Origin of the sequence: Streptomyces sp. Ru62 (assembly GCF_002920615.1) — a bacterium.
GTDB lineage: Bacteria > Actinomycetota > Actinomycetes > Streptomycetales > Streptomycetaceae > Streptomyces.
On sequence record NZ_PQSU01000031.1, the window covers coordinates 57,672 to 108,957 of the forward strand.

Below are 51,286 nucleotides of genomic sequence, written 5' to 3' on the forward strand. Positions count from 1 at the left end.
CCTGGTCGTGGCGCTCCTCGCGGTGCTGAAGAGCGGCGCGGCCTATCTCCCGGTCGACCCCCAGTACCCGGCCGAGCGCGTCGCGTTCCTCTTCGAGGACGTACGCCCTGACGCCGTGATCACGGCCGCGGAGACCGCCGGCCGGCTGCCCGAGGGCCCGTTCACCCGCATCCTGCTGGACGACGCCCCGGACACCGGCGCGCCGGACACGCCGGTCGGCGACGGCGAACGGCGTGGCCCGCTGCTGCCCGGACACCCCGCCTACGTCATCCACACCTCCGGCTCCACCGGCCGGCCCAAGGGCGTCGTCGTCAGCCACGCGTCCGTGCTGGCCCTGACCGACTGGGCGGCGGCCGAGTTCACCGGCCGGGGCCTGCACCACGTGGTGGCGTCCACCTCACTCAACTTCGACGTGTCGGTGTTCGAGATCTTCTCGCCGCTGCTGTCCGGCGGCTGCGTGGAGGTCGTCCGCGACCTGCTGGCCCTCGCCGAGCGCCCCGGACCCTGGCGGGCCGGGCTGCTCAGCGCGGTGCCGTCGGCCCTCGACCGGCTGCTCGCCGAGGACGCCGTGCGGATCGTCGCGGACACCGTCGTCCTCGCCGGGGAGGGGCTGCCCGCCCGGACCGTGCGCCGGGTCCGCGACGCCGTCCCCGGCAGCCGGGTGCGCAACATCTACGGCCCCACCGAGGCCACCGTTTACGCCACCGCCTTCACCTGCGACCCGGCCGACCCCGACCGCGATCCGCCGATCGGCCGGCCGATCGGCGGCGCCCGCGCCCATGTGCTGGACGAGCGGATGCGCCCGGTGCCCGTCGGCGCGCCCGGCGAACTGTTCCTGGCCGGAACCGGCGTCGCCCGCGGCTATCTGCGCCGTCCGGGCCTGACCGCGAGCCGCTTCCTGCCCGACCCGTTCGGGCCGCCCGGCAGCCGCATGTACCGCACCGGCGACCTGGTCCGCTGGACGGCCGACGGCGACCTCGTCTACCTCGGCCGTGGCGACGACCAGGTCAAGGTGCGGGGCTTCCGCATCGAACTCGGCGAGGTGGAGGCCGCGCTGGCCCGCCACCCGGCCGTGGCGGCGGCAGCGGCCCGGGTGGTCGAGGACGCGGGCCACCGCCGCCTGGTCGCGTACGCGGTACCCCGGGCGATGGGCTCCCCGGACCCCGGCGGCCAGGCCGCCGCCGACGGCCGCGGGGTGCCCCGCGGAACGGGCGCGCCGGGGCCCGACGGCGGGACCGGCGGCCAGGCCGGCGCCGACGGCCGCGGGGTGCCCCGCGGAACGGGCGCGCCGGGGCCCGACGGCGGGACAGGCCCCGGGACTCGCACCGTCCCCGCGGCGAAGAGCGCGCCCGGACCGGACGGCGGCCACCCGGCGACCCTGCCGGACCCCGCCGAGCTGCGCGCCTTCCTCGCCCGAAGCCTCCCCGACCACCTGGTGCCCGCCCTCGTCGTCCCGTTGGAGCGGCTGCCGCTAGGGGCCACCGGGAAGCTCGACCGGCAGGCGCTGCCCGCGCCCGAGTGGGCCGCGACGGCCACCGGTGAGGCGGGCCGGCCGCCGCGTACCGAGGCCGAGCGCATCCTCGCGGGCATCTGGGCGGAGGTGCTCGGTGTGCCCGAAGTCGGCGCCGACGACAACTACTTCACGCTCGGCGGCGACTCGGTCCTCGGTATCCGGATCGTCTCGGCCGCCCGCCGGGCCGGGCTGGCGCTGACCCCCCGGCACCTGTTCACTCACCAGACCCTCGCCGAACTCGCCGCCGCCGCCGAGAGGTCGCCGGACGGCGACGGTCCCGGCGCCGCGACCGTCGTCGCCGAGCAGGGCCCGGTGACCGGCGACGCCCCGCTCACCCCCGTACAGCACTGGCTCCTCGACACCCTCACCGGCGACCCCGCCCACTTCAGCCAGACGGTCGCCTACGAGCTGGCCGCCGACCCGGACGAGGACCTGCTGCGGGCCGCCCTGGCCGCCGTACTGGAGCACCACGACGCGCTGCGGCTGCGCTTCGAGCCGGGCGGGGACGGGCGGTGGCGGCAGTACGGCGCCGAGCCGGGGGAGGAGGTCCACCTGGAGGTGCACCGGGGGACCGCGCCGCAGGAGGTGGCCGACGCGCTCGGCGCCGGGTTCGACCTGGCCGGCGGGCCGCTGCTGCGGGCCGCGCTGTGCCGGCCGGACGACGGCGGCCGGCCGGTGCTGCTGCTGGCCGCCCACCACCTGGTCGTGGACGCCGTGTCCTGGCGGCTGATCCTGGAGGACCTGGACCTCGCCCACCGCGCCCTGCGGGACGGCGAGCGGCCCGCCCTCGGCGCCAAGAGCACCTCGTTCCGGGACTGGGCGCGGCGGCTCGCCGCGCACACCGAGGCGGGCGGATTCGACGGCGAACTCGCCCACTGGCAGGGCCTCGACGTCGGCACCGCGCTGCCCGAAGACCGCCCCGGCGGCGCGAACACCGTCGCCGACGAGGACAGCGTGACCGCCGGCCTCGACGCCGAGGAGACGCGCCGGCTGCTCCAGGACGTGCCGGACGTGTACCGCACCCGCGTCAACGACGTCCTGCTGTGCGCGCTGGGCCGGGTCCTGGCCCGCTGGACCGGCCGGGACCGGGTGGCGGTGGCCCTGGAGGGCCACGGCCGCGAGGAGCTGTTCGCGGACGTCGACCTCGCGCGGACCGCAGGCTGGTTCACCGCGATGTACCCGGTCGCCCTGGACGTGCCCCGGGACGCCGGCACCGGCACCGCGCTGAAGACCGTCAAGGAGAACCTGCGGGCCGTACCGCACGGCGGACTCGGCTACGGCGCCCTGCGCTTCCTCCGCCCCACGGCCGGAGCCGGGCTGCCCGGCCTGCCGCCCGTCTGCTTCAACTACCTGGGCCGGCAGGACGGCACCCCCGCCCCCGGCGGCCTGCTGCACGCGCCCCACGGCGGCCTCGCCGGCGGCATGGACCGCTCGGCGGACCGGCCGTACCTCCTGGACGTCCTCGGCCGGGTCACCGACGACCGGCTGGAGTTCACCTGGTCGTACTCCCGGGAGGTCCACCGGCGCGAGACCGTCGCCCGGCTGGCGGCCGAACTGGCCGACGAACTCCGCGCGATCGTCCGCCACTGCGCCGAACCCGGCGCCGGTGGCCGTACCCCCTCCGACTTCCCGCTCGCGCCGCTGGACCAGACGGCCGTCGACCGGCTCGTCGGCAGCGGAGCCGACGTCGCGGACGTGTATCCGCTCACCCCGACCCAGACCGGCATGGTGATGCACGGCCTGGACGACGCCGAACACGGCCTGTACGTCGAGCAGATCACCTTCGTCGTGGACGGCGCCCACGACCGGGGCACCCTGGCAGCGGCCTGGCGGCACGTCGTCGACCGCACCCCCGTCCTGCGCACGTCCGTCGTCCTGCACGGCGTCCCCGTGCCGCTCCAGGTCGTCCACCGGAACGTGACCCTGCCGGTCACCGAGCTCGACTGGAGCGGGGTGCCGGCGGACCGGCGGGACGCGGAGCTGGAGCACCTGCTCGCCGAGGAACGGGCCCGGGGCGTCGCCCTGGACCGGGCCCCGCTGCTGCGGCTCGCCCTGGTCCGGCTCGGCCCCGACGCGGTACGCGTGGTGTGGACCTTCCACCACGTCCTGCTGGACGGCTGGAGCGTCTTCCACGTCCTGTCCGACGTGATGAACGCGCACGCCGCCCTCACCCGGGGCGAGCCGCCCCGGCTGCCCGAGCGCAGGCCGTTCGCGGACTACGCCGGCTGGCTGGCCGCCCGCGACACCGGACCGGCGCGGGACCACTGGCGCGGCGTCCTGGCCGGCTTCGCGACGCCGACCCCGCTGCCCTACGACCGCAGGCCCGCGCCGGGCACCACGGCCCGCTCCGGGACCTGGCTGTCGCAGCGGCTCGACGCCGAACGGACGCGGCTGCTCCAGGAGTTCGCCCGCCGGCACCGGCTCACCCTCAACACGCTGGTGCAGGGCGCCTGGGCGCTGCTGCTGGCGCGGTGGAGCGGGGAGCGGGAGGTGTGCTTCGGCACGACCGTCTCCGGGCGGCCCGCCGACCTGCCGGGCGCCGACGGCATCACCGGCCTGTTCATCACCACGCTGCCCGCCCGGACCGTGGTCGACGGCACCGCCGACTGCGCCGGCTGGCTGCGCGCGGTGCAGGAGGCCCGGGCCGAGGACCGCCGCCACGACCACCTGCCCCTCAACACGCTGCACACCCTCGGTGAACTGCCGCCCGGTACGCAGCTGTTCGACAGCCTGGTGGTCTTCGAGAACTATCCGGTCGGTGACGCGACCGCCGGTGCGCACGGCCTCGCGCTGCGGGACCTGGACGCCCGGGAGGCCACCAACTACCCGCTCACCGTGGTCGTCTCGCCCGGCGACCGGCTGGCCGTCGAACTGGGCTACGACCCCCGGTACTTCGCCCCGGCCACCGCCGAGTCCCTGGCCGGACAGCTGCTGCACACCCTCCACGCCCTGGCCGCCTCGGACGGCACCGCCCGCCTGGACGACATCGACGTACTGCCGCCCGAGCAGCGCGACCGGCTGCTGCGCGGCCCGGCCCGCCCGGCGCTCGGCCCGGTGCCCGCCGCCACCCTGCCCGCGCTCGTGGAAGCCGCCGTCGACCGGTGGCCCACCGCGCCCGCGCTCGACGCGCCGGGCACGCTCCTCACGTTCGCGGAGGCCGAGACGCGGGCCAACCGGCTCGCCCACCGGCTCATCGCCCGGGGCGCCGGACCCGGCGACCTCGTCGCGCTGCTGCTGCCCCGCTCGGCGGACATGGTGCTGGCACAACTCGCGGTGGCCAAGGCGGGCGCCGCGTTCCTGCCCGTCGACCCCGGCTACCCCGAGGAGCGGATCGCCCTGATGCTGCGCGACGCGGCCCCCGCTCTCACCCTCGACGCCAAGGAGGTCGCGGACCTGCTCGCCGCCCCGCCGGACGACGTGCCCGGACACCGGCCGGGCGACGCCGACCGGACCCGCCCGCTCGACCTGGACGATCCGGCCTACGTCATCTACACCTCCGGCTCCACCGGCACCCCCAAGGGCGTCGTCGTCACCCACCGCGGGCTCGCCGCGTTCTCCGCCGCCGAGGCCGCCCACTACCAGGTGAGCGCGGGGGACCGGGTGCTGGCCTTCGCCACGCCCAGCTTCGACGCCTCCGTGCTGGAGCTGTGCATGTCCCTGCCGCACGGCGCCCGGCTCGTCCTACCCCCGCCCGGGCCGCTGCTCGGCGCCCAGCTCGCCGACGTCCTGCGGGCCGAGCGCGTCACGCACACCCTGCTGCCGCCGGCCGCGCTCGCCACCCTGCCCGACGGCACGCCCGGCACCCTCCCCGACCTGAAGACGCTGATCGTCGGCGCCGACGCGTGCGGGGCCGAACTCGTCGCCCGCTGGGCACCGCACCACCACATGGTCAACTCCTACGGCCCCACCGAGGCCACCGTCGTCGCCACCTGGTCCGCGCCCCTGGAGGCGGACGGCGCCGCACCGCCCGTCGGCCGCCCGCTGCCCGCCACCCGCGCCTACGTCCTCGACGCCCGGCTGCGGCCCGTCCCCGACGGCGTCACCGGTGAACTCTGGCTGGCCGGACCGGCGCTGGCACGCGGATACCTCGGCCGGCCCGGGCTGACCGCCGCCCGGTTCCGCGCCGACCCGTTCGGACCGCCCGGCACCCGCATGTACCGCACCGGCGACCTCGTGCGCCGCGACAGCGCGGGCGAACTGCACTACCTGGGCCGCACCGACCACCAGCTGAAGCTGCGCGGCCACCGCATCGAGGCGGGCGAGGTCGAAGCCACCCTGGTCCGCCATCCGGGAGTGCTGGACGCCGTGGTGACCGTACGCGAGGACGAACCGGGCCTGCCCCGGCTGGTCGCCCACCTGCTCTCGGCTCCGGGCGCCGAACCTCCCACCGCCGCCGCACTGCGGGAGCTGGCCGCCCGCTCCCTGCCCGCTCCCATGGTCCCCTCGGCGTTCGTGGTGCTGGACCGCTTCCCGCTCACCGAGAACGGCAAGACCGACCGGGCCGCCCTGCCCGCCCCGGCGCCGGCCGAGGAGCGGGCACCGTCCGAGTACGTCGCACCGCGCACGCCCACCGAGGAGGCGCTCGCTGCCCTCTGGGAGGAGGCCCTGGAGACGGCCGTGGGCGCCGAGGACGACTGGTTCCTGCTCGGCGGCGACTCCCTGCGCGCCCTGCTCGTCGCCTCCCGCGCCAACGAGGCGTTCGGCGTCACGCTCACCCCCCGCGACGTCCTGGTCTCCCGCACGGTCGCCGCACTGGCGGAGCTCGTGGAGGAACAGGTGCTGAGTGAGCTGGAGGGCGCCGCGTACGGCGACGACCCCGCACACCCCTCCTACGAAGCCGATGCCGAAGACGCCGCTGCCGGCGGCCACGACCACGAACGGTGAGGATCCGACGACCATGACGTCTTCGACCCCTTCGAACCCCTCCGGCTCCGCGCGCCCCTCCAAGCGGGACCGCGCCGAGGCGCTGCCCGAGGAGCTGCGGGAGGCACTGCGGCGGCGGCTCGCCGGACGGGCCGGCGGCGCGGCCCCGGCCGCCCGGCAGGGCATACCGCGCGCCGACCGGGACCGCCCGCTGCCGCTGTCGTTCGCGCAGCAGCGGCTGTGGTTCCTGGACCGGCTGCGCCCCGGCGACGCCCGCTACAACAGCGCGGTCGCCGTCCGCCTCACCGGCGCCCTCGACCACACGGCGCTGGGCGAGGCGCTCGCCGCCGTGGTCGCCCGGCACGAGGCCCTGCGCACCACGTTCGAGGAGACCGACGGCCGGCCGGTGCAGCGGGTGCGTCCGGCGGGCCCGGTGCCGCTGCCGGTACGGGACGCCGGCGACCTGGACGCGGACCTGCTCGCGGAGTACTCCCGCCCCTTCGACCTGCGCCACGGGCCGCTGCTGCGCGCCCTGCTGCTGCGCGAGTCGCCGACCTCGCACGTCCTGCTGCTGACGGCCCATCACATCGTCACGGACGGCTGGTCGACGGGCGTGGTCCTGGACGAGCTGTGCACCGCCTACGACGCCCTCGCGCGGGGCGCCCGACCGGACCTGCCCCCGGTGGCCACGCAGTACCCGGACTTCGCGGTGTGGCAGCGCGAACAGCTCTCCGGGCCCCGCCTCGAACGCCATCTCGCCTACTGGAAGCGGCAATTGGACGGGGTGGTGGCGCCCGAGCTGCCCCTGGACCGTCCCCGGCGCGGCGAGGAGGCGGGTGCCGGAGCCGTCCACACGTTCGCCGTTCCCGCCCCACTCACCGCGCGGCTGCGCGACCTCGCCAGAGAGCAGCACAGCACCCTCCACACCGCCCTGGTCGCCGCCACCCAGGCCCTGCTGGCCCGCTGGTCCGGCCAGGACGACATCACCGTCGGCTCCCTCACCCCCGGCCGGTCCCGCACCGACCTCGAACGGGCCGTCGGGTTCTTCGTGAACACCGTCGTCCTGCGCACTCCGGTGGACGCCTCCGGCTCCTTCCGCGACCTGCTCCCGAAGACGGCCGGCACGGTCAACGACGCCTTCGCACACGGCGACACGCCGTTCGAGCGGATCGTGGAGGCGGTCGGCGCACCCCGCGAGGCGGGCCGCAACCCGCTGTTCGACGTGATGGTCCTGCTGCACCCCGACCCGCCCGCCGCGACCGCCCCGCGCGGCCTAGCCACCACCCCGGTCACCGTGCCCCGGCAGGCGGCCACCTTCGACCTGAGCATCGAGTTCGTGCCGGACGGCGCGGGATTGACCGGTCTGCTGGAGTACCGCACCGACCTGTTCGACCCGGCCACGGCCGAGCGGCTGGCCGGACAGCTGCTGCGCCTGCTGGAGGGCGCCGCCGAGGCCCCGGACCGCCCGCTGGGCAGCCTGCCCCTGCTGTCCGGGGAGGAGATACGGCGTGTCGTCCACGACTGGAGCACCGGCCCCCGGAACCCCGTGGACGACACCACCTACCCGGAGGTCTTCGAGCGCCGCGCGGCCCGCACCCCCGACGCCCTCGCCCTCGTGGCGGGCGGCGAACGGCTGGACTACGCCACCCTCAACGCCCGCGCCAACCGGCTCGCCCACCACCTCATCGCGCTCGGCGCCGGCCCCGAGCGGCTGGTCGCGCTGCGGCTGCCGCGCACCGCCGACATGATCACCGCGATCCTCGCCGTCTGGAAGGCGGGCGCCGGCTATCTGCCGCTGGACCCGGCCCTGCCCGAGGAGCGCGTCCGGTTCCTGCTGGACGACACCCGCCCGGCCCTGGTCCTGGACGAGACCGCGCTGCGCGCCGTACCCGCGACCGCCCCGGACACCGACCCCACCGACGCCGACCGGCGCGCCCCGCTGGACCCCGGGCACCTCGCGTACGTCATCCACACCTCCGGCTCCACCGGCCGTCCCAAGGGCGTCGCCGTGTCCCACCGCTCGGCGGTACACCTGCTGGCCGCGCACCGGGCCGGCTTCGTCGCCGAGGCGGGCGGCGGCCCGCTGCGGGTCGCGCTCACCGCGTCCTTCTCCTTCGACACCTCCCTCGAAGGCGTGCTGCTGATGGCCGACGGCCACCCGCTGCACCTGGTCGACGAGACGACCCGGATGGACCCGGCCGCCCTGGTCGCGTACGTGGTCGAGCACCGCGTCGACTTCCTCGACGTCACGCCCTCCTACCTGAGACAGCTGCTGCCCGCCGGGCTGCTCACCGACCCCCGGCACCGCCCCAGGGTCCTCATGCTGGGCGGCGAGGCGGTCGGGCCCGCGCTCTGGCGGGAGCTGGCCGCTCACCCCGACGTGACCGCCCACAACTTCTACGGCCCCACCGAGTGCACGGTCGACGCGCTGTCCTGCCGCGTCGACGGCGACCGCCCCCTGGTCGGCCGCCCCCTGCCCGGGGTGCGGGCCTATGTGCTCGACGACCGGCTCCAGCCGGTGCCGCCCGGTGTCGGCGGCGAACTGTACCTCGCGGGCCCTCAGCTCGCCCGGGGCTACACGGGCCGCCCCGGCCTGACCGCCGCCCGCTTCCCCGCCGACCCCTACGGGCCGCCCGGCACCCGCATGTACCGCACCGGCGACCTGGCCCGCTGGACTCCGGACGGCCGTCTGGACTACCTCGGGCGCGCCGACGACCAGGTCAAGGTGCGCGGCCACCGCATCGAGCCCGGCGAGATCGAGGCCGCCCTGCTCGCGCTGCCCGGCATCGCCGCCGCCGCGGTCGTCGCCGTACCGGACGCGCACGGCCACGCCCGGCTCGCCGCCTACGTCGTCCCCGCGCCCGGCGCGCCCCGGCCCGCCCCCGCCGACCTGCGCGCTGCCCTGCGCCGGGTGCTGCCCGACGCGCTGGTGCCGTCCTCCTTCACCCCGCTGGACGCGCTGCCGCTGACCACCAGCGGCAAGCTGGACCGGCGCGCCCTGCCCGCGCCCGGCCTCACCTCCGGCGAGCGGGAGTTCGTCGCCCCGCGCACCCCCGACGAGGAGACCCTGTCCGCCATCTGGGCCGAGGTGCTCGGCGTGGACCGGGTCGGCGTCACGGACAACTTCTTCGAGCTGGGCGGCGACTCGATCCTCAGCATCCAGGCCGTCTCCCGGGCCCGCGCGGCGGGCCTCAGGATCGGCTCGCAGGACGTCTTCCGGCACCAGACGGTCGCCGACCTGGCCGCCGCGGCCCTCCGCACCACCGGCCTGCCCGCGCCCCGGCGCCCGCAGGAGGACGGGCCCGCTCCGCTCACCCCGGTCCAGGAGTGGTTCCTCGCCACGCACGGCCCGCTGCGGCACTTCACCATGTCGATGCTGCTCGACCTGCCCCACGACCTCCACGAGCGGGCACTCGAACGGGCGCTGGACGCCGTGGTGGACGGACACCCCTCCCTGCGGGCCCGTTTCACCCGCACCGGGGACACCTGGCGGCAGCACCCCGGCACCGGCCCGGCCACCGGACTGCTGACCCGGCACGGCCCCGGCACCCCGCCCGCCGAGGCCGCGGACGCCGCCCGCGCCGCCCTGGACCCGGCCACCGGAACCCTGCTGCGCGCGGCCCTGCTCACCGACGGGGAACGCCCCCGGCTGTTCGTCACCGCCCACCACCTGGCCGTCGACAGCGTCTCCTGGCGGGTGCTGCTCGCCGACCTGGCACAGGCGTACCGGCAGGCCGTGGCAGGCGAGGAACCCCGGCTGGAGCCCGAGCAGACCCCGTTCGCGGACTGGGCCCGCGAGCTGGCCGAGCGGGTGCGGGCCGGTGACCTGGACGACGACCTGCCCCACTGGACGGAGGAGACCGCGCCGCCCCGCACCCCGCTCCCCGTCGACCTCTCCGGCACCCCGGTCGCCGGGTCCGTGCGCACCGTCCGGACCCGGGTGGACCGTGCCACCACCGAGGCACTGCTGCGGCGGGTGCCGGGCGCCTACCGCACCCAGGTCAACGACGTGCTGCTCAGCGCGCTGGCCCGGGTGCTGGCCGACTGGACGGGCACGGACCGGGTGACCGTCGCCCTGGAGGGCCACGGCCGGGAGGAGGAACTGGCGGAGGGCGCCGATCTGTCCCGCACGGTCGGCTGGTTCACCACCCAGTACCCGGTCACCCTGACCCCGGCGGGTCCGGGCGACTGGGGAGCCACGATCAAGGCCGTCAAGGAGCGGCTGCGCGCCGTGCCCCGCCGCGGTCTGGGGTACCAGGCCCTGGGCCACCTCGGATCGCCCCGGCCCGAGGCGCGAGCCCTCGGTGAACTCCCGCTGCCCGAGGTGTGCTTCACCTACCACGGCCAGTGGGAGGCGCCCGCCGGCGGGGACTTCGCACCCGTCGCCGACCTTCCCGGCCGGGACATGGACCCCGGCGCGCCGCTGGACCACCTCCTGGACGTCTCCGCCCTGGTGGCCGACGGCGAGCTGGAGATCACCTGGCACTACAGCGACCAGGTGCACCGGGCCGGCACCGTACGGCGGCTGGCCGACGGCATGGTGGGGGCGCTCGCCGCCATCGCCGAGCACTGCGCCCGGCCCGGCGCGGGCGGCCGTACCCCGTCCGACTTCCCGCTGGCCCGCCTGGACCAGGCCGGCGTGGACCGCCTGGCCGGCGACGGCCGGGACGTGGAGGACCTGCTGCCGCTCACCCCGCTCCAGGAGGGCATGCTCTTCCACCGGCTGGTCGGCGGCCCGGACGACGTGTACCTCGACCAGGCCGCACTGCTGCTCGACGGGGTGACCGACCCCGACGCCCTCGCCCTGGCCTGGCAGCGCGTGACCGACCGCACCCCCGCCCTGCGCACCTGCGTGGTGTGGGAGGACGTGCCGGTGCCGCTCCAGGTCGTGCACCGCCGTGTCACCGTGCCCGTCGAGCAGGTGGACTGGCGGGACCTGGACGCGGGGGAGCGGGCCGAGCGGCTGGACCGGCTGCGCGCCGACGACCTCGCGCGCGGCCTGGACCTGGGCACGGCCCCCCTGATGCGGCTCACCCTCGTCCGGCTGCCCGACGACCGGCTCCAGTTGCTGTGGACCTCCCACCATCTGATCCTGGACGGCTGGAGCCTGGCCCAGGTGCTCACCGACGTCTTCGAGGAGTACACGGCGCTCACCACCGGCGCCGGGCCGCAGCCCCCGGTACGGCGGCCGTTCGCCGACTACGTGCGCTGGCTGGCCGGCCAGGACACCGAGGCCGCGCACGCGCACTGGCGGACCGTCCTCGCCGGGTTCGCCACCCCCACCCCGCTGCCCGCCGACCGCGTCCGCCGCCCGGGCCACGAGACCCGTTCCGCCGGTGTGCACACGGCCGGGCTCCCCGAGGAGGTCTCGGCCCGGCTGGCGCGCACCGCCCGCGCGGCCGGGATCACCCTCGGCACCGTGGTGCAGGGCGCCTGGGCGCTGTTGCTGTCCCGCTACAGCGCCGAGCGGGACGTGCTGTTCGGGACCACCGTCTCCGGACGCCCCGACGACCTGCCCGGCGTCGAGTCGATGGTCGGCATGTTCATCAACACCCTGCCCACCCGCGTCCGCGTGGACGGCGGCCGCAGCGCCACCGCCTGGCTCCGGGAGCTCCAGGAGGCCCAGGCCGAGGCACGGCGGTACGCGGCGGTGTCCCTCGCCGAGCTGACCTCGCTGAGCGACGTGCCCGCCGGCAGCCCGCTGTTCGACAGCATGGTGGCCTTCGAGAACTACCCCTTCGACCAGGCCCGTTCGGCCGGCTCCGGGATACGCCTGGCGGACGTCTCGGCCCGCGACGCCACCAACTACGCCCTCGTGCTGCGCGCCTACCAGGGCGAGCGGTTCGGCTTCGACCTCGCCTACGACCCCGAGCTGTTCGACGCCACGACCGTGCGCGCCCTCGCCGACCGGCTGTGCCTGCTGCTCACCGAACTCGCCGACGACCCCGGCCGGCCCGTCCGCGCGCTCGCCTGGACGACCGCCGAGGAGCGGCGCCGGATGCTGGCCGAGTGGAACGGCTCCGAGGAGGGCCGCCCCACCGACACCCTGGACGCCCTCTTCGCCGCCCAGGCCGCCCGCACCCCCCACGCCGAGGCCGTCGCCTGCGGCGACGACCGGCTCGACTACGCCACCCTGGACGAGCGCTCGGGCCGGCTCGCCCACCGGCTCGCCGAACTCGGCGCCGGACCGCAGACGTTCGTGGCGCTCGCGCTGCCCCGCTCCACCGACCTCGTCGTGGCCGTCCTCGCCGTCCTGAAGACCGGCGCCGCCTACCTGCCCATCGATCCCGCGCTGCCCGCCGAGCGCGTCCGGGACCTGCTCGCCGACGCCGACCCGGTGACGCTGGTGACCACCACCGGGACCACCGTCGACACGGTCGTGCCGGTCCTGCGGCTGGACGACCCCGGCGTCCGCGCCGACCTGGCCCGCCGCCCGGCCACCGGCCCGGTCCGCCGCGCGCTGCCCGAGAGCCCCGCCTACGCCATCTACACCTCAGGCTCCACCGGCCGGCCCAAGGGCGTCGTCGTCCCGCACGCCAACGTGGTCCGGCTGTTCACCCGCACCCGCCCCTGGTTCGGCTTCGGCCCCGACGACGTGTGGACCCTGTTCCACTCCTACGCCTTCGACTTCTCGGTGTGGGAGCTGTGGGGGCCGCTGCTGCACGGCGGCCGGCTCGTCGTCGTCCCCGAGGACACCGCCCGCTCCCCGGAGGACTTCCTGCGCCTGCTCGCCGAGGAACAGGTCACCGTGCTCAACCAGACCCCGTCCGCCTTCTACCCGCTGATCCGCGCCGACGCCGAACTGCCCGACGTCAGCGCCCGGCTGGCGCTGCGCACGGTGGTCTTCGGCGGCGAGGCACTGGACGTGGCCCGGCTCGTCGACTGGTACGCCCGCCACCCGGACACCGCGCCCCGCCTGGTGAACATGTACGGCATCACCGAGACCACCGTGCACGTCACCCACGCCGCGCTGGACCACCGGGCGGCCCGCGCCGGTACCGCGAGCCCCATCGGCACCGGCATCCCCGACCTGCGGCTCTACGTCCTCGACGACGCGCTCCGGCCGGTGCCGCCCGGCGCCGTCGGCGAGCTGTTCGTCGCCGGCGAGGGCCTGGCCCGCGGCTACCTCAACCGGCCCGGCCTCACCGCGACCCGCTTCCCCGCCGACCCGTTCGGCCGGCCCGGCACCCGCATGTACCGCACCGGCGACCGGGCCCGCTGGCGGGCCGACGGCACCCTGGAGTACCTGGGCCGCGCCGACCAGCAGGTGAAGATCCGCGGCTACCGCATCGAGCCCGGGGAGATCGAGGCCGCCCTGCACCGCCATCCCGGCGTGGGCGCGGCCACCGTCGGCGTGTACGAGGACTCCGCCGGGACCCGCCGGCTGGTCGCCCACGTCGTCGGCACCGGCAGCGGCGACCGCGCCGTACCGCCGCCGCCCGCCGCCGCACTCCGCGCCCATCTGGAGGCGTTGCTGCCGGCGCACATGGTCCCGGCCGCGTACGTGCCGATGGCCGCGCTGCCGCTCACCGTCAACGGCAAGCTCGACCGGCGCGCCCTGCCCGCGCCCGGCCCCGACGGCTTCGCCGCCGAGGGCACGCGGACCCCGCCGCGCACCCCGGCCGAGCGGCTGGTCGCCGCCGCGTGGTCGGACGTCCTGGACGCCGGGGAGGTCGGTGCCGACGACGACTTCTTCGCCCTCGGCGGCGACTCCATCCTGGCCGTCCGCGTCACCTCACGGCTGCGCGCGGCCTTCGGCACGGACGTCTCGCCCCGGCTGCTGTTCACCCACTCCACGCTGTCCGCCCTCGCGGCGGCGCTGGGCGAGCCCCGCGACGGGAGTACCGCGGACACCATCCCGGCCACCGACCCGGACACCCCGGCACCCCTGTCGTACGCCCAGCAACGCCTGTGGTTCCTCGACCGGTTCGAGCCGGGCAGCACCGAGTACACGACCCTGTCCGTGCTGCGGCTGCGCGGCACGCTCGACAGCGCCGCGCTGCGCACCGCCCTGGACGGCCTGGTCGCCCGGCACGAGTCCCTGCGCACCACGTTCACGGAACAGGACGGCCGGGCCCGGCAGTCGGTCCGTCCGCCACGGCCCGTGGACCTGCGGGTGGACGACCTCGCGGACATCACCGACGCGGACGCCGGTACGGACATCGCCCTGGACGCCCTCCTGGAGCGCGAGGCCGCCACGCCCTTCGACCTGGCCACCGGGCCGCTCTTCCGGGCTCGCCTGGTCCGGTGCGCCGCCGACGAGCACGTCCTCGTCCTCGCCCTGCACCACATCGTCACGGACGGCTGGTCCGCCGGTGTGCTGGCCCGGGACCTGGGCGAGCTGTACGCGGCGGCCCTGGAGGACCGCCGTCCCGACCTGCCGGCCCTGCCGGTCCGCTACGCCGACCACGCCTCCTGGCAGCGCGCCCGCGCCGGGCGGACCGAGGCCGAACTGGACTTCTGGCGCGCCGCGTTGGACGGTGTGACCCCGCTGGAACTGCCCACCGACCGGCCGCGCCCGGCCGTCCGCACCCGCGACGGCGCCCTGGTGACCTTCACCCTGCCCGCCGCGCTGACCGAGCGGCTGCGCGAGCGGGGCCGGGAGGCCGACGCCACCCTCTACATGACACTCGTGGCCGCCTGCCAGGTCCTGCTCGCCCGCTGGGCCGGCCAGGAGGACGTCACCGTCGGCACGGTCACCGCCGGCCGGGAACGGCCCGAACTGCACGACGTGGTCGGCATGTTCGTCAACACGCTTGTGCTGCGCGCGCGGGTCCGCCCCGACGTGCCCTTCCGGGAGCTGCTGGCCGAGGTCCGGGACACCGTCCTGGAGGCGTTCGCCCACCAGGAGGTGCCCTTCGAGCGCGTGGTGGACGCCCTCCAGCCCGAGCGGGACACCAGCCGCACCCCGCTGTTCCAGGTCATGGTCGCCCTGCACAACCTCGGCGCCGAGCCGCCCCGGCTGCCCGGCCTGACGGTGGAGCCGGTGATGCCGCCGGTCCGCAACGCCACCTTCGACCTCGCCTTCGACTTCACGGAGACCGACGGCGGGCTCACCGGCTACCTGGAGTACAACACCGGGCTCTTCGACGCCGGCACCGCCGAACGCCTGGCCGCCCGGCTGCGCGTCCTGCTGGAGGCCGCCGCCGGGGACCCCGAGCTGGCCGTGGGCCGGCTGCCGCTGATGACCGACGACGAACGGCACCAGGTGCTGCGGTACGAGCAGGGCGCCCGGCTGCCCGAGCCGGACACCACCTTCCCCGCCCTCTTCGAGGACCGGGCCGCCCGCACCCCGCAGCACACCGCCCTGGTGGCCCGCGACACCACCCTGGACTTCGCCGCGCTGAACGAGCGCGCCAACCGGCTGGCCCACCACCTCATCGCCCGGGGCGCGGGCCCCGAGGACGTCGTCGCCGTACGGCTCCCGCGCACCTCCGACCTGGTGGTGGCGGTGCTCGCGGTCCTCAAGGCGGGCGCGACCCTGCTCTGCCTGGACCCCCGCCTCCCCGGGGAACGAGTGGACTTCCTCCTCTCCGACGCCCGGCCGCACACCCTGCTGAGCGACCTCGGCGAGGTGCCCTGGGACCGGCTCCCCGCCCATGACCCGGCCGACGCCGACCGTGTCCGGCCCCTGCTGCCCGGACACACCGCGTACATCGTCTACACCTCCGGCTCCACCGGCCGCCCCAAGGGCGTCGCCGTCGAGCACCGGCAGCTGGTCAACCTGTGCCACGATCACCGGACCGGCCTGCTCGCCCCGCACACCGACGGCGGGCGGCGGCTGCGGGCCGCGCTCAGCGCCTCCTTCTCCTTCGACACCTCCTGGGAAGGAGCGCTGCTCCTCGCCCTCGGCCACGAGGTCCACCTCGTCGACGAGGACGTACGCCTGGACCCGCAGGCCTTCTGCGCCCAGGTCGCCGGAGACCGCCTCGACCTGGTGAACGTCACCCCGTCCTTCCTGCGCGAACTGACCGCCGCCGGCCTGCTCGCCCCCGGCCGCCACCACCCCCGCCTGCTGCTCGTCGGCGGCGAGGCCGTCACCCCGGCCGACTGGCGCGAACTCGTCCGGGCCGAACAGCGGTCGGGCGTGACCGTGTACAACATGTACGGCCCCACCGAGTGCACCGTCGACGCCGTCTACGGCCGTATCGCCGACCGGCCCGACCGCCCGGTCATCGGCCGCCCCGGCGGCAACCTGCGCGCCCACGTCCTCGACGGCGCCCTGCGCCCGGTGCCGCCCGGCGTGCCCGGCGAGCTGTACCTGGCCGGAGCCCAGGTGGCCCGCGGCTATCTGAACCGGCCCGGCCTCACCGCCGCACGCTTCGTCGCCGACCCGTTCGGGGCGCCGGGGGAGCGGATGTACCGCACCGGGGACCGGGTCCGCTGGGACCGGGACGGGCTGCTGGAGTTCCTGGGCCGGGTCGACGAACAGGTCAAGATCCGCGGGTTCCGCATCGAGCCCGGCGAGGTGGAGGCCGCCCTCCTGGACCACCCGGACGTCGCCGACGCCGCCGTCGCCGCGCGCGAACACGCCGGCCGCACCATGCTCGTCGGCTATGTGGTGCCCTCCGCCGGCCGGGTGCCGTCCGCCGACGACCTGCGCCTCGCCCTGCGCCGTACCCTGCCCGACCACATGGTGCCCGCCGCGTTCGTCCCGCTGGCCCGCATCCCCCGCACCACCAGCGGCAAGACCGACCGGCGCGCCCTGCCCGCCCCGCCCGCGCGGCCCGACAGCACCACCCCGTACGTCGCGCCCCGGCCCGGCACGGAGGAGCGCCTGGCCGCGATCTGGGCGGACGTGCTCGGCGTCGAACGGGTCGGCGCCCGCGACAACTTCTTCACGCTCGGCGGTGACTCCATCCTGAGCATCCAGATCGTCTCCCGCGCCCGGCAGGCCGGCCTCGCCCTCACCACCAAGGACGTCTTCCGTCACCAGACCGTCGCCGAACTCGCCCTGCGCGTACGGGAGTCGACGCCGACCCCCGCCGCCACGGAGGAGACGGGCGAGGCACCGCTGACCCCGATCCAGCACTGGTACCTCGACGGCCGCGAACCCGGGCAGCGGCTCCGGTTCACCATGACCCAGCGCCTGGAACTCGCCGCCGGCGCGGACGGGCAAGCGCTGCGCACCGCTGCCGACGCCCTCGTCCGCCACCACGCCGCCCTGCGTACCCGGTTCCGCCGCACCGCCGAGGGCTGGCGCCAGGAGGTGTTGCCCGAGGCCCCGGACGCCGTCTTCACCCGGCACGACGTCGCCGGGCTGGACGAGGCCGCGTTGGAGAGCGAGGTCCAGCGGCTCACGGAGGAGGCGCAGGCCGCGCTCGACCCCGTCGAGGGCCGGGTCGTCCGCGTCCTCTTCTTCGACCGGGGCCCCCGGCGGCAAGGCCAACTCGTGATCACCGCACACCACTTGGTGATCGACGGTGTGTCCTGGCGCATCCTGCTCGCCGACCTGGAGACGGCCCACGCGGCGGCCGAGGCCGGCCTGCCCGTCGAGCTGCCCGCCACGGGCACCTCCTACGGCGCCTGGGCCGCCCGGTTCGACCGGCACACCCGCTCCGGCGCCCTGGAGGCGGACCTGCCGTACTGGACGCGCACGGGGGCGGCACCGGCCGAACTGCCCGCCGGACGGCCCGGACCCAACACCCACCGCACCGCCGCCACCCTCACCGTCACGCTGGACGCGGAGACGACCGACGCCCTGCTGCGGCAGGTCCCGGAGGTCTACCGCACCCAGGTCAACGACGTCCTGCTCAGCGCCCTGGGCCGGACCCTGGCCCGCTGGTGCGGGCGCGACACCGTCCTGCTCGGCGTGGAGGGACACGGCCGGGAGGACCTGTTCGCGGACGTCGACCTGGCGCGGACCGTCGGCTGGTTCACCGCCGAGTTCCCGCTCGCGCTGCGCGTCGACCCGGACGCCGGCTGGCACGACACCCTCCGCTCGGTCAAGGAACAGCTCCGCGCGGTGCCGCTGCACGGCCTGAGCCACGGCGCCCTGCGCCACCTCCTGCCCGACAGCCCCCTCACCGGCACCCCCACCCCGCGGATCGGCTTCAACTACCACGGCCAGTGGGACGCGGACGGTACGGACGGGCTGCTGCGCGGCTCCCTGCCCCCGGCCGGCCGGGACACCGACCCGGACGAGGCCCGCCCCTACCTGCTGGACGTCACCGGAGTGGTCCAGCGGGGCCGCCTCGAACTCGGCTGGACCTACCCGGCGGCGATCTACGACGAGTCCACCGTCCGCCGGCTCGCCGACGAGACGCTCGCAGCCCTGCGGGACGTCGTGGCGCACTGCGCCCGTCCCGGAGCGGGCGGCCGCAGCCCCTCCGACTTCCCGCTCGCCGGGCTCCGCCAGGACCAGTTGGACCGGCTCGTCGGCACCGGACGGCAGGTCGAGGACGTCCTGCCGCTCACCCCGCTCCAGTCCGGCATGCTCTTCCACGGCCTCGTGGACACCGAGCACGCCTACTTCGACCGTACGGCCGTGCGCCTGTCCGGGGTGGCCGACCCGCACGCGTTCGCCGCCGCCTGGCAGCAGGTCGCCGACCGCACCCCGGCCCTGCGCAGCAGCGTGCACTGGCAGGGGCTGCCCCACCCGGTCCAGGTGGTCCACCGGAGCGCCGAGCTGCCGGTCACCCACCTCGACTGGCGGGCGATGACACCCGAGCGGCGCGCGGAGGCCACCGAGCGGCTGCTCACCGAGGACCGCGCGGCGGGCATGGACCTCACCACCGCGCCGCTGACCCGCCTCACCCTGGCCGCCCTGCCCGGCGACGACGTGCTGCTGCTCTGGTCGACCCACCACATCGTCCTGGACGGCTGGAGCACCGGGCAGCTCCTCACCGAGGTGTGCGAACGCTACGCAGCCCTCACCGGCGGCCCCGACCAGGCACCCCCGGTACGGCGGCCCTTCGCGGACTTCCTGCACTGGCTGCGCGAGCAGGACGAGCAGGCGGCCGAGCGGTACTGGGCCGACGCCCTGGCCGGGTTCACCGCCCGCACCCCGCTGCCGTACGACCGCACGCCCGCCGAGGCCCACCGCGCCCGCTCCGCCGCGGCCGTCCACCAGGAACTGGACACCCGGGTGTCGCGCCGGCTGCGGGAGACCGCCGCCCGCGCCGGGCTCACCGTCAACACCGTCGTGGAGGGCGCCTGGGCGCTGCTGCTGGCGCGCTCCAGCGGCCGGGACGACGTGGTGTTCGGCACCACGGTGTCCGGCCGCCCGGCCGAACTGCCCGGCGTCGAAGGCATGATCGGCATGTTCATCAACACCGTGCCGACCCGCGTCCGCGTCCCGGCCGGACCGGTCCTGCCGTGGCTGCGCGGGCTCCAGGACCGGCAGGGCGACGCCCGCCGTTTCGACTTCCTCGCCCTGCCCCGCATCCAGGCCGTCAGTGGAGTCCCCTCCGGTGAGCCGCTGTTCGACAGCATGGTGGTGTTCGAGAACTACCCCGTGGACGAGTCGGCCACGGCCCGCACCGGCGTCCGTGTCGAGGAGGTGCGCGCCGACGACGCCACCACCTTCCCCTGGTGCCTCCGCGCCCACCTGGCCGAACGGCTCGCCTTCGACCTGGCCTACGACCCGGCCCTGTTCGACCCCGCGACCGCCGAGCGCGCCGCCGACCGGCTGGCCGAACTGCTCACCGCCCTCGCCGACGGGTTCGACACCGACCTGACCGGCCTGGACCTGCTCACGCCGGCCGACCGCGACCTGCTGGCCGCCTGGAACGCCACCGCCCGCCCGGCCGCCCCGCGCAGCCCCGTCGACCTGTTCGCCGAGCAGGCCCGCCGCACCCCGGACGCGCTCGCGGTCCGCGACGGCGAGCGCGAGCTCACCTACCGGCAACTGGCCGGCTGGGCCGACGCGTTGGCGGCCCGGCTGGTGGCCGGCGGGCTGGCGGCCGAGGACCGGGTGGCGCTGCTGCTGGACCGCTCCGCCGAACTCGTCGTCGCCCAGCTCGCCGTGCTCAAGGCCGGCGGCGCCTACGTCCCCGTCGACACCCGGGCGCCCGAGGAGCGCCGCCGCACCCTGCTCGCCCAGGCGGGCGCGACCGCCCGGCTCACCCCGGCCGAGGTGACCGCCGCCCGCACCGGCGCCGTGCACGGCGCCGCCGAGGTGACCGCCGCCCGCACCGGGCACGGGCGCACACCGGCCGCCGACCCCGACCGGCTGGCGTACGTGATGTTCACCTCCGGCTCCACCGGCCTGCCCAAGGCGGTCGCCGTACGGCACCGGGACGTGGCGGCGCTCGCCACCGACAGCCGGTTCGCCGACGGCGTGTGCGCGCGGGTGCTGCTGCACTCCCCGGTGGCGTTCGACGCCGCCACCTTCGAGGTGTGGGCGCCGCTGTTGAACGGCGGCTGCGTGGTGGTGGCCCCGGGCGCCGGCGTGGACGCTGCCCTGGTGCGCCGGCTGGCCGGCGACGGCGAGCTGTCGGCGCTGTGGCTGACCGCCGGACTGTTCCGGCTGCTGGCACAGGACGCCCCCGACTGCTTCCGGGGCCTCGCGCAGGTGTGGACCGGCGGCGACGTCGTCCCCGCCCAGGCCGTGCGCCGGGTGCTGGCCGCCTGCCCCGGCCTGACCGTCGTGGACGGCTACGGCCCCACCGAGACCACCACCTTCGCGACCTCCTGCGCCCTCACCGACGCGACGGCCGTGCCCGGCACCGTCCCCATCGGCCACCCGCTCGACGACATGCGGGTGCACGTCCTCGACGTCCGGCTGCGGCCCGTACCGCCCGGCTGCCCCGGTGAGCTGTACGTGGCCGGCGAGGGCGTCGCCCGCGGCTACCTGGGCCGCCCCGGCGACACCGCGGCCCGCTTCCTCGCCGACCCCTACGGCCCGCCCGGCGCCCGGATGTACCGCACCGGAGACCTGGCCCGGCGGCGGTCGGACGGCACCGTCGAGTTCCTGGGCCGCGCCGACGACCAGGTGAAGATCCGGGGCTTCCGGGTGGAGCCCGGCGAGGTCGAGGCCGCCCTCGCGGCCCACCCGGGTGTCGTGGACGTGGCCGTCGTGGCCCGCGAGGACCGGCCCGGCGCCAAACGGCTCGTCGCCTACGTCGTCGGACCGGCCGGCCAGGACGCCGAGGAACTGCGGGACTTCGCCGCCCGCACCCTGCCCGACTACCTCGTCCCCGGTGCCGTCGTCCCGCTGGCCGCCCTCCCGCTCAGCCGCAACGGCAAGGTCGACCGCGCGGCCCTGCCCGCGCCGGAAGCCCTGCCGGGGCGCGCCCGGGTCGAGCCCCGCACCGAGGCCGAGCGCCGCACGGCGGCCGTCTTCGGCGAGGTGCTGGGCAGCGAACCGCCCGGCGTGGAGGACGACTTCTTCCAGCTCGGCGGCGACTCGATCCTCAGCATCCGGCTCGCCTCCCGCCTCGCCGAGACCTTCGACACCGACGTCACCCCGCGCGCGGTGTTCACCCACCCCACCCCGGCGGGACTGGCCCGGCTGCTCGACTCCCGGCAGGGCACCGGCCGGTCGGCGATCGCCCCGGCCGGCCGGGAGGGGGTCGCGCCGATGTCGTACGCCCAGCAACGTCTGTGGTTCCTGGAGGAGTTCGCACCGGGCGGCGCCGAGTACGTGACCGCGCTCGCCCTCCGGCTGCGCGGCGACCTGGACACCGGTGCCCTCCGCGCGGCCCTCACCGGCCTGGTGGCCCGGCACGAGTCGCTGCGCACCACCTTCGACAGCGTCGACGGGCACGGCGTCCAGCGCGTCCACCCGCCCCACGACGTGCCGCTGCCCGTGCGCGACCTGTCCCGGTCCGCCGACCCCGAGTCCACCCTGCGCGGGCTGCTCGCCGAGGAGCGCTCCCGCCCCTTCGACCTGCGGGAGGGCCCGCTGCTGCGCACCGGCCTGATCCGGCTGGCCGCGAGCGACCACGTCCTCACCCTCACCCTGCACCACATCGTCACCGATGGCTGGTCCACCTCCGTCCTGCTCGGCGACCTCGCCCATCTCTACCGAGCCGAACTCGGCTTCGCGGAACGCGAGTTGCCGCCGCTGCCCGTGCGGTACGCCGACTACGCCCGCTGGCAGCGCGGCACCGGGGACACCGGCGCTGACGAGCACCTCGCCTACTGGAAACGGCAACTGTCGGGCACGGCACCGCTGGAACTGCCCACCGACCGGCCCCGGCCGCCGGTGCGGACCAGCGCCGGCGCGACCACCCGGCTGGTGGTGCCCGCCCGGACCGTCCGGCGGCTGACCCGGCTCGCCCGGGACCACGGCACCACGCTGTTCACCACGCTCGTCGCCGCCGCCCAGGCCTACCTCGCCCGGCTCTCCGGCGTCGAGGACATCGCCGTCGGCACCGTCACCTCCGGCCGCGACCGGCCCGAGACGCAGGGCCTCGTCGGATTCTTCGTGAACACCCTGGTGCTGCGCTCGCGGGCCGAGGGGGAGGCGCCCTTCACCGGGTTCCTCACCGCCGTACGGCAGACCGTCCTCGACGCCTTCGCCCACCAGGAGGTGCCGTTCGAACGGGTCGTGGACGAGGTGGACCCGGTCCGCGACACCAGCCGCAGTCCCCTCTTCCAGGTCATGGTCGTCCTCCAGAACACCCCGGCCGCCGGTCTCGACCTGCCCGGCCTGGACGTCACCGACGTCGAACCGGAGTCAGAGCAGGCCGCGTTCGACCTCACCCTGGAGTTCGCCGGGACCGGCGACGGAGCCCTGCACGGCCTGCTCACCTACAACACCGACCTGTTCGACCCGGCCACCGCCGACCGGATGGCCGGACAGCTCGGCACCCTGCTGCACGCCGTCGCCGAGGACCCCGACCGTCCGCTCGGCGCCCTGCCGCTGACCTCCGACGACGAGCTGAAGACCCTGCTGGACCAGGGCCGCGGCACCTTCCGCCCGGTGCCCGAGGCGACCCTGCCCACCCTGTTCGAGCGGCAGGCGGCCCGGACCCCGGACGCGGTCGCGCTGGTCGACGGCGACCGGGAGCTGACCTACGCGCAGGTGGACCGGGCGGCCAACCGGCTGGCCCACCGGCTCGTGCGGGACGGCGTCGGACCGGAACGCGTGGTCGCCCTGGCGCTGCCCCGCTCGGCGGCGACGGTCGTGGCCCAGCTCGCCGTCGCCAAGGCCGGCGGCGCCTTCCTGCCCGTGGACCCCGACTACCCGCCGCGGCGCCGGGAGTTCATGATCCAGGACGCCGGCGCCCACCTGGTCATCGGTGACCCGGCCGAGGTGTGGGCCGCCGACGGACCGGACACGGCACCCACGGACACCGACCGCACCGCACCCCTCGCCCCCGCCCACCCCGCCTACGTCATCTACACCTCCGGTTCCACCGGCACCCCCAAGGGCGTGGTGGTCACCCACCGCGGCCTCGCCTCCTTCGCCGCGGCGGCCGCCGAACAGTACGCGGCGGGCCCCGGCGACCGGGTCCTGCAGTTCGCCTCGCCCAGCTTCGACGCCTCCGTGCTGGAGCTGTGCGTCTCCCTGCTCAGCGGGGCCGCGCTGATCACCGGCGAGGAGGGGCCGCTGGTCGGCGAGCGGCTGGCGGAGGTGCTCGCCGAACGGCGCGTCAGCCACACCCTGATCCCCCCGGCCGCGCTGGCCACCCTGCCGCCGGAGACCGCCGCCGCCCTGCCCCGCCTGCGCACGCTCATCGTGGGAGCCGAGGCCTGCCCGGCCGATCTCGTCGACACCTGGGCTCCCGGCCGCCGGATGATCAACTCATACGGGCCGACGGAGGCCACCGTCGTCGCCACCTGGACCGGCCCGCTCACCCCCGGCACCGGCGCCCCGCCCATCGGCCGCCCCGCCGGCGGCATCCGCGTCCGCGTGCTGGACGCCGCCCTGCGTCCCGTACCGCCCGGCGTGACCGGGGAGCTGTACCTCGCCGGGCCCGGACTCGCCCGGGGCTACCTGGGCCGGCCGGGACTCACCGCCCAGCGGTTCGTCGCCGACCCGTTCGGCGCGCCGGGGGAGCGGATGTACCGCACCGGGGACCTGGTCCGCTGGACCGCCGACGGCCGGCTCCGGTTCGCCGGACGCGCCGACGACCAGGTCAAGCTGCGCGGCTTCCGGATCGAACCCGGCGAGATAGAGAGCGCGCTGCGGCGCAGCCCGCTGGTGCGGGACGCGGTCGTGGCCGTACGCGCGGGGGAGACGCCGCACGCGCCGGCCCGGCTGGTCGCCTACGTGGTTCCGGCGGAAGGGGCTGCCACGGATCCGTCAGCCGCCGGTCCGTCCGCCGGTGAAGTGCCCTTGCCCGTCGGCGAGTTGCGGCTGCACCTGGCCGGGGCGCTGCCCCCGCACATGGTGCCGTCCGTCTTCGTACCGCTCAGCCGGCTGCCGCTCACCCCGAACGGCAAGACGGACCGGCGTGCCCTGCCCGAACCCGGACCCGCGCAGGCCGCGGACGGCCCACGGACCGCGCCACGCACCGACACCGAACGGCGGATCGCCCGTATCTGGGCCGATGTGCTGGGCATCGCGGAGGTCGGCGCCGACGACAACTTCTTCGCGCTCGGCGGCGACTCCATCCTGAGCATGCAGGTCGTCTCCCGGCTGCGCCGCGACGGCCTGCACGTGGCCACGCGCGACCTGTTCACGCACCAGACCGTGGCCGAACTCGCCACCGTGGTCCGCGCCGCGCCCCGGCGGTCCGGGAACGGCCCGGTCACCGGCGAGGTGCCGCTCACCCCGATCCAGGAATGGTTCCTGACCACCCCGCGCGCCGCCCACCACCACTTCAACCAGTCGGCGCTGCTGGAACTCGACGGCACCCCCGACCCGCGGGCGCTGCGCGCCGCCCTGGACGCACTGCTGGAGCACCACGACGCACTGCGCATGCGGTTCACCCGGGACGCGGACGGCTGGCACCAGTTCAACCCGCCGCCCGCCGCCGGCCCCGGCATCCTCGTCCGGTACGACCTGACCGGGCTGCCCGCCGAGGAGGCCGACGCGGCCATGGCGAAGGCCGCCGACGAACTGCACGCGAGCTTCGACCTCGCCCGGGGCCCGCACCTGCGCGCGGCCCTGTTCACCGGGGAGCCGCAGCGGCCCGCCTTCCTCCTCCTCGTCGCCCACCACCTGGTCGTGGACGCCGTCTCCTGGCGCATCCTGCGCGACGACCTGGAGACCGCCTACCGGCAGGCGCTTGAGGGAGGACCGGTCACGCTGGGGGAGCGCGGCACCAGCTTCCGCGCGTGGTCGCGCGGACTCGCCGCGTACGTCGCCGAGGGCGGCCTCGACCACGAACTGCCGTACTGGGAACGGGCGGTGGACACCGAACCCGCGCCGGCCGCGCTGCCCGCCGCCGGACCGGCCGCCACGGTGAGCGTGGAACTCGGCGAGGAGGACACCACGGCCCTGCTGCGCTCGGCACCCACCGCCTACCGCACCCGGGTCAACGACGTGCTGCTCGCCGCCCTCACGCTGGCGCTGGCCCGCTGGACCGGACGCGACCGGGTCCGCCTGGACCTGGAGGGCCACGGCCGCGAGGACCTGCTCGACGGCGTCGACCTGTCCCGCACCGTCGGCTGGTTCACCACCGTCTACCCGGTCGCCGTCCAGGTGCCCGACCCCGGCGACCTCGGCCCCGACCGCGACTGGCGGTCCCTGGTGAAGTCTGTGCGCCGCCAGCTGCGCGCCGTACCCGGCAACGGCATCGGCTTCGGTGCGCTGCGCACCTTCGGCCCGCCCGAGGTCCGCGAACGCCTAGGCGGCGGTGCGCACAGCCAGGTGGTGTTCAACTACCTCGGCCAGTGGGACGCCCGCCCCGAGACCGCGTCGGGCGGCCTGGTCCGCGCCGAACACGGCTCCCTCGGGCAGGACCACGACCCCCGGGACCCCGGCTCGCACCTGCTGGAGGTGGTGGGCGCGGTGCAGCACGGCCGGCTCGCCTTCACCTGGCACCACCGGCCCGGCGTCCACGACACCGCGACCGTGCGCCGGGTGGCCGAGGAGTTCGCCGAGGCCCTGCGCCACCTCGCCCGGCACGCCAGGGGAGGCCGGTGACGAACATCCGGCCCCGCGGTGCCCCGCGCCGGCGCGCCACCCGGTACGGGCCGCGCGCACCCCGCGCCCCGACCGCCCGCCCCCGTCCCACCACAGCTCACCCGAACCGAACCCGCGAGGAGACCGACATGGACGAGAACACCCGCTACCAGGTGCTGCGCAACGACGAGGAGCAGTACTCCCTCTGGCCCGTCGACATCGAGGTGCCCGCCGGCTGGCAACCCGTCGGCAAGGAGGGCACCGAGGCCGAGTGCTCCGCGTACGTCGACGAGGTCTGGACCGACATGCGGCCCAAGAGCCTCCGGGAGCGCATGGAGAACGCCGGCGCCTGACGCCCCGCGCGCCCACCCCGACCGACACGCCGGGCCGCCCGTACCGGGCCGGCCCGGCACCTCCCCCCACTCCTCTTCCCCCCACGCGCCACCGCACCGCATCACTCCCGAGGAGTCCGCCATGACGTCCGCCCCGACCCCCGTCCTGCGCACCGAACGCCTGGAGTTCCTGCCCTACCGGCCCGAACACGAGGACGCCTTCGTCGCCCTGCTGCGCGACGAGGAGGTGTGCCGCTGGATGGGCCAGGAACGCGTGCCCGAACCGCAGATCCGCGAGCTGTTCCGGGCCATCCTCACCGACGTCTACCCCCAGCGCCGCTTCGACGTGTGGGGCCTGTGGCACGAGGGCGTCCACGTCGGCCACGCGGAGGTGAAGCCGACCGGCAACGTCGACGGCCACGAACTCGTCACCGCGCTCGCCCCCGGACACTGGGGCCGCGGACTGGGCGGCGAGGCGGTACGCGGCCTCCTCCTCCACGCGGCCGACAATCTCGGACTCACCGAGGCGTACGGCATGGTCGGCGCCGACAACACCGCCAGCCTGGCCATGTGCCGCCGCCTGGGGTTCCGTCACGTCCGGGACGTCGTGGCGGACGACGGCTCGGTGACCAAGCTGCTGGTCATCCCGACCAGGGAGCCGGGAAAACCGGCAGCCGCCGAGAACGCGGGCACGGCGACGCCCGCCCAGGATCCGGTGTGATCCTCGGAGCCACCTGACGCGGCCGACGCCGCTCCAACGGACCGCCGCGGGCGCCCGTGCAGGAGGCTCGACGGCGGGCAGGCGGCCCGGCGTGGTGGTACGCCGCCCCGCCTGTCCCGGCGCCGGCCCCGCCTGTCCCGGCGCCTGCCCGGTCCCTCGCGGCGCCCGCTCCGCCCCGCCCGTCGTGATGCCCGCCCCGCCGTCGCAACGCCCGCCCCATCCCCGCGTCTCCGTTCCGCTCACCTCGGCCCGTCGGCGGGCACCGCGGTCAGGGCATCCGGACGGCGTCCGTTCGGCGCGCTGCACAGGGGCTGCGCAGGCGGCTCATACGCGCTGTAATGGCGACGTGGTGAGTGAGGGCGCTGCGATCAGCGGGACGCGAACGGCGCCGGAGCGTGCCGAAGCCGCCCTCGCGTCGCTGATGGCGTCCCCGGCCACGTCCGACCGGCTCCGCCGGGTGCTCGAACAGGCGCTCGTGTTCGCCGGCGCGTCCTTCGCCGGGGTGTACACGCCCGGCCACGACGCCACGGAGCTCTGCCTCGCCGAGTCGGCCGGTCTGCCCCGCACGCTGTACGGTCTGCGGGACTGCTACCCGGCCGCCGGCACCTCCCCGGTCGCCGAGGCGCACCGCACCGGACGCCCGCGCTGGCTCGGCCCCGCCGAACTGGCCGCCGGCCCGGACTCCCGCCGCACCCCGTCCCCGGACTTCTCCGTGGCCGTCCTGCCGCTCGGCCCCGCGGGCGGCGGCTGTCTGCTGGCCGTGGGCGAGCACCCGGGCGGCTTCGGGACCGACGACCGGACCAGCCTGGAGCTGATCGCCCGTGCCGTGGCGGTACCCGCCCCGGCCGTCGCGGGTGACACCGGCGAGCTGCCCGAGGACGCCTTCAGCCTGACCATGGACACCGGCCGGGTGGAGGTCGGCGGGGCGATCCTGCGACTGTTCGGGATCGACCGGGCGAGCTTCGACGGTCGCGTGGAGACCCTGCTCGGCCGCGCGGTGCCGGAGGATCTGCCCGCGCTGATGTCCGTGGTCGAGGCCGACCACATGTCCATCGGCGACCGCGAGCTGGAGTTCCGCATCCTGCAGCCCGCCGGCCCGCCCAAGTGGCTGCGGCTGCGGGGCCGGCTGCTGCCCGGCGGCGAGGGCCGCTCCGCCCGGCTCGTCGGCACCGTCGCCGACGCCTCCTCGCTGCGCTCCGACGTCACCGACGTCGCCCGCGTGCAGCGCCTGGCCGCCGCCCTCGCCACCGCCGGCACCGTCAAGGACGTCGGCCAGGCAGTCGTGGCCGCCCTGCGCAAGCCGCTGCGGGCCGACCGGATCGCCCTCGCCGAACTTGAGAACGACCGACTGGTCGTCACCGTCCTCGACCCACCCGAACCCGAGGCCTGGCCGGAGGTGTGGCGCACCGAGTGGCGTACCGAATGGCCCGACGCGCCCGTGCGCGCCATGCCCACCCTGGCCGCCGCGCTGCGCGAGGGCCGGGCCAAGATCTGGCCCGCCGGCTCGGCGCTGGAGCCCGCCCTCGCCGAGGTCGGCCCGGGCGGCCTCGCCGTGCTGCCGCTGCCCGCCGGCAGCCGCATGGCCGGTGCCTGCCTGGTCGGCTGGGACCGCCCGCACGACTTCGCCCCCGACGAGCGCGCCCTGCTCACCGCCTGCGCCGGCCTGACCGGCCAGGCCCTGCTGCGCGCCCACGCCTTCGACGCCGAGCACGAACTCGTCGGCATGCTCCAGCGCACCCTGCTGCCCCGCCGGCTGCCCCGGCTGCCCGGCGCGGTCGCCGTCGCCCGCTACCTGCCCACCACGGCCGGTCTGGAGGTCGGCGGCGACTGGTACGACGTGATCCCGCTGGCCGACAACCACGTCGCCCTGGTGATCGGCGACGTCCAGGGCCACAACGCGGGCGCCGCCACCCTGATGGGCCAGATGCGCACCGCGCTGCGCGCCTACGCGGTCGAGGGCCACGCCCCGGACGTGGTCGTCGCGCACGCCAACCGGCTGCTGCTGGACATGGAGACCGACCTCTTCGCCACCTGTGCCTACGTCGACGTCGACGTGGAGCAGGGCACCGCCTGGTGCGTCCGCGCCGGGCATGTGCAACCGGTGCTGCGCCACCCGGGCGGCACCGCCGAGATTGTGGGGGCGGAGGGCGGCCCACCGCTCGGCGTGCTCGCCCAGGCCGAGTTCCCGATGACCCCGCTGCGGCTGCAGCCCGGTACCGTGATCGCGCTGACCACCGACGGCCTGGTGGAGTCCCCGGACACCGACCTCGACGCCGGCATGGACCGGCTGGCCCGCGAACTGTCCGCCGCCGACCCCGCGCACCTCGGCCTGGTCGCCGACGCCCTGCTCACCGGCGCCCACCGCGGCGACGACGTGGCGCTGCTGCTGATGCGCTACGACGGACTGGCCGTACGCCCGCTCCGGGAGAGCTGGACGGTGTGGCGGGTGCCGGAGGCGGTCCGGCACGCCCGCCGCTTCACCCGGCGCACGCTGCGCGCCTGGGGCCTGTCCCGCGACACGATCGACGTGGCCTTGCTGGTCGTCTCCGAACTCGTCACCAACGCCCTGGTGCACACCGGCGGCCAGGTCCGGCTCGACCTCAGCCTGGTCAACCACCGGCTGCGGCTCGCCGTCGCCGACTCCTCCCCGCGCAGCCCCGTGAAGCCCACCAGCATCGGCTGGGAGGCCACCGGCGGCCGGGGCATCCTGCTGGTGGAGGCGGTGTCGGAGGCCTGGGGCACGGTCCCGGTCAGCGGCGGCAAACAGGTCTGGGCGGACCTCGTACCCGACCGCTGACCCGCCACTCGGGTACGGGTGGCGGCGGTCCCGGCAGGTCGCGGCGGGGGCGCGTCCCGGAGCTGCCTAGGGTCGGTTGGCGTGTCGCACACCTTCGAAGAACTGGTCGCCAAGCAGCGCGCGGCCGCCGCCGCCCACGCCCAGGTACAGGAACTGCGGGACGCCTACGGCCCGCCGGCCGAGCGGCGGATGACCGGCGCCCAGTCGGGCACCTACGAGACCGCCCTGCGGGCCTGGCGGGACCTCGCCCGCGATGTGCAGACGGCGGTGAGCGAGTACGCCCGGCAGACCGGCCGGCCCCGGGCCGAGGTCGAGGCGGAGGTGGAACGCGCGGCGGCGGAGGAGGCGGACTGACCCACGGCCGGCCCCAGATCCGCCACCGCACCGGCGACACCGGCAGCACCGGCGGCATCGGTGGCACCGGTGCACGGGTCGCATCGGCCTGGCTGGACTGGCGCACGGGCCGGAGCGGTCGGCCGGACGGGGCCGTAGGGCCGCGGCCTGCCCGTTCGCGCGCGCCCGCGCATCCGTCGCGCCGCGCCGGGTACCCGGCGCTCATGAACACTGCCATGTACGAAGCGGCCACGGGCGCCCAGGTCTTCGGCTACGCCCTGATCCTGATCGCCGGTGTGGCCTGCGTCGCGGGACTCATCTGGGCCTTCCGGCTGGGATTCAAGGTGCGCGAGCGGGAACCGGCACCGCCGCGGCCCGACGAACAGCCGAAGATGCCGCCGTCGGGGCCGGTGCACGAGACCCACGAGGTCCGTGAGCCCGACGAGGTGCCCCGGGCCACCGACGAGAGCGAGCGCCTCACCCCCCACCAGCTCGGCAACGTCGGCACCAAGCGCGCCGACGACCAGCGCCGCCCCCGTTGGACGCCGGGGTCCAGCGGGTCCTTCGGCGGTGGCGGCGGCGGTCGTACCTGACCCGGTGCGGCGGTCGTCCCTGCCCCGGCGGCGCACCGCCGCGTTTGCGGGCTGCCCGGCCCGGGGACCCGGTCACGCACCCAGCACACCCCGGGCCCGGGTGGCCCGGCGAACGGCGCCCGCGGCGAGCGGGACGCAGAAGGAAGATGAACGACGTGACCGCGCATGCCAGCGAGAAACCGGCCATACCCGACGCTGAGACGGGCTGGGCCCAGGCCCGCCGTAGGCGGAACCGGGGAGTGCGCACCTGCGTGCCCGCCCTGCTGGACCGCACCTCCGCGAAGCGGCCGGGCCCGGACCTTGAGGACAACATCGTGCGCGGCGAGGACTGAACGCCCGGGGCGCGCCCGGACGCAGCCACGCCCCGCTGGACTGAACGCCCGGGGCGCGCCCGGACGCGGTGACGCCCCGCAGGGCTGAACTCCCGGGGCCGAGGCCCGTCGCCCTGACGCCCCGCGGTCATACTCCGGTCATGAACCTGCTCGTCACCGGCGCCGCCGGCTTCATCGGCTCCCACTACGTCCGCGGGCTCCTCGCCGGCGACGCGCCGGACGCACCCCACGTGACCGTGCTGGACAAGCTGACCTACGCCGGCACGCTCACCAACCTCCCCGTGGGCCACCCCCGGCTGGACTTCGTGCACGGGGACGTCTGTGACGCCGGCCTGGTCGACGAACTGATGGCGGACGCCGACCAGGTGGTGCACTTCGCCGCCGAGTCGCACGTCGACCGGTCGATCGAGGGGGCCGGGGAGTTCCTCCGCACCAACGTGCTCGGCACCCAGACCCTGCTGGACGCGGCCCTCCGGCACGGCACCGGCCCGTTCGTGCACGTCTCCACCGACGAGGTCTACGGCTCCGTCCGGACCGGCTCCTGGTCCGAGACCCAGCCGCTCGCGCCCAACTCGCCGTACGCCGCGTCGAAGGCGTCCGCCGACCTCATGGCCCTCGCCCACCACCGCACCCACGGCCTGGACGTCCGGATCACCCGCTGCTCCAACAACTACGGCCCGCGCCAGTTCCCCGAGAAGGTGATCCCGCTCTTCGTGACCAACCTCCTCGGCGGTCTGCCCGTCCCGCTGTACGGCGACGGGCACCACGTCCGCGACTGGCTGCACGCCGACGACCACTGCCACGGCATCGACCTGGTCCGAACCCGGGGCCGCCCCGGCGAGGTGTACCACCTCGGCGGCGGCACGGAGCTGACCAACAAGGAGCTGACCGGCCTGCTGCTGGAGGCGTGCGGCGCGGGCTGGGAGCACGTGGTGCACGTGCCCGACCGCAAGGGCCACGACCTGCGCTACTCGCTCGACTGGAGCAAGGCCCGCGACGAACTCGGCTACCGGCCGCGCCGCGACTTCACCACGGGCCTCGCCGAGACGGTGGCCTGGTACCGCGCCCACCGGTCCTGGTGGGAGCCGCTCAAGCGGCGGGCAGCCCGCTGAGCGGGCTGCCCGCCGCGGCCCTCAGCCCCGGTCCGGGGGACGGCGCCCGGCCCGGCGGTCACGCGTGGGTCTTGGCCAGCAACTCCAGGACCTCGGCCGTCGTGCCGGTCTCGCCGAGCCGCGGGAAGATGCGCTCGACGCTGTTCGCGTGCGCCTCGCCGTCGGCGTCGGCCATGGCGTCCGTGGCGAGGGTGACGTGGTAGCCGTGCGCGTAGGCGTCGCGGGCGGTGGACTCGACGCCGATGCTGGTGGCGATGCCGGTCAGCACGATCTGCGTGATGCCGCGGCGGCGCAGCTGGACGTCCAGGTCGGTGCCGTGGAAGGCACTCCAGTTGTGCTTGGTGACACGGATGTCGCCGGGGTGCCCGGACAGGTCGTCGACGACGACGTCCCAGCCCTCCGGGAAGGCGAGCCCGCGCGGCTGGCGCTCGGTGCGGCCGGGGACGGCGTCCGCCCCGTCCGGCGCGAAGGAGACCCGGACCAGGACCACGGGCAGCCCGTGGGAGCGGAAGGCGTCGGCGAGCGCGGCCGTGCGGGAGACGACCTCGGCGCCCGGCCAGGGCTGGGTGGGCATGGCCACGATGCCGTTCTGCAGGTCGATCGCGACGAGGGCGGTACGGGGGTCGAGCGTGGTGAGCGACATGGGTCGGTCAGGCCTTTCGGGCGTCTCGGGGGGTCAGCCGGCCGAGGGATCGGTCGGGCAGGGTCGTCGCCAGCAGCAGTGCGGAGCCGGCGAGCATGAACAGGGCCAGGCCGTGCAGCCCGGCCGTGTCGGCGCGGTGCGGGTAGAACGCCGCGGTGGCGGCGGAGGCGCCCAGCGCGCCGAGGTACATGAAGGTCCGCAGCAGCCCGGCCGCAGAGGCGATCCGCTCCGGGTCGGCCTGCCGGTACAGCGCGGTCTGCGTGGCCAGGCCGATCAGCCCCTGCGGGACGCCGAGCAGCACACCGACCCCGAGCAGCAGCCAGAACGGGCTGCGGTCGCCGATCAGGAGCAGCACCGCGCAGCCCGCAAGCTGGAGGAGGGAACCGGTGATCAGCTTGGCGCGCACCGCCTCGCGGCGCCCGGTCAGCGCGGAGGCGGTGAGCGCCGCCGCCGACAGCGGCAGCAGCGCGAGCCCGGCCGTGGAGGCGCCGAGCCCGCGGCCCTGCTCCAGCCACTGCGTGTAGCCGTACATGAAGGCGTAGGCCGTGGTGTAGCCGAGCAACTGGCGCAGGTACGTGGCGAGCAGCGGGCCGTTGCCGCCGAGGACGCGCAGGTCGATGAACGGGTCCGGCACCCTCAGCTCCCGCAGCGCGAAGCCCGCGGCGGCCACGGCGGACAGCACCGGCAGGTACCAGCGGCCGGCCCGCGGCTCCATCAGGAACAGCATCAGCGCGACCAGCAGGACGGCGAACAGCGCCATGCCGGGCACGTCCAGGCCGCGCTGCCGGGTCGCGGACCGGGGCAGCCGCAGCGCGCCGAGCACCAGACAGGCCGCCGACAGCGGCACGTTGACGGTGAACACGGCCCGCCAGCCGCCCAGTTGGATCAACAGCCCGCCGAGCGCGGGCCCGACGACGGCCACCGTCTGGTTGGCGACGGCGAGCGCGGTCAGTACGCCCGCCGGGCTGTCCTGCCCGGTGCGTTCGGCCTCGGCGCGGGTCAGCCGCATGGCCGCCGGGTACGCCGCCGACGTGCCGAGGCCCAGCAGCACCCGGGCCGCGATCAGCGCGCCGAGCGAGGGGGCGAGCGCGCCGAGCAGACCGGCGACGCCGACCAGGGCCGTGCCGGCGAGGTAGAGCCTGCGCGGACCGTACATGTCCACCAGACGGCCGATGACGGGCTGGCCGACGGCGGTGGCCACGTAGAGCGCCGAGACCAGCCACACCGTCTCGGCGGGCGGGGCGCCGAACGCCACGCCGATCGGCACGAGCGCCACGGCGATCATCGAGGAGTTGACCGGGTTCAGGACGGACCCGAGGACCATCGGCGGGATGAGCCGGCGGTCGAATCCGGCGGGGGAGGGACCGGTGGTCCGGGCGCGCGCGGTGAGCCTCGGTGTCACGGCCGGGACAGCCGTTCCATCAGCTCCAGCGCCGCGAGGACGGTCTGCCGCTCCTCCTCGGTGTAGCGGTCCTGGAAGGCACGGGCCAGCCACTCCTCGCGCACCTGCCTGTTCCCCTCGACACGGGCCCGGCCGCCGTCGGTCAGGGTGACCAGCTGGCGGCGGCCGTCGTCGGGGTCCGGGGCGCGGCGGATCAGCCCGTGCTGCTCCAGGGCGGCCAGCGTGGTGGCCATGGACTGCGGGCGCACCCCCTCCGCGGCGGCGAGCGCGCTGGCCGTGGCCGCGCCGTGCTTGCCGACCAGGGTGAGCGCCGACTCCTGCGAGGGGCTGAGGTCGGCGTCCTGCGCCACCTCGCGGATGCGGCGCCGCAGCCTGCTGAACACCACGCGCAGATCGCGTGCGGCGCGGGCGGCGGAGTCGGAGATGTCGGCCATGCCGCCCAGGCTAGGACCGACAGCACAGGCTGTCCAGTTGGAACTGTTCAGTTTTGACTGTCTATTTGCCGGGGTACTCGCCGGCCCTCGGACGGCGCGGCACGCGCAGTACGTCGGTGCACCCACGGAGCGAGATCGAGGAGCGCAGATGACCCCTCCGGACAGGTCCGGCCTGGAGGCAGCCCTGAGCGCCGAGGTGGACGGCGAGGTCCGCTTCGACGCGGGCAGCCGCGGCGCCTACGCCACGGACGGTTCGAACTACCGGCAGGTCCCGCTGGGCGTCGTCGTACCCCGCACCGTCGAGGCGGGCGCCCGCGCGGTCTCGGTGTGCGCACGCTTCGGCGCCCCCGTCCTCTCCCGGGGCGGCGGCACCAGCCTGGCCGGACAGACCACCAACACCGCCGTGGTGATCGACTGGAGCAAGTACTGCACCGGGGTGCTCTCCGTCGACCCGGAACGGCGCACCTGCGTGGTGGAGCCCGGCATCGTCCTGGACCAGCTCAACCGGCGCCTCGCCCGCCACAAGCTCCAGTTCGGCCCCAAACCGTCCACCCACAGCCACTGCGCGCTCGGCGGCATGATCGGCAACAACTCCTGCGGCGCCTCCGCCCAGGCCTACGGCAAGACCGTCGACAACGTCCGGCGCCTGGAGATCCTCACCTACGACGGACAGCGCGCCTGGGTCGGCCCCACCCCGCCCGACGAGCGCGCCCGGATCATCGCCGGCGGCGGCCGGCTCGCCGAGATCTACGCCGGCCTCGACCGCATCGCCACCGAGTACCTGGCCGACATCCGCCGCGGCTACCCCAAGATCCCCCGCCGCGTCTCCGGCTACAACCTGGACTCCCTGCTGCCCGAGAACGGCTTCGACGTCGCCAAGGCGCTCGTCGGCAGCGAGGGCACCCTGGTGACCGTCCTGCGCGCCGAACTCGACCTCGTGCCCGTGCCGCCGTACCAGTCGCTGCTCGTCCTCGGCTACGACGACATCTGCGCCGCCGCCGACGACGTCCCCCACCTGCTGGAGCACTGCTCGCCCAGCCAGCTGGAGGCCCTGGACGGGCGCATGGCCCAGCTGATGCGCGAGGAGGGCGCCTACCTGGACTCCCTCGACAACCTGCCCGAGGGCGACAGCTGGCTGATGGTGCTGTACAGCGGCGACAGCCAGGAGGACGTCGACGCACAGGCGCACGCGCTGCTGCGGGCCGTCGGCCGCGGCGAGAAGGACGCGAACGTCGCCTTCTCCGACGACCCCGAACGCGAGCAGAAGATGCTCAAGGCCCGCGAGGCCGGCCTCGGGGTGACCGCCCGCCCGCCGGACGACCGGGAGACCTGGGAGGGCTGGGAGGACTCCGCCGTACCCCCCGAGCGGCTCGGCGACTACCTGCGCGACCTGAAGGACCTGTTCGCCGAGTTCGACTACGACCACCCGTCCGTGTACGGGCACTTCGGGCAGGGCTGCGTGCACACCCGCATCCCCTTCGGGCTGAAGACGGCCGAGGGCGTGGCCGGCTTCCGGCGGTTCGTGGAGCGGGCTGCCGACCTCGTCGCCTCCTACGGCGGCTCCCTCTCCGGCGAGCACGGCGACGGCCAGTCCCGGGGTGAACTGCTCACCCGGATGTTCGGGGAACGGCTCGTCACCGCGTTCGGCGAACTCAAGGCCCTCTTCGACCCCGGCAACCGGATGAACCCCGGCAAGGTCGTCCACCCCAACCCCGTCGACGGACAGCTGCGGCTCGGCCCCACCTGGCGGCCCGCCACCCCGGAGACCCACTTCGGCTATCCCGAGGACGACCACTCCTTCAACCGCGCCGTGATGCGCTGTGTCGGCATCGGCAACTGCCGCGGCCACTCCGGCGGCGTCATGTGCCCCTCCTACCGGGCCACCATGGAGGAGGAGCACTCCACCCGCGGCCGCGCCCGGCTGCTGTTCGAGATGCTCGACGGGCACGCCGACTCCGCCGTCAAGGACGGCTGGCGCTCCACCGCCGTACGCGACGCCCTCGACCTCTGCCTGGCCTGCAAGGGCTGCAAGTCCGACTGCCCGACCGGCGTCGACATGGCCACCCTCAAGGCCGAGTTCATGTCCCACCACTACGAGGGACGGCTGCGTCCCATGGCCCACTACTCCATGGGCTGGCTGCCGGTCTGGGCCCGGCTGTCCCGGACCGCTCCGGCCCTGGTCAACTCGGCGCTGCACGCGCCCGGCCTCGCGTCCCTGGGCAAACGGCTCGCCGGGATCGACGAGGCCCGCCCGGCCCCGGTGTTCGCCACGCAGTCCTTCCTCCAGTGGTGGCGGGCCCGCGACCGGGAGGAGCCCGACCCGGCCGACCCGCGCACCGTCGTGCTGTGGCCCGACACCTTCAGCTCCTACTTCCACCCCTCCATCGCGATCTCTGCCGTACGGGTCCTGGAGGACGCCGGCTTCCGGATCGCCGTACCGTCCAGGCCGGTGTGCTGCGGCCTCACCTGGATCTCCACCGGACAACTGCCCACCGCCAAGCGGGTGCTGCGCCACACCCTCGACGTGCTGCGCCCCTACCTGGAGGCCGGCACACCGGTGATCGGCCTGGAACCCTCCTGCACGGCCGTCTTCCGCGGCGACGCCCCCGAGCTGATGCCGGGCGACCAGGACGTGGCACGGCTCGCCGCCCGGACACGCACCTTCGCCGAACAGCTCGTCCACCACGCCCCCGACGGCTGGCGACCCCCGCAGCTCGCCCGGCAGGCGACCGTGCAGACCCACTGCCACCAGCACGCCATCATGAAGTTCGACGCCGACCGGGAACTGATGCGCCGCGCCCACCTCGACGCCGAGGTGCTCGACGAGGGCTGCTGCGGCCTGGCCGGCAACTTCGGCTTCGAACGCGGCCACCACGAGGTGTCCATGGCCGTCGCGGAACTGGGCGTCCTGCCCGCCGTGCGCGGGGCCGCCCCGGACAGCCTGGTCCTCGCCGACGGCTTCAGCTGCCGCACCCAGATCGAGCAGGGCGGCACCGGCCGTCACGCCCTGCACCTCGCCGAGGTCCTGGCGCTCGCCCTCGACGGCAACCTACCCGGTGACCACCCCGAGCGGCTCGCCGTCCGCCCCGCCGAACCGTCCCGCACGGCCCGCTGGGCGACGACCGCCTCCCTGGCCGCCCTCTCCCTGGGCGCCGTGGCCGGCCTGCGCAAGCTCAGGAGGTGACCATGAGCGACCAGCCGGCCGTCGAGGCCGTGGACACCGCCGTCTACACCGTGCCCACCGACGCCCCCGAGGCCGACGGCACCCTGGCCTGGGACAAGACCACCCTCGTCCTGGTCACCACCCGATCGGGCGGCACCACCGGACTCGGCTACACCTACGCGCCCGCCGCCACCGCCCACGTCGTCCGCGAACTCCTCGCCGGCACCGTCACCGGCCTGTCCGCGCACGACGTGCCGCGCGCCAACGAGCGGATGTGCCGGGCCGTCCGCAACGCAGGACTGCCCGGCGTGGCCGCCCAGGCCGTCGCCGCCGTCGACATCGCCCTGTGGGACCTCAAGGCACGCCTGCTCGGCCTGCCCCTCGTCCACCTCCTCGGTGCCGCCCGCGACGACGTGCCCGTCTACGGCAGCGGCGGCTTCACCACCTACGACGCCGACCGGCAGGAGCGCCAGCTGCGCGGCTGGACCGAGGAACAGGGCATCCCCCGCGTCAAGATCAAGATCGGCGAGTCGTGGGGCGCCCGGGAGCACCGCGACCTGGAACGCGTCGCCCGCGCGCGGGCCGTCATCGGTGACACGGCCGAGCTGTACGTCGACGCCAACGGCGGCTACCGCGCCGGCCAGGCCCTGCGCCTCGCGGGCCTCCTCGCCGACGAGGGCGTCACCTGGTTCGAGGAACCCGTCTCCTCCGACCACCTCACCACCCTCGCCGACATCCGCGGCCGGACCCCGATCGACGTCACGGCCGGCGAGTACGGCTACGCCCTCCCGTACTTCCAGCACATGCTGGACGCCGGAGCCGTCGACTGCCTCCAGGCCGACATCACCCGGTGCGGCGGCATCACCGTCTGGCTGCGCGCCGCCGCGCTCGCCCACGCGCGCGGGCTCGACGTCTCCGGGCACTGCGCGCCCCACGCCCACGCCCACGCTGCCGCCGCCGTGCCCAACCTGCGCCACCTGGAGTGGTTCCACGACCACGTCCGCATCGAACGGCTGCTGTTCGACGGCGTCCTCGATCCGGGCGGCGGCAGCGTCACCCCGGGCGCCGACGGGACACCCGGCCTCGGCCTGACGCTCGTGGAGGAGCGGGCGGCGCCCTACCGGGTGGAGTGACACAGACCGCGTACGCAGGAGGAGAGGAACATGCCCCCCACCGTCGTCATCACCGGCGCCAGCGCCGGCATCGGCCGCGCCACCGCCCGCCTGTACGCCCGGCGCGGCGCCGACGTCGTCCTGGTCGCCCGCGGCGAGGGCGGCCTGGAGGCGGCGGCCGACGAGGTCGCCGCGCTCGGCGGACGGCCCCTGGTACGGCCCGCAGACGTCGCCGACCCGGCCCAGACGGAGGCCGTCGCCGAGGCCGCCGAGAAGGAGTTCGGCCCCATCGACACCTGGATCAACTGCGCCTTCGCCAGCGTGTTCGCGCCGTTCGAGGAGATCACCCCCGAGGAGTACCGGCGGATCACCGAAGTGACCTACCTCGGCTTCGTCAACGGCACCCGCTCCGCACTGAAGCGCATGCTCCCCCGCGACCAGGGCACGATCGTGCAGGTCGGCTCCGCGCTCGGGGAACGGTCGATCCCCCTGCAGTCGGCGTACTGCGGCGCCAAGCACGCCATCAACGGCTTCACCTCCTCCCTGCGCACGGAACTGCTGCACCGCGGCAGCAACGTCCGCGTCACCGTCGCCCAGATGCCCGCCGTCAACACCCCCCAGTTCGAATGGGTCCGCTCCCGCCTCGCCAAGCACCCCATGCCGGTCCCGCCGATCTACCAGCCCGAGGTGGCCGCGCGGGGCGTGCTGTACGCCGCCGACCATCCGGGCCGCAAGCAGTACTACGTCGGCGCGTCCACGGTCGCCACCATCTGGGCCAACCGGCTCGTCCCGGCACTGCTCGACCGCTACCTGGCCCGCACCGGCTTCGACTCCCAGCAGACCGGCCGGATCCCGCCCGCGGGCCTGGACAACCTCTTCGAACCGGTGGACCGCGAGCCCGCCGACGACCAGGGCGCCCACGGCTCCTTCGACGACACCGCCCACGCCCGCTCCTGGCAGGAGACCCTGGTCCGGCACCCCGCCGCCACCGCCCTCGGCGCGGGCGCCGCGCTGCTGGGCACCGTACGCGGCATCCGCCGCCTGACCTCCTCCAACGCATAGGCTGGCGAGGTGCGCCTGCTGCTCATGTCCGACACGCACCTGCCCAAGCGCGCCAAGGCGCTCCCGGAGCCGCTGCTCGCCGAACTCCCGCGCGCGGACGTCGTGTTCCACGCCGGGGACTGGGTCGACACCGCCACCCTCGACCTGCTGGAGAGCCGCAGCCGCCGGCTGATCGGCGTGTACGGCAACAACGACGGCCCCGAGCTGCGCGCCCGGCTCCCCGAGGTGGCCCACGCCGACCTGGGCGGCCTGCGCTTCGGGGTCGTCCACGAGACCGGCCCCGCCCAGGGCCGCGAGGCCCGCTGCGCCGCCCGCTTCCCCGACCTGGACGTCCTGGTCTTCGGACACAGCCACATCCCCTGGGACACCACCGCCCCCGGGGGCCTGCGCCTGCTCAACCCCGGCTCCCCGACGGACCGCCGCCGCCAGCCCCACTGCACGTACCTCACGGCCACGGTCGCCGACGGAGCCCTCACCGAGGTGACCCTGCACCGACTGCCGCGCCGGTAACCACCGGGGCCGGTGCGCCGCTGGTCTGTGCGGGTGGCCTGCGCGGGTGGCGGGTGGCGGGTGCGCCGAAGATCACCAGCTGCGGGGCGCGCCGGTGATCACCAGCCATGGCAGGATGCGCCGGTGATCTCCAGCTCCGGCATACCCGCCGTCGTGCCCCCGGGCCGCCTCGCCGAGCCCGCCCAACCCGTGCTGCCGCTGGCCGATGGCCTGGAACTGCGGCCCTGGCAGCTGACCGACGCAGACGCTGACGCGCTGCTGAGCGCCGGGCAGGACCAAGACATCAGCAGGTGGAACCTCTTCTCCGTCGCCGACCGTGCGGAGGCCAGGGCGCGGATCGAGCGCCTGCACGCCCGTCGGCGGGCCGAGACCGGTGCCATCTGGGCCATCGCCCCCCACGGCGGCGCGTCCGTGGGCCTCGCCGGGCTCAACGCCGTGGACCTCGCAGCCGGCACCGCCGAGGTCCTCTACTGGGTGCTGCCCCCGGCGCGCGGAACGGGCCTCGCCGTACGGGCGGCGCGGCGGCTGAGCCGGTGGGCCCTGGACGACCTCGGTCTGCACCGCCTGATCCTGTGCCACTCGGTCGCCAATCCGGCGTCCTGCCGGGTCGCCGAGAAGGCCGGATTCAGCTACGAGGGCACCCAGCGCAGCGCCCTGCTGCACGCCGACGGCTGGCACGACCAGCACCTGCACGCGCGCGTGGCCGGGGACCCCGACTAGCACGCACTGAACACACGGCGGGGATCGTCAGTGCGGCAGGTCGGGCACTCCCGTCGCAGGCTCCCGTCCTGTACTTCCGCCCAGCCCCCGGCAGGGCATCGCCACCGGCACCACCGCCGGGTGCGGATCGGCAGCACCGGCGGCCCCCGGGGCCAACCTCACGGCACCCCACCCGGCGCACCCCAGAGGAACGGTCACCCCACCCCCCGGGGATGGATCGCCCCCCTCGTCCCGCTCAGCGGTGACCCGGTGCCGCCCCACCTCAGGGCCACGATCTCCGCCGCCACCGATACCGCCACCTCCTCCGGCGTGCGGGCGCCGAGGTCGAGGCCGAGCGGGGAGCGCAGGCGGGACAGTTCCCGGTCGGTGAGGCCGGACTCGATCAGGCGGCGGAGCCGGTCGTCGTGGGTGCGCCGGCTGCCCATCGCCCCGATGTACGCCGCCGGCCGCCGCAGCGCCTCCAGCAGCACCGGCACGTCGAACTTCGGGTCGTGGGTCAGGACGCAGATCACCGTCCGCTCGTCGGTGGGCGTGCCACGCAGATACCGGTGCGGCCAGTCCACGACGACCTCCGCCGATTCCGGGAACCGGCGGGGCGTGGCGAACACCGGCCTGGCGTCGCACACGGTGACCCGGTAACCGAGGAAGTCCCCGATCCGGGCCACGGCGGCGGCGTAGTCGATGGCCCCGAACACCAGCATGCGCGGCGGCGGCGCGAAGGACTGGAGGAACACCGTGACGGTGTCCTCGCGGCGTTCCCCGTGCGGGCCGTAGTGCCGCAGCCCGGTCACGCCGAGGGCGAGTTCGCCGCGCGCGTCGGCGGCGACGGCCGCGTCGAGCCCCCGGGTCCCCAGACTGCCGGCGGCGGTGTGCGGCCACACCGCGAGGGTGGCCCCGCACGGGGCCGGCCCGTCGACCACGGTGGCCACGGTGACCGGCTCACCGCCCGCGACCGACGCGGCGACCGCGCCGAACGCCGGGTCCCGGGCCGGGGTCACCGGCCGTACCAGGACGGTGATCTCACCACCGCAGGTGAGCCCGACCGCGAAGGCGTCCTCGTCGCTGTAGCCGAACGTCTCCAGCCGTGCCGCTCCGCTCTCGACGGCCTCCTGGGCCAGCTCGAAGACCGCGCCCTCCACACAGCCGCCGGACACACTGCCGACCACCTCGCCGTCCGGGCCGACCGCCATCGCGGCGCCGGGCCCGCGCGGCGCGCTGCGGCTGACCGCGACGACCGTGGCCAGCCCGAACGGCACCCGGGCGGCGTACCACCGGTCCAGCACCGCCAGAATCTCACGCATCGTCGGCTCCTCGCCTCACAGCCGGCACGACATCTGGTTGAACGTTAATCCGTTGGCGGCGCGGCCGCCGTTCTGCTGCACTGCACCGGTCGAGTTCCCGAGAGAACCAGGAGCGATCATGCGCGCACCGTTCATGTCCGGCCCGGAAGGAATCGCCCACTCTCTCAAGGACATGACGCTTCGTGCCATTGCTCAATCTGGGAATCCTCGCCCACGTCGACGCGGGTAAGACGAGCCTGACCGAACGGCTCCTGCACTCCGCCGGAGTGATCGACGAGGTCGGCAGTGTCGACGCCGGCAGCACCACCACCGACACCCTCGCGCTGGAGCGGCGCCGCGGCATCACCATCAAGTCCGCCGTCGTCTCCTTCCCGCTCGGCGCGGTCACCGTCAACCTCATCGACACCCCGGGTCACCCGGACTTCATCGCCGAGGTGGAACGGGTCCTCGGCGTGCTGGACGGAGCGGTCCTGGTCGTCTCCGCCGTCGAGGGCGTCCAGGCGCAGACCCGCGTGCTGATGCGCACCCTGCGCCAGCTGCGCATCCCGACCCTGGTCTTCGTCAACAAGATCGACCGGCGCGGCGCCCGGGACACAGCGGTGCTCCGCCAGATGGCCCAACGGCTCGCCGTACCGCTCGTCCCCATGGGCACCGCCGCCGGACTCGGCACGCGTGCCGCCCGCTTCCTGCCCGGCCTCGGCCCGGCCGCGCTGGAGGCACTGGCGGACCGGGACGACGGCCTGCTCGCCGCCTACCTCGACGGCGGCGTCCCGGAGGCCCGGCTGCGCCGCGCCCTCGTGGCACACACCCGGCGTGCCTCCGTCCACCCGGTGTACTTCGGCTCCGCGATCACCGGCGCCGGCGTCGCCGAGCTGACCGACGGCATCCAGCGCCTCCTGCCCACCGCCGCCGGCGACCCGGACGGCCCCCTCTCGGGCACCGTCTTCAAGGCCGAGCGGGGCCCGGCGGGGGAGAAGGTGGCCTATGCCCGCCTCTTCTCCGGCACCCTCCGCGTCCGCGACCGCGTCCCGTTCGGCGACGGCCGCGGCGACCGCAACGGCAGCGGCGACCGCGACGGCCGCGAGGACAGCGGCACCGACCGCCGGGCACGAGTCACCGAAGGCCGTGTCACCGAAGGCCCTGTGACCGAAGGCCGTGTCACCGCCCTCGCCGTCTTCGACCACGGCACGGACACCCGCGCGGACCGTGCCGGCGCGGGCCGCATCGTGAAGGTGTGGGGCCTCGACGGCATCCGGATCGGTGACGCCCTGGGCACGCCGGGGCGGTCGTACGAGCACCACTTCGCGCCGCCCACCCTGGAGACGGTCGTCGTACCCGGCCCCGGCACGGACCGCCGCTCCCTGCACCTCGCGCTCACCCAGCTCGCCGAGCAGGACCCGCTCATCGGCGTCCGCCACGACGAGCTGCGGGGGGAGACCTCCGTGTCGCTCTACGGCGAGGTGCAGAAGGAGGTCGTCCAGGCCACCCTCGCCGACGAGTACGGCCTGGACGTCACCTTCCGCGAGACGACGACCCTGTGCGTCGAACGGCCGGTCGGCACCGGGCACGCCGTCGAGTTCAACAAGAAGGACGCCAACCCCTTCCTCGCCACGGTCGGTCTGCGCGTCGACCCCGCCCCGCCCGGTACCGGCGTGGCGTTCCGGCTGGAGGTGGAGCTGGGCTCGATGCCGTACGCCTTCTTCAAGGCGGTCGAGGACACCGTCCGGGAGACGCTCGGCCAGGGGCTGCACGGCTGGCAGGTCACCGACTGCACGGTCGCCATGACCCACTCGGGCTACTCGCCCCGGCAGAGCCACGCGCACCAGGGCTTCGACAAGAGCATGTCGAGCACGGGCCACGACTTCCGTGGCCTGACCCCGCTGGTGCTGACCGAGGCGCTGCGCCGGGCCGGCACCCTGGTGCACGAGCCGGTGCACCGTTTCCGCCTGGAGGCGCCGGCCGACACCCTCGGTGCGCTGCTGCCGGTGCTGGCCCGGCTCGGCGCCGTACCCGAGACCGCCGGCACGCACGGCACCGCCTGTGTCCTGGAGGGAACCGTGCCGGCCGCCCGGGTGCACGCGCTGGAGCGGCGGCTGCCGGGGCTGACCCGGGGCGAGGGCGAGCTGGAGACGGCCTTCGACCACTACGCGCCGGTCACCCGCGGCACGGTCCCCGAACGTCCGCGCACCGACCACAATCCGCTGAACCGGAAGGAGTACCTGCTGAACGTGACGCGCCGGGTCGGCGAGTGAGCCGACCGGCCGACAGCTGACCCACAGTCAACTTACTTACGACTCAGAACTCTTGACGCACGCCGGACCGCGTCGGACTGTGATGGACATGCCGAACGTCCGGGTGCGTCTCCTGGCCGTCCTGGTCGTCCTCTGCGGATCCCTGACGGTGGCGGGGGCCCCGCCCGACGGCACCTTCCGCCGACCGGCTGAGCGCGGCGAAGGCCGAACTGGCGACGTGGGCGGCGGCGCGCTTCTGAGGCAGGGGTGTGGCCTCCGGAGTGAGTGGGGACACCCCGGAGGCCACGGCTCGGTGGCGGGTCAACTACCGCTGGGACCCGTCCAGTCCGCCTGGACGTGCCCCAGCCGGACACGCTGCGGGTGGTCACCGACCGGGGCCGACGTCACCTTCTTGCCGGTGGCGAAGTCGATCGCCGTCACCTGGTCGGCGCCGCTCTCGGAGACGATGCAGTCCTTGCCGTCCCCGCTGACCGTCGCCCAGTACGGCTTGGACGTCGCGACGAGCGGGCCCTCCTGGAGCGAGGCGCGGTCGACCACGGTCGCGTAGTCGTCCATGGTGCCCGCGACGCACAGTTTGGTGCCCTCGGGGTTCATCGAGATGCCGTGGTGACGCGAGTCGTTGACCCAGGTGGTGCGGTCCTCGCTGGTCGCCGGGTTCTTCGGCAGCGTCTTCATCCGGGTGATCTTGTCGGTGGCGACGTCGTACTCCAGGAAGCCGTTGAAGAACGACACCTGGAAGTACAGCTTGGACTCGTCGGCGGAGAACACGGCCGGGCGGACCGCGTCGGAGAAGTCCTTCAGCCCGAACGCGTCCAGCCGCTGCCGCATGTCGATGACCTTGACCTGCTTGTACGTCGTCGCGTCCACGACGGTGATGTGCCGGTCGCCCTTGGTCCAGTCCCAGCCGGGGCTGTCCAGGTCGGTGTTGACGTCACCGATGGACATGTTCCAGATGTACTTGCCGTCCTTGGTGAAGATGTTCTCGTGCGGCTTGTCACCGGTGGCGAACGAGCCGAGCTGTTTGCCGGTGTCGATGTCCAGGACGTGCACGGTGTTCGCGGTCGAGGCGGAGACCGCGACCCGGGTGCCGTCCGGGGAGACCGCCATGTGGTCGGCGCGGTAACCGGACACCGGGAAACGCCAGTTGACCTTCCCGGTGGCGAGGTCCAGGGAGACGACGTCCGCGAAACTCGGCCGGGAGACCACCACCGATCTGCCGTCGGGGGTGGAGTACATGTCGTCGGCGAACTGGTCGTGGCCCTCGCCGACGCTGTTGCGGATCGCCTGGAAGTAGATCCACTTGATCGGGTCCGCGTTGATCTCGGCCATCCGCGCGTCCTTGTCCGGGATGACGTTGATCCGGCCGATCTTCGCGAAGTCGCCTGAGGAGCGGATGACATCGGCGGTGCCGTCCCAGTTGTTGCCGACGAACAACACCTCGCGCAGCCCGGCGGGGGCGGCGGAGCGTGCGGAGGCGGCGGTCGCCGGGGCGGCGACGGTCAGGACGAGGGCGGCGGCCACGGAGCACAGGTGCCTGGTTCTGGAGGCAGCCATGACGGCTCTCTTTCCTCGGGGGAATCTGAACACGGGTGCTTTCACAGTGAACTTACTGAAAAGTAAGGATGGGGTGGGCTTCTCGACAAGATGTGTGCACGACAAGATTGTGGGGAGTGGCCGGATGACGGAGGGGGACGCGTGGAGGGCAGGCTCAGGGCGCCGACGGGACGCTACGGCGGACGGTCCGCCGAGGAACGGCAGGCCGAGCGCCGCCGCCGCTTCCTGGACGCGGCACTCGGGCTGTTCGGCGACACCCCCGGCTACCGGGGCACCACGGTCGCCGCGCTGAGCCAGGCCGCGGGACTGTCCACACGCCAGTTCTACGAGGAGTTCCGCACCCTGGAGGACGTCCTCGCCGCGCTCCACCTCCAGGTCAACGGCTGGGCCGAGCAGGCCGTCCTGGACGCCCTCGCCGACGCGGACGGGCTGGAGCTGGCCGAGCGCGCCACCGTGCTCTTCCGGGCCTACGCCCACGGCGTCACCCGTGACCCGCGCCGCATCCGCATCGCCTTCGTGGAGATCATCGGCGTCAGTCCCCGACTGGAGGAGCAGCGCCTCGCCCGCCGCGCCCGCTGGATCGACCTCATCCGCGCCGAGGCGGACGCGGCCGTCGCCCGCGGGGAAGCGGCGCCGCGTGACTACCGCCTCGCCGCCACGGCCTTCATCGGCAGCGTCAACGGCCTGCTGCACGACTGGAGCGCCGGCTGGGTGGACGCCACACTGGACGAGGTGGTGGACGAACTGGTCCGGCTGCTGCTGGGCATGCTCCGGCCGGAGGGCTGGCGCCCCGGGAGCCCCTGAGGCACAGGCGCGCGGAGCCGGTGGCGCAGCTCGGCGGGGCACGGTCCGTTCGGCGCGCGGGATCGGGCCGGAGCTGCTCTGCTGGGTCTGTGGGGGTCGTCGTACCCGTTCCCGGAGAGAGCCATGAGTACGTATCGAGCCGCGCAGGTCACCGCTCCGAACGGCACCTTCGAGCTGGTCGAACGCGAGGTCCGGCAGCCCGGGCCCGGCCATGTGAGGATCGCTGTGGAGGCGTGCGGGGTCTGCCACACCGACGCTCTCTTCGTGAGCGGCGGACTACCGGACGTGTCGTTCCCGGAGGTGCCCGGACACGAGATCGCCGGACGCCTGGAGGAGCTGGGCGAGGGCGTGCGCGAGCGGGGCTGGCAGGAGGGCGACCGGGTGGCCGTCGGCTGGTTCGGCGGCAGCTGCGGCCACTGCAGGCCCTGCCGCGAGGGCGACTTCATCGTGTGCCGGAACCTGAAGGTCCCCGGATGGACCTACGACGGCGGCTTCGCCGAGAAGGTGATCGCACCCGTCGATGCCCTGGCCCGGATCCCCGACACCCTCTCCCCGAACGACGCCGGGCCGATGGCCTGCGCGGGCGTGACCACGTACAACGGGCTGCGCCGCAGCTCCGCCCGGCCGGGAGACCTGGTCGCGGTGCTCGGCCTCGGCGGCCTCGGCCACCTCGGCGTGCAGTACGCGGTGGCCATGGGCTTCGAGACCGTGGCGATCGCCCGAGGCTCCGCGAAGGCCGACTTCGCCGAGCAACTGGGCGCCCACCACTACGTCGACAGCACCTCCGGCACCCCGGTCGCCGAGGCGCTGCAGTCCCTCGGCGGCGCCAGGGTGGTCCTGGCCACCGCGGGGAACTCCGAGGCCATCACGGCCACCGTGGACGGCCTGGCCCACCGCGGCGAACTCGTGGTGATCGGCGCGGACACCGCGCCCCTCGGCATCAGCCCGGCGCAGTTGCTCATGGCCGCCCGCGTCGTGCGCGGCCACCCGGCCGGCACCTCGCAGGACGTGGAGGACACCATGGCCTTCAGCGCCCTGCACGGCATCCGCCCCATGACCGAGAACGTGCCACTGGACGACGTGGACGAGGCGTACCAGAAGATGCTGGCCGGCAAAGCCCGCTTCCGGATGGTGCTCACCGGCTGACCGGACGACAGCGCGTCAGCCGGTCAGCCGGTCAGCCGGTCAGCCGGTCCAGCGCGGCCAGCACCGGCGCGGCGCCGTCCTCGTCCCGGACCCGTGCGCCCAGGGCGGCGGCGCGCCGCCGGTACGCCGGGTCCCGGGTGGCCCGTAGCAGCGCTTCGGACAGGGCGTCCACGGTCAGGCGGCGCAGCGGTACGACGCCGGGGGCGACACCCAGGGCGACCAGCCGGGCGGACCAGAAACCCGCGTCGAACTGGACCGGGACCGGCACCGCCGGAACCCCGGCACGCAGCCCCGCCGCGGTGGTGCCCGCGCCCGCGTGATGGACCACCGCGGCCATGCGGGGGAAGAGCAGCGCGTGCGGTACCTCGCCGACGGTCAGCATGTCCTCCCCGTCGGCCGCGAGCCCGCCCCAGCCGCGCTGGATCACCCCGCGCAGCCCGGCGCGCCGCAGCGCCGCCACCACCCGCGCGCTGAGCCGTCCGGCGTCCGGCACGGTGGCGCTGCCCAGCCCGACGAACACCGGCGGCGGCCCGGCGTCGATGAATTCCAGGAGCGCGTCCGGAAGTTGCGCCCGGTCGTCGTACGGCCACCAGTAACCGGCCGCCTCCAGACCCGCCCGTCAGTCACCGGGGCGGGGCACCACCAGGGGGCTCAAGCCGTGGTGCACCGGCCAGAGCCGCCGCTCCCGGGCCCGCCGCGCGGCACCGGTCCGCAGCGGGGGCAGGCCGAGCCGCTTCCGCAGGGCCGGCACCGCGCCGGAGAACACGTGCTCCACGGCCAGGCCGACCCCGTGCCCGGCGAGCAGGTTGACCGGCCCGCCCCAGGAGCCGCCGCCGAGCACCGGCGGGGCGAACTCCCGTGTGGCGGCGAGCGGTTGCAGATAGACACCGAGACTCGGCAGGCGTAGCCCTTCTGCGATCGTGTGCCCGAGCGGGGCCAGGGAGGAGGACAGCAGCAGGACGTCGCTCTCCCGCGCCGCGCCGAGCAGATCCTCGGTGAGCCGGCCGACCAGGCGCCGCGCCAGGTCCACCACCCGCAGCAGCTTCCCCGGGCCGCTGGCGCTGCGGTGCAGACCCCGGCCGCGCGGGGACTCCAGTTCCGCCCGGGGATCCACCGGCAGCGCGTGGAACCGCACCCCGGAGCCGGCCACCAGCGGGGCGAAGCGGCCGTGTGTGACCAGGGTGACCTCGTGCCCGGCCAGCACGAGCCGGTGCCCGAGCCCGGTGTACGGGGCCGCATCGCCCCGGGATCCCGCCGTCATGATGGCAACGCGCACGAGGGCCAGTATGGCCGGTCCGCACGGTCCACGGGCTCGACACCGCGCCCTCCGCGACCGGTTCGGGCCGGCCTCACACGGCGGCGGACACCACCAGCAGGGCCGTCGCCGCGAGCACCGCGCAGCCCAGCACACAGCAGGCCAGCAGACGGCGGCGGAGCGCGAGGTAGCGTGCCTCGTACGCCTGCCGCAGCTCCTGCGCCCGCTCGGCCGTGCGGTGCCACGAGAGCCGGGCCAGCGCGAGGTACTCGGCCTCGAACTGCTGCTCCACGTGCTCCCGTTGGCTGTCCGTGAGCCAGCCCAGCCGGGAGCTGAGGCGTACGGCGGCGGTACGGCCCTCCTCCCGTGCGGCGACCAGCAGCAGATGGCCCTCGATCTGGCGGACCAGGTCCCGCTCGTCGTGGGCCGTCACCGCGCGGTCAACTCCGGTTCCGGGGATGGGACGTCGGGGTGGTGCAGGTCGAACGCCGGGGATTCGCTGCGGATCCGCGGCAGGGTGAGGAAGTTGTGCCGGGGCGGCGGGCAGGAGGTCGCCCACTCCAGCGAGCGGCCGTAGCCCCACGGGTCGTCCACGCCGACCGGCTTGCCGTACCTGGCCGTCTTCCAGACGTTGTAGAAGAACGGCAGCAGGGAAGAGCCGAGCAGGAACGAGAAGATCGAGGACACCGTGTTGAGCGTGGTGAGCCCCTCGGCCGCGAGGTAGTCCGGAATCCGCCGCTGCATGCCCTCGGCGCCCAGCCAGTGCTGGACCAGGAAGGTGCCGTGGAAGCCGGTGAACAGCGTCCAGAAGGTGATCTTGCCGAGACGCTCGTCGAGCATCTTGCCGGTCCACTTCGGCCACCAGAAGTGGAACCCGGCGAACATCGCGAAGACGACGGTGCCGAAGACCACGTAGTGGAAGTGGGCCACCACGAAGTACGAGTCGGAGACGTGGAAGTCGATGGGCGGGGAGGCGAGCATGACGCCGGTGAGCCCGCCGAAGACGAAGGTGATGAGGAAGCCCATCACCCAGAGCATCGGTGTCTCGAAGGACAGACTCCCCTTCCACATCGTGCCGATCCAGTTGAAGAACTTCACACCGGTCGGCACGGCGATCAGGAAGGTCATGAAGGAGAAGAACGGCAGCAGCACACCACCGGTGACGTACATGTGGTGGGCCCACACCGTCACGGACAGACCGGCGATCGCGATGGTCGCGGCGATCAGACCCATGTAGCCGAACATCGGCTTGCGGGAGAACACCGGGATCACTTCGCTGATGATGCCGAAGAACGGCAGCGCGATGATGTACACCTCTGGGTGGCCGAAGAACCAGAAGAGGTGTTGCCACAGCAGTGCGCCGCCGTTC

At 75.1% G+C, this 51,286-nt stretch carries 24 protein-coding genes and 1 pseudogene (1 of these 25 running past the window's edge); 17 read left to right on the forward strand and 8 right to left on the reverse strand.

Annotation, left to right across the window (positions count from 1 at the left end; genetic code table 11):
- From C3492_RS47015 to rfbB, 9 genes are all read left to right on the forward strand, one after another.
- Positions 1-6,397 carry the final stretch of a non-ribosomal peptide synthase/polyketide synthase gene (locus C3492_RS47015; RefSeq protein ID WP_374938402.1) on the forward strand. The gene continues 11,297 nt to the left of window position 1, outside the view, so 6,397 of the gene's 17,694 nt are visible here — the last part of the coding sequence; its start codon lies off the left edge, out of view; it ends in the stop codon at positions 6,395-6,397.
- 13 nt (positions 6,398-6,410) lie between these two features.
- Positions 6,411-26,360, forward strand: a complete 19,950-nt coding sequence (locus C3492_RS33775; protein WP_103816471.1) for a non-ribosomal peptide synthetase — start codon at positions 6,411-6,413, stop codon at positions 26,358-26,360.
- Positions 26,361-26,488: 128 nt separating this feature from the next.
- Positions 26,489-26,692 carry an MbtH family NRPS accessory protein gene (locus C3492_RS33780; RefSeq protein WP_014676677.1) on the forward strand — a complete coding sequence of 68 codons (204 nt, stop codon included), beginning with the start codon at positions 26,489-26,491 and terminating at the stop codon, positions 26,690-26,692.
- A 121-nt stretch (positions 26,693-26,813) separates the two neighbouring features.
- A complete protein-coding gene (locus C3492_RS33785; protein ID WP_103816448.1) occupies positions 26,814-27,392 on the forward strand; it encodes a GNAT family N-acetyltransferase in 579 nt (192 codons plus the stop codon).
- A gap of 346 nt (positions 27,393-27,738) precedes the next feature.
- Positions 27,739-30,189, forward strand: a complete 2,451-nt coding sequence (locus tag C3492_RS33790) for a SpoIIE family protein phosphatase (protein WP_181140688.1) — start codon at positions 27,739-27,741, stop codon at positions 30,187-30,189.
- An 81-nt stretch (positions 30,190-30,270) separates the two neighbouring features.
- Positions 30,271-30,543 (forward strand): hypothetical protein, encoded by a 273-nt coding sequence (locus C3492_RS33795; RefSeq protein ID WP_103816449.1) that lies wholly within the window; start codon positions 30,271-30,273, stop codon positions 30,541-30,543.
- A 215-nt stretch (positions 30,544-30,758) separates the two neighbouring features.
- The gene (locus C3492_RS33800) at positions 30,759-31,115 is read left to right on the forward strand and encodes a DUF6479 family protein (protein ID WP_103816450.1); all 357 of its coding nucleotides are present in this window, start codon (positions 30,759-30,761) and stop codon (positions 31,113-31,115) included.
- A 146-nt stretch (positions 31,116-31,261) separates the two neighbouring features.
- Entirely contained in the window at positions 31,262-31,447 is a 186-nt protein-coding gene (locus C3492_RS33805) for a hypothetical protein (RefSeq protein ID WP_103816451.1), read from the forward strand.
- A 140-nt stretch (positions 31,448-31,587) separates the two neighbouring features.
- On the forward strand, positions 31,588-32,559 hold the full coding sequence (rfbB, locus tag C3492_RS33810; RefSeq protein ID WP_103816452.1) for a dTDP-glucose 4,6-dehydratase: 972 nt from the start codon (positions 31,588-31,590) through the stop codon (positions 32,557-32,559).
- Positions 32,560-32,617: 58 nt separating this feature from the next.
- Here rfbB and C3492_RS33815 read toward each other — a convergent pair whose 3' ends face one another.
- From C3492_RS33815 to C3492_RS33825, 3 genes are read right to left on the reverse strand one after another with little or no spacing between them, the layout of a single operon-like run.
- Positions 32,618-33,202, reverse strand: coding sequence for an isochorismatase family protein (locus C3492_RS33815; protein ID WP_103816453.1), 585 nt, complete (start codon positions 33,200-33,202; stop codon positions 32,618-32,620).
- A gap of 7 nt (positions 33,203-33,209) precedes the next feature.
- Complete coding sequence (locus C3492_RS33820) at positions 33,210-34,604, reverse strand: MFS transporter (RefSeq protein WP_103816454.1); 1,395 nt, start codon at positions 34,602-34,604, stop codon at positions 33,210-33,212.
- The gene (locus C3492_RS33825) at positions 34,601-35,038 is read right to left on the reverse strand and encodes a MarR family winged helix-turn-helix transcriptional regulator (RefSeq protein WP_103816455.1); all 438 of its coding nucleotides are present in this window, start codon (positions 35,036-35,038) and stop codon (positions 34,601-34,603) included. Before C3492_RS33825 ends, C3492_RS33820 begins: the two co-directional genes overlap by 4 nt.
- A gap of 148 nt (positions 35,039-35,186) precedes the next feature.
- Between C3492_RS33825 and C3492_RS33830 the strand changes: the two genes are divergently transcribed.
- The 5 genes from C3492_RS33830 to C3492_RS33850 all read left to right on the forward strand — a co-directional run bounded on the left by C3492_RS33830 (position 35,187) and on the right by C3492_RS33850 (position 41,605).
- A complete protein-coding gene (locus tag C3492_RS33830) occupies positions 35,187-38,222 on the forward strand; it encodes an FAD-binding and (Fe-S)-binding domain-containing protein (protein WP_103816456.1) in 3,036 nt (1,011 codons plus the stop codon).
- Between the two features lie 2 nt (positions 38,223-38,224).
- Positions 38,225-39,334, forward strand: coding sequence for an enolase C-terminal domain-like protein (locus tag C3492_RS33835; RefSeq protein WP_103816457.1), 1,110 nt, complete (start codon positions 38,225-38,227; stop codon positions 39,332-39,334).
- A 30-nt stretch (positions 39,335-39,364) separates the two neighbouring features.
- Positions 39,365-40,375 (forward strand): SDR family oxidoreductase, encoded by a 1,011-nt coding sequence (locus C3492_RS33840; RefSeq protein ID WP_103816458.1) that lies wholly within the window; start codon positions 39,365-39,367, stop codon positions 40,373-40,375.
- 9 nt (positions 40,376-40,384) lie between these two features.
- On the forward strand, positions 40,385-40,885 hold the full coding sequence (locus C3492_RS33845; RefSeq protein ID WP_103816459.1) for a metallophosphoesterase: 501 nt from the start codon (positions 40,385-40,387) through the stop codon (positions 40,883-40,885).
- Between the two features lie 123 nt (positions 40,886-41,008).
- Positions 41,009-41,605: a GNAT family N-acetyltransferase gene (locus tag C3492_RS33850; protein WP_103816460.1), complete on the forward strand. Its 597-nt coding sequence runs from the start codon at positions 41,009-41,011 to the stop codon at positions 41,603-41,605.
- 194 nt (positions 41,606-41,799) lie between these two features.
- Here the strand turns inward: C3492_RS33850 and C3492_RS33855 are convergent, their stop codons facing one another.
- The gene (locus C3492_RS33855) at positions 41,800-42,906 is read right to left on the reverse strand and encodes an XdhC/CoxI family protein (RefSeq protein ID WP_103816461.1); all 1,107 of its coding nucleotides are present in this window, start codon (positions 42,904-42,906) and stop codon (positions 41,800-41,802) included.
- A 182-nt stretch (positions 42,907-43,088) separates the two neighbouring features.
- Here C3492_RS33855 and C3492_RS33860 point away from each other — a divergent pair, with 182 nt between their 5' ends.
- Positions 43,089-45,158 (forward strand): translation factor GTPase family protein, encoded by a 2,070-nt coding sequence (locus C3492_RS33860; protein ID WP_103816462.1) that lies wholly within the window; start codon positions 43,089-43,091, stop codon positions 45,156-45,158.
- Positions 45,159-45,458: 300 nt separating this feature from the next.
- Here the strand turns inward: C3492_RS33860 and C3492_RS33865 are convergent, their stop codons facing one another.
- Entirely contained in the window at positions 45,459-46,712 is a 1,254-nt protein-coding gene (locus C3492_RS33865; protein ID WP_103816463.1) for a YncE family protein, read from the reverse strand.
- Between the two features lie 141 nt (positions 46,713-46,853).
- Between C3492_RS33865 and C3492_RS33870 the strand changes: the two genes are divergently transcribed.
- Together C3492_RS33870 and C3492_RS33875 are read left to right on the forward strand one after the other, a co-directional pair.
- A complete protein-coding gene (locus tag C3492_RS33870; protein WP_103816464.1) occupies positions 46,854-47,516 on the forward strand; it encodes a TetR/AcrR family transcriptional regulator in 663 nt (220 codons plus the stop codon).
- 123 nt (positions 47,517-47,639) lie between these two features.
- The gene (locus C3492_RS33875; protein ID WP_103816465.1) at positions 47,640-48,662 is read left to right on the forward strand and encodes an alcohol dehydrogenase; all 1,023 of its coding nucleotides are present in this window, start codon (positions 47,640-47,642) and stop codon (positions 48,660-48,662) included.
- Between the two features lie 31 nt (positions 48,663-48,693).
- Here C3492_RS33875 and C3492_RS33880 read toward each other — a convergent pair.
- The 3 genes and pseudogenes from C3492_RS33880 to C3492_RS33890 form a co-directional block, all read right to left on the reverse strand.
- Positions 48,694-49,923, reverse strand: a pseudogene (locus C3492_RS33880) (glycosyltransferase).
- An 88-nt stretch (positions 49,924-50,011) separates the two neighbouring features.
- Complete coding sequence (locus tag C3492_RS33885; protein ID WP_103816466.1) at positions 50,012-50,350, reverse strand: hypothetical protein; 339 nt, start codon at positions 50,348-50,350, stop codon at positions 50,012-50,014.
- A partial coding sequence (locus C3492_RS33890) for a cbb3-type cytochrome c oxidase subunit I (protein WP_181140690.1) occupies positions 50,347-51,286 on the reverse strand: 940 nt, incomplete at its 5' end. The genes C3492_RS33885 and C3492_RS33890, both read right to left, overlap by 4 nt.

Coding starts and splice junctions, on each gene's coding strand:
- C3492_RS33775 (WP_103816471.1), top strand. CDS start 6,411: ATGACGTCTTCGACCCCTTCGAACCCCTCCGGCTCCGCGCGCCCCTCC.
- C3492_RS33780 (WP_014676677.1), top strand. CDS start 26,489: ATGGACGAGAACACCCGCTACCAGGTGCTGCGCAACGACGAGGAGCAG.
- C3492_RS33785 (WP_103816448.1), top strand. CDS start 26,814: ATGACGTCCGCCCCGACCCCCGTCCTGCGCACCGAACGCCTGGAGTTC.
- C3492_RS33800 (WP_103816450.1), top strand. CDS start 30,759: ATGTACGAAGCGGCCACGGGCGCCCAGGTCTTCGGCTACGCCCTGATC.
- C3492_RS33805 (WP_103816451.1), top strand. CDS start 31,262: ATGAACGACGTGACCGCGCATGCCAGCGAGAAACCGGCCATACCCGAC.
- rfbB (WP_103816452.1), top strand. CDS start 31,588: ATGAACCTGCTCGTCACCGGCGCCGCCGGCTTCATCGGCTCCCACTAC.
- C3492_RS33815 (WP_103816453.1), bottom strand. CDS start 33,202: ATGTCGCTCACCACGCTCGACCCCCGTACCGCCCTCGTCGCGATCGAC.
- C3492_RS33825 (WP_103816455.1), bottom strand. CDS start 35,038: ATGGCCGACATCTCCGACTCCGCCGCCCGCGCCGCACGCGATCTGCGC.
- C3492_RS33830 (WP_103816456.1), top strand. CDS start 35,187: ATGACCCCTCCGGACAGGTCCGGCCTGGAGGCAGCCCTGAGCGCCGAG.
- C3492_RS33835 (WP_103816457.1), top strand. CDS start 38,225: ATGAGCGACCAGCCGGCCGTCGAGGCCGTGGACACCGCCGTCTACACC.
- C3492_RS33840 (WP_103816458.1), top strand. CDS start 39,365: ATGCCCCCCACCGTCGTCATCACCGGCGCCAGCGCCGGCATCGGCCGC.
- C3492_RS33855 (WP_103816461.1), bottom strand. CDS start 42,906: ATGCGTGAGATTCTGGCGGTGCTGGACCGGTGGTACGCCGCCCGGGTG.
- C3492_RS33865 (WP_103816463.1), bottom strand. CDS start 46,712: ATGGCTGCCTCCAGAACCAGGCACCTGTGCTCCGTGGCCGCCGCCCTC.
- C3492_RS33875 (WP_103816465.1), top strand. CDS start 47,640: ATGAGTACGTATCGAGCCGCGCAGGTCACCGCTCCGAACGGCACCTTC.